The sequence below is a fragment of the Achromobacter sp. SD115 genome (genome assembly GCF_017355315.1).
Classification (GTDB): domain Bacteria; phylum Pseudomonadota; class Gammaproteobacteria; order Burkholderiales; family Burkholderiaceae_B; genus Achromobacter; species Achromobacter xylosoxidans_B.
This window is the reverse complement of record NZ_JADIJM010000030.1, coordinates 1-54,434: the sequence shown is the minus strand read 5'-3', so window position 1 is coordinate 54,434 and position 54,434 is coordinate 1. Positions and strand designations below refer to the sequence as shown.

General features: G+C 67.4%; 56 protein-coding genes and 1 riboswitch (1 of these 57 running past the window's edge). Of the genes, 27 read left to right on the top strand and 29 right to left on the bottom strand.

From position 1 onward, the window contains the following. The 6 genes from IPU70_RS29455 to IPU70_RS29430 form a co-directional block, all read left to right on the top strand. Nucleotides 1-670 carry the 3' portion of a GlxA family transcriptional regulator gene (locus tag IPU70_RS29455; RefSeq protein ID WP_207472682.1) on the top strand. It extends 296 nt beyond the left edge of the window, so only the last 670 of its 966 coding nucleotides appear in the window; the start codon falls outside the window, past its left edge; the stop codon is at nt 668-670. Nucleotides 671-825: 155 nt separating this feature from the next. After that, nucleotides 826-2,091, top strand: coding sequence for a D-alanyl-D-alanine carboxypeptidase family protein (locus tag IPU70_RS29450; RefSeq protein ID WP_088143390.1), 1,266 nt, complete (start codon nt 826-828; stop codon nt 2,089-2,091). Between the two features lie 126 nt (nt 2,092-2,217). Further along, nucleotides 2,218-3,084: a D-amino acid aminotransferase gene (locus tag IPU70_RS29445; protein ID WP_207472681.1), complete on the top strand. Its 867-nt coding sequence runs from the start codon at nt 2,218-2,220 to the stop codon at nt 3,082-3,084. A 161-nt stretch (nt 3,085-3,245) separates the two neighbouring features. Continuing rightward, nucleotides 3,246-3,521: a YbeD family protein gene (locus IPU70_RS29440; protein ID WP_207472680.1), complete on the top strand. Its 276-nt coding sequence runs from the start codon at nt 3,246-3,248 to the stop codon at nt 3,519-3,521. Between the two features lie 18 nt (nt 3,522-3,539). Further along, nucleotides 3,540-4,178: a lipoyl(octanoyl) transferase LipB gene (gene lipB / locus IPU70_RS29435; RefSeq protein ID WP_207472679.1), complete on the top strand. Its 639-nt coding sequence runs from the start codon at nt 3,540-3,542 to the stop codon at nt 4,176-4,178. Further along, nucleotides 4,175-4,903 (top strand): tetratricopeptide repeat protein, encoded by a 729-nt coding sequence (locus IPU70_RS29430; RefSeq protein ID WP_207472678.1) that lies wholly within the window; start codon nt 4,175-4,177, stop codon nt 4,901-4,903. Before lipB ends, IPU70_RS29430 begins: the two co-directional genes overlap by 4 nt. A gap of 54 nt (nt 4,904-4,957) precedes the next feature. Here the strand turns inward: IPU70_RS29430 and IPU70_RS29425 are convergent, their stop codons facing one another. Continuing rightward, entirely contained in the window at nt 4,958-5,770 is an 813-nt protein-coding gene (locus IPU70_RS29425; protein ID WP_207472677.1) for a substrate-binding domain-containing protein, read from the bottom strand. Between the two features lie 168 nt (nt 5,771-5,938). Between IPU70_RS29425 and lipA the strand changes: the two genes are divergently transcribed. Next, nucleotides 5,939-6,943: a lipoyl synthase gene (gene lipA, locus IPU70_RS29420; protein WP_013396843.1), complete on the top strand. Its 1,005-nt coding sequence runs from the start codon at nt 5,939-5,941 to the stop codon at nt 6,941-6,943. Between the two features lies 1 nt (nt 6,944). Here lipA and rfbC read toward each other — a convergent pair whose 3' ends face one another. The 3 genes from rfbC to IPU70_RS29405 all read right to left on the bottom strand — a co-directional run bounded on the left by rfbC (nt 6,945) and on the right by IPU70_RS29405 (nt 9,007). Then, entirely contained in the window at nt 6,945-7,487 is a 543-nt protein-coding gene (gene rfbC, locus IPU70_RS29415; RefSeq protein ID WP_207472676.1) for a dTDP-4-dehydrorhamnose 3,5-epimerase, read from the bottom strand. Beyond that, nucleotides 7,484-8,386 carry a dTDP-4-dehydrorhamnose reductase gene (gene rfbD / locus IPU70_RS29410; protein ID WP_207472675.1) on the bottom strand — a complete coding sequence of 301 codons (903 nt, stop codon included), beginning with the start codon at nt 8,384-8,386 and terminating at the stop codon, nt 7,484-7,486. The genes rfbC and rfbD overlap by 4 nt, the downstream gene beginning before the upstream one ends. Before the next feature lie 66 nt (nt 8,387-8,452). Continuing rightward, on the bottom strand, nt 8,453-9,007 hold the full coding sequence (locus IPU70_RS29405) for a cob(I)yrinic acid a,c-diamide adenosyltransferase (RefSeq protein WP_207472674.1): 555 nt from the start codon (nt 9,005-9,007) through the stop codon (nt 8,453-8,455). A gap of 201 nt (nt 9,008-9,208) precedes the next feature. Between IPU70_RS29405 and IPU70_RS29400 the strand changes: the two genes are divergently transcribed. Beyond that, nucleotides 9,209-9,514, top strand: coding sequence for a copper-binding protein (locus IPU70_RS29400; RefSeq protein ID WP_041656766.1), 306 nt, complete (start codon nt 9,209-9,211; stop codon nt 9,512-9,514). A 155-nt stretch (nt 9,515-9,669) separates the two neighbouring features. On the opposite strand, the gene hslU is transcribed toward IPU70_RS29400, so the two are convergent. From hslU to IPU70_RS29375, 5 genes are all read right to left on the bottom strand, one after another. Next, nucleotides 9,670-11,004 carry an ATP-dependent protease ATPase subunit HslU gene (gene hslU, locus IPU70_RS29395; protein WP_013396838.1) on the bottom strand — a complete coding sequence of 445 codons (1,335 nt, stop codon included), beginning with the start codon at nt 11,002-11,004 and terminating at the stop codon, nt 9,670-9,672. A gap of 73 nt (nt 11,005-11,077) precedes the next feature. Beyond that, on the bottom strand, nt 11,078-11,617 hold the full coding sequence (gene hslV / locus IPU70_RS29390) for an ATP-dependent protease subunit HslV (RefSeq protein ID WP_013396837.1): 540 nt from the start codon (nt 11,615-11,617) through the stop codon (nt 11,078-11,080). Nucleotides 11,618-11,767: 150 nt separating this feature from the next. Further along, nucleotides 11,768-12,232, bottom strand: a complete 465-nt coding sequence (dksA, locus tag IPU70_RS29385) for an RNA polymerase-binding protein DksA (protein ID WP_006389752.1) — start codon at nt 12,230-12,232, stop codon at nt 11,768-11,770. 126 nt (nt 12,233-12,358) lie between these two features. Further along, entirely contained in the window at nt 12,359-13,483 is a 1,125-nt protein-coding gene (locus IPU70_RS29380) for a GTP-binding protein (protein ID WP_207472673.1), read from the bottom strand. 388 nt (nt 13,484-13,871) lie between these two features. Further along, entirely contained in the window at nt 13,872-14,378 is a 507-nt protein-coding gene (locus tag IPU70_RS29375) for a Fur family transcriptional regulator (RefSeq protein WP_207472672.1), read from the bottom strand. Nucleotides 14,379-14,542: 164 nt separating this feature from the next. Between IPU70_RS29375 and IPU70_RS29370 the strand changes: the two genes are divergently transcribed. Genes IPU70_RS29370 through IPU70_RS29345 form a run of 6 tightly spaced genes read left to right on the top strand, consistent with a single transcriptional unit; the run spans nt 14,543 to nt 18,976 of the window. After that, a complete protein-coding gene (locus IPU70_RS29370) occupies nt 14,543-14,713 on the top strand; it encodes a hypothetical protein (RefSeq protein WP_207472671.1) in 171 nt (56 codons plus the stop codon). Beyond that, nucleotides 14,710-15,429 carry a metal ABC transporter ATP-binding protein gene (locus IPU70_RS29365; RefSeq protein WP_207472670.1) on the top strand — a complete coding sequence of 240 codons (720 nt, stop codon included), beginning with the start codon at nt 14,710-14,712 and terminating at the stop codon, nt 15,427-15,429. Before IPU70_RS29370 ends, IPU70_RS29365 begins: the two co-directional genes overlap by 4 nt. Further along, nucleotides 15,426-16,292 (top strand): metal ABC transporter permease, encoded by an 867-nt coding sequence (locus IPU70_RS29360; protein WP_207472669.1) that lies wholly within the window; start codon nt 15,426-15,428, stop codon nt 16,290-16,292. The genes IPU70_RS29365 and IPU70_RS29360 overlap by 4 nt, the downstream gene beginning before the upstream one ends. 22 nt (nt 16,293-16,314) lie before the next feature. Further along, nucleotides 16,315-17,268: a metal ABC transporter solute-binding protein, Zn/Mn family gene (locus IPU70_RS29355; protein WP_371819129.1), complete on the top strand. Its 954-nt coding sequence runs from the start codon at nt 16,315-16,317 to the stop codon at nt 17,266-17,268. Beyond that, on the top strand, nt 17,229-17,912 hold the full coding sequence (locus tag IPU70_RS29350) for a DUF1007 family protein (RefSeq protein ID WP_207472668.1): 684 nt from the start codon (nt 17,229-17,231) through the stop codon (nt 17,910-17,912). The genes IPU70_RS29355 and IPU70_RS29350 overlap by 40 nt, the downstream gene beginning before the upstream one ends. 17 nt (nt 17,913-17,929) lie before the next feature. After that, nucleotides 17,930-18,976, top strand: a complete 1,047-nt coding sequence (locus IPU70_RS29345; protein ID WP_207472702.1) for a nickel/cobalt transporter — start codon at nt 17,930-17,932, stop codon at nt 18,974-18,976. A 57-nt stretch (nt 18,977-19,033) separates the two neighbouring features. On the opposite strand, the gene xerC is transcribed toward IPU70_RS29345, so the two are convergent. Genes xerC through IPU70_RS29320 form a run of 5 tightly spaced genes read right to left on the bottom strand, consistent with a single transcriptional unit; the run spans nt 19,034 to nt 23,464 of the window. After that, nucleotides 19,034-20,029 (bottom strand): tyrosine recombinase XerC, encoded by a 996-nt coding sequence (gene xerC, locus IPU70_RS29340; RefSeq protein ID WP_207472667.1) that lies wholly within the window; start codon nt 20,027-20,029, stop codon nt 19,034-19,036. 18 nt (nt 20,030-20,047) lie between these two features. Then, nucleotides 20,048-20,725: a DUF484 family protein gene (locus IPU70_RS29335; RefSeq protein ID WP_207472666.1), complete on the bottom strand. Its 678-nt coding sequence runs from the start codon at nt 20,723-20,725 to the stop codon at nt 20,048-20,050. A gap of 3 nt (nt 20,726-20,728) precedes the next feature. Continuing rightward, nucleotides 20,729-21,640, bottom strand: a complete 912-nt coding sequence (dapF, locus tag IPU70_RS29330; RefSeq protein ID WP_207472665.1) for a diaminopimelate epimerase — start codon at nt 21,638-21,640, stop codon at nt 20,729-20,731. A 30-nt stretch (nt 21,641-21,670) separates the two neighbouring features. Next, nucleotides 21,671-22,561 carry a lysophospholipid acyltransferase family protein gene (locus IPU70_RS29325; protein WP_207472664.1) on the bottom strand — a complete coding sequence of 297 codons (891 nt, stop codon included), beginning with the start codon at nt 22,559-22,561 and terminating at the stop codon, nt 21,671-21,673. A 36-nt stretch (nt 22,562-22,597) separates the two neighbouring features. After that, nucleotides 22,598-23,464, bottom strand: coding sequence for a lysophospholipid acyltransferase family protein (locus tag IPU70_RS29320; RefSeq protein WP_207472663.1), 867 nt, complete (start codon nt 23,462-23,464; stop codon nt 22,598-22,600). A 277-nt stretch (nt 23,465-23,741) separates the two neighbouring features. On the opposite strand from IPU70_RS29320, the gene metK reads away from it, so the two are divergent. Further along, nucleotides 23,742-24,905 carry a methionine adenosyltransferase gene (metK, locus tag IPU70_RS29315; RefSeq protein WP_173144919.1) on the top strand — a complete coding sequence of 388 codons (1,164 nt, stop codon included), beginning with the start codon at nt 23,742-23,744 and terminating at the stop codon, nt 24,903-24,905. A 62-nt stretch (nt 24,906-24,967) separates the two neighbouring features. Here metK and IPU70_RS29310 read toward each other — a convergent pair whose 3' ends face one another. After that, the gene (locus IPU70_RS29310; RefSeq protein ID WP_207472662.1) at nt 24,968-26,395 is read right to left on the bottom strand and encodes an amidase; all 1,428 of its coding nucleotides are present in this window, start codon (nt 26,393-26,395) and stop codon (nt 24,968-24,970) included. Nucleotides 26,396-26,473: 78 nt separating this feature from the next. Beyond that, nucleotides 26,474-27,790 carry an MFS transporter gene (locus IPU70_RS29305; RefSeq protein WP_207472661.1) on the bottom strand — a complete coding sequence of 439 codons (1,317 nt, stop codon included), beginning with the start codon at nt 27,788-27,790 and terminating at the stop codon, nt 26,474-26,476. 81 nt (nt 27,791-27,871) lie between these two features. Here IPU70_RS29305 and IPU70_RS29300 point away from each other — a divergent pair, with 81 nt between their 5' ends. After that, nucleotides 27,872-28,876: an Lrp/AsnC family transcriptional regulator gene (locus tag IPU70_RS29300; RefSeq protein ID WP_207472660.1), complete on the top strand. Its 1,005-nt coding sequence runs from the start codon at nt 27,872-27,874 to the stop codon at nt 28,874-28,876. A 43-nt stretch (nt 28,877-28,919) separates the two neighbouring features. Here the strand turns inward: IPU70_RS29300 and IPU70_RS29295 are convergent, their stop codons facing one another. Then, on the bottom strand, nt 28,920-29,843 hold the full coding sequence (locus IPU70_RS29295; protein ID WP_207472659.1) for a LysR family transcriptional regulator: 924 nt from the start codon (nt 29,841-29,843) through the stop codon (nt 28,920-28,922). 126 nt (nt 29,844-29,969) lie between these two features. On the opposite strand from IPU70_RS29295, the gene IPU70_RS29290 reads away from it, so the two are divergent. From IPU70_RS29290 to metF, 9 genes are all read left to right on the top strand, one after another. Then, a complete protein-coding gene (locus tag IPU70_RS29290) occupies nt 29,970-30,947 on the top strand; it encodes a tripartite tricarboxylate transporter substrate binding protein (protein WP_207472658.1) in 978 nt (325 codons plus the stop codon). A 37-nt stretch (nt 30,948-30,984) separates the two neighbouring features. Further along, complete coding sequence (leuC, locus tag IPU70_RS29285) at nt 30,985-32,406, top strand: 3-isopropylmalate dehydratase large subunit (protein ID WP_207472657.1); 1,422 nt, start codon at nt 30,985-30,987, stop codon at nt 32,404-32,406. Continuing rightward, entirely contained in the window at nt 32,403-33,050 is a 648-nt protein-coding gene (leuD, locus tag IPU70_RS29280; RefSeq protein WP_207472656.1) for a 3-isopropylmalate dehydratase small subunit, read from the top strand. The genes leuC and leuD overlap by 4 nt, the downstream gene beginning before the upstream one ends. Continuing rightward, complete coding sequence (locus tag IPU70_RS29275; protein WP_207472655.1) at nt 33,047-33,934, top strand: alpha/beta fold hydrolase; 888 nt, start codon at nt 33,047-33,049, stop codon at nt 33,932-33,934. Before leuD ends, IPU70_RS29275 begins: the two co-directional genes overlap by 4 nt. Nucleotides 33,935-34,052: 118 nt before the next feature. After that, nucleotides 34,053-34,289 (top strand): DUF1289 domain-containing protein, encoded by a 237-nt coding sequence (locus IPU70_RS29270; RefSeq protein WP_013396815.1) that lies wholly within the window; start codon nt 34,053-34,055, stop codon nt 34,287-34,289. A gap of 78 nt (nt 34,290-34,367) precedes the next feature. Beyond that, nucleotides 34,368-35,474, top strand: coding sequence for a glycosyltransferase family 1 protein (locus IPU70_RS29265; protein WP_207472654.1), 1,107 nt, complete (start codon nt 34,368-34,370; stop codon nt 35,472-35,474). 35 nt (nt 35,475-35,509) lie between these two features. Continuing rightward, nucleotides 35,510-35,644: riboswitch (S-adenosyl-L-homocysteine riboswitch) on the top strand. A gap of 100 nt (nt 35,645-35,744) precedes the next feature. After that, a complete protein-coding gene (gene ahcY / locus IPU70_RS29260) occupies nt 35,745-37,163 on the top strand; it encodes an adenosylhomocysteinase (protein WP_013396813.1) in 1,419 nt (472 codons plus the stop codon). Between the two features lie 120 nt (nt 37,164-37,283). Further along, a complete protein-coding gene (locus tag IPU70_RS29255; RefSeq protein WP_006389784.1) occupies nt 37,284-37,619 on the top strand; it encodes a phage holin family protein in 336 nt (111 codons plus the stop codon). After that, nucleotides 37,619-38,467, top strand: a complete 849-nt coding sequence (metF, locus tag IPU70_RS29250; RefSeq protein ID WP_207472653.1) for a methylenetetrahydrofolate reductase [NAD(P)H] — start codon at nt 37,619-37,621, stop codon at nt 38,465-38,467. Before IPU70_RS29255 ends, metF begins: the two co-directional genes overlap by 1 nt. A gap of 79 nt (nt 38,468-38,546) precedes the next feature. Here the strand turns inward: metF and IPU70_RS29245 are convergent, their stop codons facing one another. From IPU70_RS29245 to IPU70_RS29195, 11 genes are all read right to left on the bottom strand, one after another. Then, a complete protein-coding gene (locus IPU70_RS29245) occupies nt 38,547-39,521 on the bottom strand; it encodes a tripartite tricarboxylate transporter substrate binding protein (RefSeq protein ID WP_207472652.1) in 975 nt (324 codons plus the stop codon). Between the two features lie 29 nt (nt 39,522-39,550). Next, nucleotides 39,551-40,708, bottom strand: a complete 1,158-nt coding sequence (locus IPU70_RS29240; RefSeq protein ID WP_207472651.1) for a CaiB/BaiF CoA-transferase family protein — start codon at nt 40,706-40,708, stop codon at nt 39,551-39,553. Between the two features lie 2 nt (nt 40,709-40,710). Further along, the gene (locus IPU70_RS29235; protein WP_013396809.1) at nt 40,711-41,565 is read right to left on the bottom strand and encodes a CoA ester lyase; all 855 of its coding nucleotides are present in this window, start codon (nt 41,563-41,565) and stop codon (nt 40,711-40,713) included. A gap of 26 nt (nt 41,566-41,591) precedes the next feature. Further along, entirely contained in the window at nt 41,592-42,044 is a 453-nt protein-coding gene (locus IPU70_RS29230; RefSeq protein WP_207472650.1) for a MaoC family dehydratase, read from the bottom strand. A 297-nt stretch (nt 42,045-42,341) separates the two neighbouring features. After that, nucleotides 42,342-43,109, bottom strand: a complete 768-nt coding sequence (locus IPU70_RS29225; RefSeq protein ID WP_207472649.1) for an IclR family transcriptional regulator — start codon at nt 43,107-43,109, stop codon at nt 42,342-42,344. A gap of 57 nt (nt 43,110-43,166) precedes the next feature. Then, nucleotides 43,167-44,165, bottom strand: coding sequence for a tripartite tricarboxylate transporter substrate-binding protein (locus tag IPU70_RS29220; RefSeq protein WP_207472648.1), 999 nt, complete (start codon nt 44,163-44,165; stop codon nt 43,167-43,169). Between the two features lie 537 nt (nt 44,166-44,702). Continuing rightward, entirely contained in the window at nt 44,703-45,566 is an 864-nt protein-coding gene (locus IPU70_RS29215; protein WP_207472647.1) for a proteasome-type protease, read from the bottom strand. A gap of 55 nt (nt 45,567-45,621) precedes the next feature. Further along, on the bottom strand, nt 45,622-46,425 hold the full coding sequence (locus IPU70_RS29210) for a transglutaminase family protein (RefSeq protein WP_207472646.1): 804 nt from the start codon (nt 46,423-46,425) through the stop codon (nt 45,622-45,624). 13 nt (nt 46,426-46,438) lie between these two features. Continuing rightward, on the bottom strand, nt 46,439-47,410 hold the full coding sequence (locus IPU70_RS29205) for an alpha-E domain-containing protein (protein WP_207472645.1): 972 nt from the start codon (nt 47,408-47,410) through the stop codon (nt 46,439-46,441). Nucleotides 47,411-47,412: 2 nt separating this feature from the next. Further along, nucleotides 47,413-48,846: a circularly permuted type 2 ATP-grasp protein gene (locus tag IPU70_RS29200; RefSeq protein WP_207472644.1), complete on the bottom strand. Its 1,434-nt coding sequence runs from the start codon at nt 48,844-48,846 to the stop codon at nt 47,413-47,415. Nucleotides 48,847-49,268: 422 nt separating this feature from the next. Continuing rightward, on the bottom strand, nt 49,269-49,943 hold the full coding sequence (locus IPU70_RS29195) for a 5-formyltetrahydrofolate cyclo-ligase (RefSeq protein WP_207472643.1): 675 nt from the start codon (nt 49,941-49,943) through the stop codon (nt 49,269-49,271). A 117-nt stretch (nt 49,944-50,060) separates the two neighbouring features. On the opposite strand from IPU70_RS29195, the gene IPU70_RS29190 reads away from it, so the two are divergent. Then, nucleotides 50,061-52,205, top strand: coding sequence for a lytic transglycosylase domain-containing protein (locus IPU70_RS29190; protein ID WP_207472642.1), 2,145 nt, complete (start codon nt 50,061-50,063; stop codon nt 52,203-52,205). Beyond that, nucleotides 52,202-53,302 carry a CCA tRNA nucleotidyltransferase gene (locus tag IPU70_RS29185; protein WP_207472641.1) on the top strand — a complete coding sequence of 367 codons (1,101 nt, stop codon included), beginning with the start codon at nt 52,202-52,204 and terminating at the stop codon, nt 53,300-53,302. The genes IPU70_RS29190 and IPU70_RS29185 overlap by 4 nt, the downstream gene beginning before the upstream one ends. A 37-nt stretch (nt 53,303-53,339) precedes the next feature. Here IPU70_RS29185 and IPU70_RS29180 read toward each other — a convergent pair. Further along, the coding region (locus IPU70_RS29180) for a class I SAM-dependent methyltransferase (RefSeq protein ID WP_207472640.1) at nt 53,340-54,434 on the bottom strand (1,095 nt) is incomplete at its 5' end.

Here is a 54,434-nt window from a genome sequence, read left to right as displayed (position 1 = left end):
GGGCGCCCGGCGCTATGGCTCCGTCTGCACTGGCGCCTTCATGCTCGCCGCGGCAGGCCTGTTGGATGGACGACGGGTGACGACCCATTGGAATGCGGCGGCGCAGCTGCGCCTGGCCTATCCCAAGGTGACCGTCGAAGAGGACGCCCTGCATGTGCGCGACGGCAAGGTGCGCACGTCCGCCGGCGTGACGGCTGGCCTGGATCTGGCGTTGTCGCTGGTCGAGGAGGACCTCGGCCGGGAACTGGCCGCCAGTGTGGCGGCCCAGTTGGTGATGTTCTTCAAGCGGCCAGGCGGACAACTGCAATTCAGCCGCAAGGGACAGGCCGGCCCGGTAGGGCGCTCGGCGCTGCAGGAGGTCCAGCGCTGGGTCGCCGGCAACCCTGGGCTGCCGCTGTCGGTGGAAGCGCTGGCCGAACATGCGGGCCTGAGCCCCCGGCACTTCACGCGGCTGTTTCACGCCGAGGTCGGCGTCACGCCGGCCGCGTGGGTGGAGATGACGCGCATCGCCGCAGCCCGCGCGCTGCTGGAGGCGGGCTCGGCCACGCCCAAGCAGGTGGCCGCGCAATGCGGCTTTGCCAACGTTGACACCTTGCGCCGCGCCTTCGTCAAGCACGTGGGCGTTTCTCCGGCCGTGTACCGTCGCCATCACGGCGGCAGTCCCGATTGATCCGTTGCCGCGTCCCGAGGCCGCCAGGTTGCATCAAGTTGCATGTTTTAAATGCGCGGGAACCCCGGGCGGGCCGGACGGGTCTGATCGACTGCCTATAATTGTCAGCCACTTGCCCCGCGCCGGCGGGCGTCATTCCTGGACCCACGTTGCCGATGAAGAATTTGCCTTACTCCGCTCACTCCCCCGTTGTCTTCACCCGTCGCCTGCTGTCAGGCGCGGTGCTGTCAGCCATGCTGGCAGCTTCGATGCCGGTCTGGGCGCAGCAGGCTCCGGCCGCGGCGCCCGCCGCAGCCGCCGGCGCCGCGGCCCCGGCGCCGAATGCATCGGCGGTGGTGCCGGTGGGCGACGTCTCGGCCGTGCCGGCCCCCACCATCGCGGCCAAGGCCTGGATCGTGATGGACGTGAACAGCGGCCAGACCCTGGCCGCCTCCAACCCGGACATGAAGGTCGAGCCGGCCTCGCTGACCAAGATCATGACGGCCTACGTCGTGTTCAATGCGCTGGACGAAAAGCGCTTGACGCTGGAGCAGACCGTGCCGGTGTCCGAGCGCGCCTGGCGCACGGGCGGTTCGCGCATGTTCATCGAACCGCGCAAGCCGGTCACTGTCGACGAGCTGAACCAAGGCATGATTGTGCAGTCCGGCAACGACGCCTCCGTGGCCCTGGCCGAGGCCGTGGGCGGCAGCGAGGCCTCGTTCGCTTCGCTGATGAACCAGGAAGCCGAACGCCTGGGCATGCGCAACACCCACTTCATGAACGCGACGGGCCTGCCCGATCCGCAGCACATGACGTCCACGCGCGACCTGGCCATCCTGTCCTCGCACCTGATCACCGATCACCCGGACCACTTCCACTACTACAAGCAGAAGAGCTACACCTACAACAAGATCACCCAACCCAACCGCAACCGCCTGCTGTGGGCCGACCCTTCGGTGGATGGCATGAAGACCGGCCACACCGATTCGGCCGGCTACTGCCTGGTGTCGACCGCGGTGCGCGGCGACCGCCGCATCCTGGTGGTCGTGGTGGGCACGGACAGTGAAGCCACGCGCGCCGAGGAAAGCCTGAAGCTGCTGAACTGGAGCTTCCAGAACTTCGACACCGTGAAGCTGTTCGACAAGAGCCAGCCCGGCATCGATGCGCGCGTCTGGGAAGGCACGGCTGAAAACGTCAAGCTCGGCCCGCCCAACCCCGTGTCGATCGCGGTGCCGCGCGGCAAGGCTGGCGACTTGAAGCCGGTGGCGCAGCGCACGGATCCGCTGATCGCGCCGCTGGCCAAGGGCCAGCAGGTCGGCACCCTGCAATTCACGCTGGACGGCAAGGTGCTGCGCACCGAACCGCTGGTGGTGCAGGACGCGGTCGAGCGCGCCGGCTTCTTCGGCCGCATGGTCGATACCGTCAAGCGCTGGTTCGAGTAATCCTGCCGCGCCGCAGGCGCGGGGGGTGTAAGCTAGCAACGGGCGTTTCGCATGAAACGCCCGTGCTCTATTCACGGGACGGACCTGACGGTTCGTCCCTCTCCATTTCATACTCAGGAGTGCCTCATGATTCCGGGCGTGCCGGGCGAAAGCCAGGTGTATCTCAACGGTGAGTTTCTGCGCGTGGACGAGGCCAAGGTCTCCGTCCTCGACCGCGGCTTCATTTTCGGCGACGGCATCTACGAAGTCGTCCCCGTGTACCAAGGCAATGCGTTCCGCATGGCCGAACACCTCAACCGCCTGGACCGCAGCCTGGCTGCCTTGCGGATTGCCCAGCCCTTCGACCGCGCGGGCTGGATCGACCTGATCCAGCAGCTGCTGGCGCGCACCAACCTGGAAACCTGCATCGTCTACCTGCAGGTGACGCGCGGCGTGGCCAAGCGCGACCACCAGTTCCCCTCGACCCCCGTCACCCCGACCGTCTTCGGCATGATCTCGGCCTGGTCGCCGCCGCCTGCCGCGCAACGTGAGCGCGGCCTCAGCGCCATCAGCATTCCGGATGAGCGCTGGCTGCATTGCGAGATCAAATCGGTGTCCCTGCTGGGCAACGTATTGGCCAAGCAGCAGGCGGTCGATGCCGAGGTCGACGAAGTGGTGCAGTTCCGCGACGGCTACCTGACCGAAGGCTCGTCCACCAATATCTGGGTAGTTTCCGGCGGCAAGCTGTTGGCGCCGCCCAAGAACAACCTGATCCTGGAAGGCATCCGCTACGGCCTGATGGGCGAGCTGGCCGCCGAGGCCGGCATTCCCTTCGAGTCGCGCCCCATCACGCGGCAAGAGGTGGAACAGGCCGACGAGCTGATGCTGTCCTCGGCCACCAAGGAAGTGCTGGCCATCGTGTCGCTGGATGGCAAGCCGGTGGGTTCGGGCAAGCCCGGCCCCGTTTTTGCGCAATTGCGCGCGGGTTATGATGCCCGCATCGCCGCGCTCTAGGCCCGGCATCACCGGGCGGCTCCTGCGGGGCCGCCCCGGCGGCCTTGCCGGCTGGCGGCTTGCCCCCATATATATAGGATCTGGCCGCCCCGTGGCACAGCCCTCGGGTGCAGGATCGAGCAGTGGCCGAGCCCTGGGGGGCAACACCTTATAGGCACATCATGCAAAATATTCCGCCCGAAGACTCCCTCATCGAATATCCCAGCGACTTTCCCATCAAGGTCATGGGCAAGCAGCACCCGGAATTCGCGCAGACGCTGACCGAAGTGGTGCTGCAGTTCGACCCTGCGTTCGACGCCGCGACGGTGGAAATGCGGCCCAGCAAGGGCGGCAACTACATGGGCCTGACCTTCACGGTGCGCGCGACCTCGCGCGAACAGCTGGACGCGCTCTACCGCGCCCTGCACGGCCATCCGATGGTGTCCATCGTTCTCTGACGCAAGAGCAGGACTGCTGTGATCAAGTGGCTCGCGCGGCCGGCCGACTACCTGTCGGTCTGGCACGATATGCAGGCGTACACCAATCTGCGCGGCGCCGATACGCCTGACGAGATCTGGCTCTGCGAACACGCACCGGTCTACACCTTGGGCCAGGCCGGTTCGCCGCAGCATGTGCTCAACCCCGGAAACATCCCCATCGTCCATTGCGACCGCGGCGGGCAGGTGACCTACCACGGCCCCGGCCAGGTCATGGCCTATGCGCTGTTCGACCTGCGCCGCGCCGATATCTACGTCAAGGAATACGTCAATCTGCTGGAGGGCGCGGTCATCGACACGTTGGCCCAGATGGGCGTGGCCGACGCTTGCCGCAAACCGGGCGCGCCGGGGGTCTACGTCCCCGATCCGGACGGGGGCGAGCTGGCCAAGATCGCCGCGCTGGGCATCAAGATCCGCAATGGCCGGGCTTATCACGGCGTATCGCTGAACGTGCGGATGGACCTGGCGCCGTTTCTGGGGATCAACCCCTGCGGCTATGCGGGCCTGCGCACCGTGGACATGGCGGCCTGCGGCGTGCACCGCGAGCCGACCGAGACAGGCGAGACGCTGGCGCGCAATCTGGCGCAGGCCTGGGACCGCGCAAGGAACAAGACATGAAGAGCTATACCGCGGCCGACGTGGCCGCGACCACGCCTGAAGAGTTGGCGCGACTGCGCGAGCAGGGTCCAGCCGAGGACTACGCCGCCTGGATCCGCGCGGCGGCCGAACTGGGGCTGATCGAAGCCCAGACCATCTACGGCCAGATGCTGCTGGATGGCGCCGGCGTCGAACGCGATCAGGAACAGGGATTGGCGTGGTTCAAGCGCGCCGCCCATGCCGACCATCCCATGGCCATCAACATGGTGGGCCGCTGCTACGAGAACGGCTGGGGCGTGCCGCGCGACGACACGGTCGCGGCGTACTGGTTCCGCCTGGCCGCCGACAACGGCCTGGACTGGGGCATGTACAACTACGCCCACATGCTGCGCAGCGGCCGCGGCGGCGTGGCGCAGAATTCCGCGGCGGCCCTGGCCCTCTACCAGAAAGCGGCGCAGGCCGGCCACGTGAAGTCCATCGGCGTGGTGGGCCGCTACTACGAGGCTGGCGACGTGGTCGAACAAGACCTGGACCGCGCCTTCGATTGCTACCAGCGCTGTGCCGAAGGCGGCGATTTCCGCGGCATGTTCCATCTGGGCCGCCTGCTCTTGCTGCGCGGCCGCAAAGAAGACGCTGTGCAGTGGCTGATCCAGGTCCCGGAGACGGCCACGCCCGCTTTTTTGCGGGAAGCCAACGACATGCTTCAGGCCAGCGGCTTTCCGCCGCTGTATGAAGGCATTTCCTAGCCAGGGGGGCGGCCGGGGCTGCCAGGGCTGGGCCGCCGGTCACGCCGATGCGCCCTAGGTGCTGAGCCGTTCCTCGAACACCACCTCGACGATTTCCCGTTCGCCCGTGCCGCGTTCGCCTTCCAGGCGGTCCAGCAGCAGCTGGCCGGCGCGCCGGCCCAGGGTCGCGGCGTCGGCGCCCAAAGTGGTCAAGCCCTGCGCCCATTGCGCGGCGCTGCCGTCGTCCGAGTAGCCCAGCACCGCCAGGTCCTGCGGCACCTGCAGGTCGCGGTTGTGGGCTTCGGATACCGCAGCGGCCGCCAGCAGGTCCGTGGTGCAGAACACCGCGTCGAAGATCGTGTTGGTGGCCAGCAAGCGCAGGAAGGCCATGCGGCCGTCGTTCATGTGCTGGACTTCCGGCTGCACGATGTCCGCCACCCGTTCCAGTCCGAGCGCGGCCGCGCTGCTGATAAAGCCTTCGCGGCGGGCGCGTTCCCACGGGTTGTCGGTGCTGATGCAGGCGACCCGCGCGTGGCGCTTGGCGGCCAGGTGCCGCGCCGCCATGCGGCCGGCTTCCGCGTTGTCGACCGCCACGGCGCCGTCTAGCGGCCGGGACGACGCGCTCCAGGTCTCCACGACGGGGATTTCCAGCGCCGCCAGGGCGGTGCGCAGGGCGGGATCGTCCAGCGGGCCTATGGTCAGGGCGGCGGCGGGACGCAGGCCGCCGAGCAGGGGCAGGTTGCCGGTTTCATGCCAGGGGCCGGCGGCCAGGTAGTAGCCGGCGGGCAACAGCAATTCGGCGCAGGCCTGCGTGGCGCGGGCCGCGGGCGCCCAGTCCAGGCGGGGCGCGATCAGGATGATGGGGCGAGGCGGAGGCAGGGAAGACATGGGTAAAACCGGCGGATTCGTCAGGCGTGACGATAACCCAGCTCGGTCCGGCCCGAGCGCCCGCCACCTGGGGGACGGAGCCTGCCCGGCGAATCCGGGCGGCGAAGGGTAAAATGCCGTTTTTGTCTCAGACCCGGCGCGCCCACGCACCGGTCATGAAGGTGCCCCATGTCCACGCTTGTCGAGTCTCCTGTTCCCTCGAACGAATCCGCCGCCGCGCCCGCCGAGGCGGTCTACGATCCGACGCAAAAGCAGAAATCGCAGGCCAAGACCGCGCGCATCCCCATCAAGATCGTTCCGGCCGAGCGCCTGAAAAAGCCCGAGTGGATCCGCGTGAAGGCCGCCGCGCCCGGCTCGCGCTTCTACGACATCAAGCGCATCCTGCGCGAGCACAACCTGCACACAGTGTGCGAGGAAGCGTCGTGCCCGAACATCGGCGAATGCTTCGGCAAGGGTACGGCCACCTTCATGATCATGGGCGACAAGTGCACCCGCCGTTGCCCCTTCTGTGATGTGGGCCACGGCCGCCCGGATCCGCTGGACACCAACGAACCCCTGAATCTGGCGCGCACCATCGCCGCGATGAAGCTGTCCTATGTCGTGATCACCTCGGTGGACCGCGACGACCTGCGCGACGGCGGCGCCGGCCACTTCGTGGACTGCATCACGCACATCCGCGAACTGTCGCCCACCACCCGCATCGAGGTGCTGGTGCCCGACTTCCGCGGCCGCTTGGACCGCGCGCTGACCATCCTGAACGCCGGCCCCCCGGACGTCATGAACCACAACCTGGAAACCGTGCCGCGCCTGTACAAGCAGGCGCGCCCGGGCTCGGACTACATGCACTCACTGAAGCTGCTGGCCGAGTTCAAGCAGCTGCACCCCGAAGTCCCCACCAAGTCCGGCCTGATGCTGGGCCTGGGCGAGACCGACGAGGAAATCCTGCAGGTGATGCGCGACATGCGCGAGCACAACGTGGACATGCTGACCATCGGCCAGTACCTGCAACCTTCGGAACACCACCTGCCGGTGCTGCGCTATGTGCATCCGGACACCTTCGCCATGTTCGAGCGCGAGGCCTATGCCATGGGCTTTTCGCACGCGGCGGTGGGGGCGATGGTGCGTTCCTCGTACCACGCCGACGAACAGGCCCACGCGGCCGGCGTGAACTGAGTCAGCAGGCCGGCGCGTCGGCGAACGGCGCGCCGTTGCGGTCCTTCTCGGACAGCAGGGGCGGCTGCTGGCAGGGCCAGGCGATCGCCAGTTGTGGATCGTCCCAGCGTATGCAGCGCTCGTGCTGGGGGGCGTAGTAGTCCGTGGTTTTGTACAGGACTTCGGCAAATTCGGAAAGCGTCAGGAAGCCGTGGGCGAAGCCTTCCGGGATCCACACCTGGCGCTTGTTTTCGGCGCTGAGCAGGGTGCCGACCCATTGCCCGAATGACGGCGAATCGCGCCGCAGATCCACCGCAACGTCGAAGATCTCGCCCGCGCATACGCGCATGAGCTTGCCCTGGGGTTGTTCGACCTGGTAATGCAGGCCGCGCAGGACGCCGCGGACAGAACGTGAATGGTTATCCTGGACGAAGTTGCGCCGCAGCCCCGTTGCTGCCTCGAACACGGCCTGGTTGAAACTCTCGAAGAAAAAGCCGCGCTCGTCGCCCAGTACCCTGGGTTCCAGGAGCAAGACGTCGGGAATGGCGAGTGGAGTGGCTTTCATCGGAATGCGGGGTTGCCGGATTGGCTGAGTTGATCCAGGGTGTGATCTACCTGTTCGGTCCATGATGGCATGCGCAGTTGCAGCGCGCGCGACAGTTTGGCTGTATCCAGCGTGGAATTGCTCGGCCGCTGCGCGGCTCCGGGATAGTCCCGCGCCGCGATCGCATGGATCTGTTCCGGGGCCAACATCAGGCTGGCACCGCGCGCAGCGGCTCCGGCAACGATGTATCTCGCATACGCGTGCCAGTCGGTCGAACCGGCGGCGGCTAGATGATAGGTCCCAGCTGGCAACCGCCCCGCGCAATGTTGGCGGATCGCCAGGGTGGTAACGTCGGCGACGAATGCGGCCGATGTGGGCGCCCCATGCTGGTCGGACACCACGTTCAGGCTTTGGCGCTCCAGCGCCAGGCGCAGCATGGTGTTCAGGAAGTTCTTGCCATGCCGCGAATAGACCCAGCCGATCCTGAACACCAGCGCATCGCAACCCGTGGCCTGGATGGCCCGCTCGCCCGCAAGTTTGGTGCTGCCGTACACGTTCAGGGGGTTGGGCCCATCGGTTTCCGAGTAGGGCCGCCGTTGGGCGCCGTCGAACACATAGTCGGTCGAAAAATGGACCAGCAGGGCGCGGGCGGCCTGGGCGTGGCGGGCCAGCGTGGCCACCGCCAGCGCATTGACCTGAGTGGCGGTTTCCCGGTCGTTTTCGGCCGCATCCACTGCTGTGTAGGCGGCTGCGTTGACGATCACATCGGGCCGGCAGGACGACAAGACCGCGAGCAGTGCATCCTGATCGCGCAGATCCGCGCCGTCGCGGCCCAGCGCCACGACCTCTCCGAGGGAGAGCAGGGCGTGGCACAGTTCGCGGCCGACCTGGCCGTCCTTGCCCAGCAATAATATCTTCACGCGGCCCTTGCCAAGTTCCGTACCGTTCTTTGGCCCGGTCGCGCAGGACGCGTCCCGGGCGCGAGACTATTTGCGCGCCTGGGCGCCCGCCCAGAACGTGTCTTTCTGTCCCGCATGCTGGTTTATACAACGCGCCAGCACGAACATCAGATCCGACAGCCGGTTCAGGTACTGACGCACCGGCGGGTTCACCGGGTCGACCCGGGCCAGCGCCACCACGGCCCGTTCGGCGCGGCGGCAGACGGTGCGCGCAATGTGCGCCTGGGCCGAGCCGCGCGAGCCGCCGGGCAGGATGAATTCACGCAGGGGCGGCAGGGTCGCGTTGTAGTGGGCCAGGCGCGCGTCCAGGCGGGCGATGTGCTCGTCCGTCAGGGCGGTGTGGCCGGGAATGCAGAGTTCCGCGCCCATATCGAACAAATCATGCTGGATGGCCAGCAGATCGGTGGCTATCTCGGCGGGCAGGTCCTCGGTCAGCAGCACCCCGATCACGCTGTTCAGTTCGTCGACGTCGCCCATCGCCGCGATGCGCGGGGCGTCCTTGGGCGTGCGGGACCCGTCGCCCAGACCCGTGGTGCCGTCGTCTCCCGTGCGGGTGGCGATGACGGATAAGCGGTTGGCCATGGGAACTCCTGAAATGAGTGACGAAAGGTACTGGTTTTGCGTCCAGCCATGAATCGGGGCGGCGCGGCCCGTGGATTCCGCAATCAACTGTCAGAATTGTTGCGTCATGGCTCGGGAACTGTTGCACAAGGGCGGTATCCTAGCATTGTGGAAAGCGGGGACGCCGGTCCCGCGCTGCCCCTGCAATCGGAGGATATCTGCATGATTTTTGACCGCAAGTATGCAATGCCCATGGCTGCCGCCGCGGCGGTGGCCGTCGTCACGCTGGCCGCGCCGCTGGCATTTGCGCAGCAGGCCGACGCCAGCGGGGAAGTGCGGCGGGTGGATCCGGCCGCCGGCAAGGTCACGATCAAGCACGACGCCATCAAGCCGCTGGACCTGCCCGCCATGACGCTGGTCTATGAAGCCGATCCGGCGCTGCTGGCCAAGATCAAGGCGGGCGATAAGGTGCGCTTCACGGCGGTCCGCAAGGACGGCAAGTACATCGTGACCGCGATTACCAACTAGCCGCTATCAGGCCGGGTACGCAAGTCCACACATTGCGCGGGCTTGCAGCACCCAGGACGCGCGCTTGTCTCGGGCGCTCCGGCAGTAAAAAAAACGCCGTCCGCTGCCCTGAGGCTGAGGACGGCGTTTTGCTGGGGGCGCTGCGCGCCCGCGGTTTACAGCACGTAGCGCGCCAGGTCCTGGCTGCTGGCGGCTTCCGCCAGTTGCGCGTTGACGTAGGCGGCGTCGATCTTCACGTTCTTGTCGCTGCTGGCGGTGGCGTCGAACGACAGCTCGTCCAGCAGCTTCTCCATCACCGTGTAGAGGCGGCGGGCGCCGATGTTCTCGGTGGTTTCGTTGACCTCGAAGGCCAGCTCGGCGAGGCGGCGCACGCCTTCTTCCGTGAACTCCAGCTGCAGGTCCTCGGTGGCCATCAGCGCGGTGTACTGCTTGGTCAGCGACGCGTCCGTGTCGGACAGGATGCGCACGAAGTCCTCGGCGGTCAGCGATTCGAGTTCGACGCGGATCGGGAAGCGGCCCTGCAGTTCAGGGATCAAGTCCGAGGGGCGCGACAGGTGGAAGGCGCCGGACGCGATGAACAGGATGTGGTCGGTGCGGACCATGCCGTAGCGCGTGTTGACGGTGGTGCCTTCGACCAGCGGCAGCAGGTCGCGCTGCACGCCCTGGCGCGAGACGTCCGCGCCGCCGGATTCCTGGCGGGCCGCGATCTTGTCGATTTCGTCCAGGAAGACGATGCCGTTCTGCTCGACGTTGTTGATCGCCACGGTGCGCAGGTCTTCTTCGTTGACGCGCTTGGCGGCTTCTTCGTCGACGATCAGCTTGAAGGCTTCGCGCACCTTCATCTTCTTGGGCTTTTTCTTGTCGCGGGCCATGCCGGCGAACATGCCGCGCAGCTGCTCGGCCATTTCTTCCATGCCGGGGGGCGTCATGACGTCCATCTGCGGCGCGGCCTGGGCGACTTCGATCTCGATTTCGAGGTCGTCGATCTTGCCTTCGCGCAGGCGCTTGCGGAAGGTCTGGCGGGCGCTGTTGTCCTCGCCGCGTTCCGGTTCGCCGGAGGCGCCGCGCGGGGGCGGCACCAGGGCGTCCAGGATGCGGTCTTCGGCGGCATCTTCAGCCTGGGTGCGCACGCGGCGCATTTCCAGTTCGCGCGTCTGCTTGATCGAGTATTCGGTCAGGTCGCGGATGATGGTGTCGACGTCGCGGCCCACGTAGCCCACTTCGGTGAACTTGGTGGCTTCGATCTTGATGAAGGGCGCGTTGGCCAGCTTGGCCAGGCGGCGCGCGATCTCGGTCTTGCCCACGCCGGTGGGGCCGATCATGAGGATGTTCTTGGGGTGGATTTCGTGGCGCAGGGGTTCGGCGACCTGCTGGCGGCGCCAGCGGTTGCGCAACGCCACGGCCACGGCGCGCTTGGCGCGGTTCTGGCCGACGATGTACTTGTCGAGTTCGGAGACGATCTCTCCGGGCGTCATGTTGGATGCGGACATGAGGGCGGATCCTTGAAGCTAGGGCGGGCTGGGGTGGCGGCTGCGGCGCGCCGGGCGCGCCGCGTGGCGGGCGTCAGTCGCCCAGCGTTTCGATGACGTGGTTCTGGTTGGTGTAGATGCAGAGGTCGCCGGCGATTTCCAGCGATTGCTTGACGACGGCCTCGGGCGAAAGTTCGGTGTTGCGCAGCAGCGCCAGCGCGGCCGACTGGGCGTAGGCGCCGCCGGAACCGATGGCCGCCAGGCCGTGTTCGGGTTCCAGCACGTCGCCGTTGCCGGTCAGCACCAGCGTGTGCTCGGCGTCGGCCACGATCAGCATGGCTTCCAGGCGGCGCAGGACGCGGTCGGTGCGCCAGTCGCGGGTCAGTTCGACCGCGGCGCGCATCAGGTTCCCCTGGTGCTTTTCCAGCTTGGCCTCGAAGCGTTCCTGCAGGGTGAACGCGTCGGCGGTGGCGCCGGCAAAGCCGGCCAGAATCTTGTCGTGATACAGGCGGCGGATCTTGCGGGCGGTGCCCTTGATGACGATGTTGCCCAGGGTGACCTGGCCATCGCCGCCCAGTGCGACGCGGTTGCCGCGGCGCACGCACACGATGGTGGTGGCGTGAAATTGTTCCATGCGTTCCTTCCTATGAAGGGATTAGCTGGGGGCGGTTGCGGGGAAATCAAGGCAGGAAGCCTGCGTCCCCTTTCGAGGGCTGGCCAAAGAAAAAAGGCCATGCTGGAAACCAGCATAGCCTTTCAGCGTATGGCCTGAATACGGGACGGATCAGTCGCCGTAGAGCTTCTGGCGCATCTCGCGGCGTTCCTGCGCTTCGAGCGACAGGGTGGCCGTGGGGCGCGCCAGCAGGCGCGGGATGCCGATGGGTTCACCGGTTTCCTCACACCAGCCGTATTCGCCGCTGTCGATGCGGGCGATGGACTGTTGCACCTTCTTTAGCAGCTTGCGCTCGCGGTCGCGGGTGCGCAGCTCCAGGGCGTGTTCTTCCTCGATCGTGGCGCGGTCGGCGGGATCGGGCACGAACTGCGTTTCACGCAGGTGCTCGGTGGTTTCGCCGGCGTTGGCCAGGATGTCCTGCTCGAGTTGTTTGAGCCGTTCCTTGAAGAACGCCAGTTGGCGTTCGTTCATATAGTCGGACTCGGGCATGGCCAGCAATTCCTTCTCGCTGGGCAGATCAATCGCCGTATCGCTCGTCGACTTGCTTGATTTCTTGGTTGCTGCCTTGGTAGCCATGAAAACACTCCACTATGAATCGATCCTGGCGCGGGCGTCCATTCCCGGTCCGTATTACTTGTTGCCTACGCTATTCGTACCTCACAGTACTGCCTTCGTCGCATCACGTCACGTCAGGAAGGGGGATTACCCCGCCAGGCACTGCTCCAAGCCCCGGGTGAAAATCTCCTGGGGCAGCTTACGGCCGATGAAAACCATCTTGGTGGACGGTTTTTCGGCTGCGGTCCACGGCTTGCCGGGTTCGGCGCCCATCATCATGTGCACACCCTGGAACAACATGCGGCGGTTGATGCCCTTCATGTACAGGATGCCCTTGTAGCGCATCAGGTCGGGACCATAGACCTGCACCACGCCGCCCAGGAATTCCTCAAGGCGCGCGGGATCGAACGGCTTGTTGGAACGGAACACGAACGCGCCGATTTCGTCGTCGTGTTGGTGATGGTGATGATGGTGGGCATGATTGCAATGCGCCCCGCAGTCGCCTTCGTGATCATGGTCGTGATCGTGATCGTGGCCGTGGTCATGTCCATGATCGTGGTCATGGCCATGGTCGTGGGCGGCGTCGGGGTGCTCATCGGCCAGAAATTGCGGGTCGATGTCCAGAATGGAATTCAGGTTGAAGCCGCTGATGTCGATGATGGACTTCAGGTCGACTTCGCCGAAGTTGACCGGCGTGATCGGCGCGCGCGGGTTCATGTGAACCAGGCGGTGGCGCAGCGCTTCGTAGTCCACTTCGTTGACCAGGTCGCGCTTCGAGATCAGGATGCGGTCGGCGAAACCGACCTGTTTCTGGGCTTCGGGCTGGGCGTCAAGGGTGGCCATGCCGTGCTTGGCGTCGACCACCGTGACCACCGCGTCCAGGCGGTAGTACTCGGCGATGTCGTCATCCATGAAGAACGTCTGGCACACGGGGCCAGGATTGGCCATGCCGGTCGTTTCGAGGATGACGCGTTCGAAATTCAGTTCGCCGGCTTCGCGCTTGGCGCGCAGCTCGGACAGGGTGCGCATCAGGTCGCCGCGCACCGTGCAGCAGACGCAGCCGTTGGACAGTTCGATGATTTCTTCGTTGCTGTCCTGCACCAGCAGGTCGTTGTCGATGCTTTCCGGCCCGAACTCGTTTTCGATGACCGCGACGCGGCGGCCATGGTATTCGGTCAGGATGCGTTTGAGCAGGGTGGTCTTGCCCGCACCGAGAAAGCCGGTGAGGATGGTGACGGGAACCATTTTGTCCAAACTGCGCGGGGTGTTCATGGCGAAGCTGCTAGCGTGAAGTCAAGGCGTTAAACAGGAACTCTCGGCGGGGATCGCAACCCTGTCTTGGAACGCCGTCTTGCGACGCTTGAACGGGGTTTCCCAGTCTTTGCCGGAGGATGTTTGCCGCAGGCTGCATGGGCCGCCTGCAGCGGCCGGACGCAGGATTACAGCACAGTCGGGGGCAGGGGGCAAACCCAGGGTCAACCCTGGGGCCGTAGCCATCCAGATGGCGTCCGTACGCCGTCAAGTATCGGGCGATACCACTATTTGGGGGCGGTTTGCCGGATTTCAAGAGCGCGATGCGCGCATCTGGATGAAGCGCCGCGCCACGGGCTTGCGCCCGATGGCGGAGAGCCGGGGCGGGGCGGCCCGCCGGCACTAGTTCTTAATGATGGTGATGGCCGTGGCCGGCATCCGCGGCGGGTTGCTTCTGCTGGCATTGGGGGCACAGCGCGCGGATTTCGGTTTCGTGCGTGGCCAGGGCATAGCCGGTCTGGGCGACGCGTTCGGCCAGTTGGCGGCTCATGGCGGGGTCGGATACTTCCGCGACCGCGCCGCAGCCCGTACAGACCACCAGCAGGTCATGGGGCGCGCCGCCTGCGTCGTGGCAGGCGCTCCAGGCGTTGACCGCGTCCAGGCGGTGGATCAGGCCCTCGTCCATCAGGAAGTCCAGGGCGCGGTACACGGTCGGGGGCGCGGCGCCCGGATGCACGGCGCGCATGGCTTCCAGCAATTCATAGGCCTTCAGGCTGCGGCCGTGACGCAGCAGTAGTTCCAGCACCTTGCGCCGGATGGGGGTGAGGCGGCGTCCGCGCTGCTCGCACAGCGCTTCGGCGACGCTGAGCTGGGCGCCGACGGTATCGCTGCGAGGGGTGCGGGGCGGTGCGGACATGGCTGGCTTTATCTCTATGGAAAACGCGCGCGATGCGCGCGAGATGCCTGGAAGGTAGCAGAAAACATCCAGATGTGGGCGAGCGCCGCGGAATCAAGCTTTTTAGTTATGATATAACATAATAAAAATTGGCCGTAGTCCCTATCCGTCTCCGCATTCTTTCCATGTCCCATTTCACGCTTTTGCCCCGGGCGCCCGAAACGACACTCCGGCAAAACCTCCCCGCGCGTTCCGCCTTCCTCGTTTCCGCCTGGCGCCGCATGGCCATCGCGCTGGCCGCCGCGGCCGCCCTGTGGGTCCTGACCGGCTGGGCGCTGGACTGGTGGCCGCGATGAACGCGCCGGTCACGATCGAACTGGCCGACGCTTCCTTCGGCTGGCATGGGCACGCGGCGCTCAAATCGGTGTCGGGGCGTTTCGCCGCGGGCGGCATGACCGCCGTGGTCGGGCCGAACGGCGCGGGCAAGTCCACCTTGATCAAGGGCATCATGGGCGTGCTGCGCCCCATGGCCGGCAGCGTGCGGATCAGCGGCGCGGGCCGGTCGGAGCTGGCCTGGCTGCCCCAGGCCGCCGAGCTCGACCGATCGTTTCCAGTGTCGGTGCTGGACCTGGTGGCCATGGGCGCCTGGAGGCGCGTGGGCGGATGGCGCCGGTATGCGAACGATGAACTGGACCGTTGCATGGACGCGCTGGAAACGGTGGGCATGGCCGGCGCGGCCGGACGCGGCGTGGACGCGCTGTCGGGCGGACAGATGCAGCGCGCGCTGTTTGCGCGGATGCTGGTGCAGGATGCGCCCGTGCTGCTGCTGGACGAACCCTTCGCGGCGGTGGACAGCCACACGGCGGACGACCTGATGGCCTTGCTTTGCGGTCTGCACGGGCAGGGCCGCACCGTGATTGCGGTGCTGCACGACCTGGATCTGGTGCGCGACCATTTTCCCGAATGCCTGTTGCTGTCCGGATCGGTCGTGGCCTGGGGCGATACCCATGACGCCTTGGACGACGCACACCTGAAGCGGGCGCGGCAATGGCATGCGGAGAGCCGCGCATGAGCTTGGCGCAATGGGTGCTGTCGCCCTTCCTGGACTACGGCTTCATGCGGCGCGCGCTGGCCGGCGCCTGCGCCCTGTCGCTGGGCGCCGCGCCCCTGGGCGTGTTCCTGGTGCTGCGGCGCATGAGCCTGATGGGCGATGCCATGTCGCACGCCATCCTGCCTGGAGTAGCGGCGGGCTTTCTGCTGGCAGGCCTGTCGCTGGGCGCGATGATGCTGGGCGGCATCGTCACGGGACTGGCCGTGGCCCTGCTGGCGGGACTGGTGGCGCGCCTCACGCCGCTGCGCGAAGACGCCAGCTTCGCGGCCTTCTATCTGATATCGCTGGGGTTGGGTGTGCTGCTGGTGTCACTGCGCGGCTCCAACATGGATCTGCTGCATGTGTTGTTCGGCACGGTGCTGGGGCTGGACGACGCGGCGCTGCTGCTGGTTACCGCCACGGCGAGCGCGACCTTGCTGGCGCTGGCCGCGATCTACCGGCTGCTGGTGGCCGAATGCCTGGACCCTGGCTTCCTGCGTGCCAGCGGCGGCGCCGGGGGCTGGGTCCACATGGGCTTCCTGCTGCTGGTGGTGGTGAACCTGGTGGCGGGCTTCCAGGTGCTGGGCACGCTCATGGTGGTCGGCATCATGATGCTGCCCGCCGCCGCCGCGCGCTTCTGGGTCCGCTCGGCCGCCCGCCAGATTCCGCTGGCCGCGGGCCTGGGCGTGGCGGCTTCGACGGCTGGCTTGCTCATTTCGTACCACTTCAACGTGCCGGCCTCGCCCGCCATCATCCTGGCGGCGGGCGCCTGCTATCTGTTTTCCATCGTGGGCGGCCCGCAAGGCGGACTGCTGCCGGCGCGGCGCCGCATGCGCCGGGTCTGATTCATCCAACAGGAGATACGCCATGCGTTTCAATTCCCGGGCGCGCCGCCGCGCGCTGCTTGCCATGGCAGGCCTGTGCCTGTCGGCGTGGTTCGGAACGGCGCAGGCCGCCGAGCCGCTGAAGGTCGTCGCCAGTTTTTCCATCCTGGGCGACATCGTGCGGGAAGTGGGCGGAGACGACGTCAGCGTCGCTACGCTGGTGGGGCCGGACGGTGACGCGCACGAGTACGAGCCGACACCGGGCGACGCCAAGAAGCTGGCCGCCGCGCGCGTGCTGTTCGTCAACGGCCTGGATTTCGAGACTTGGATGCCGCGCCTGGCGAAGGCGTCGGGTTTTGCCGGCGCCACCGTGGTTGCCTCGCAGGGCGTGAAGCCGCGAAAGTTCGCGGGCGGTGGGCACGATGATGACGACCACGACCACGACCACGACCATGGCCACCAGCATGGCGACGCAGATCCGCATGCATGGCAGAACCTGGCCAACGGCGCCATCTATGCCCGCAACGTCGCGGAGGGGCTGGCAGCCGCGGATCCGGCGCGGGCCGACGCCTATCGTCAGCGCGCGCGGGCTTATGCCGCGCGCTTGCAGGCGCTGGACGCCCAGGTCCGCAAGACCTTCTCCGCGATCCCGGCCGAGCGTCGCAAGATCGTGACCTCGCACGATGCCTTCGGCTACTTCGGCGATGCCTACGGCGTGGCTTTCATCCCCGCCATGGGCGTGTCCACGGATGCGGAACCCGCGGCCCGCGAGGTGGCGCGCATCATCGAGCAGGTCAAGCGCGAGCGCGTGCCGGCGGTGTTCGTGGAGAACATCAGCAGCCCCCGGCTGGTCCAGCAGATCTCCCGCGAAACCGGCGCCAAGGTGGGTGGTACGCTTTATTCCGATGCCCTGTCCAAGCCCGGACAACCCGGCGCCACCTACCTGGAAATGTTTGAATGGAACGCACGTCAGCTTGCCGCGGCCATGCAGCCCTGATCGCGGCAGCAATGCTGCTGGCGGCCGGCGCTGCCAGCGCGCACCCGCATATGTGGATCGATGCCCGCGCGGCGATCGATATCGATGGACAGCAGCGCATCACGGCGGTGCGGCAGGTCTGGCGGTTTGACGAGATGTTCGGCGCCTATGCCACGCAGGGATTGAAGAAGGGCAAGGATGGTTCGCTGTCGCCCGAAATCCTGCAGGGCATGGCGCGGGACTGGATGCAGGCGCTGGGCGAGCCTATCTCGCATTACTTCACGCGCGTCACCGTGGATGGCAAGACGTCGGCCTTCGCGGCCCCGCAGGACGCGCGCGTCGACTGGAATCCGAAGACGACGCGGCTGACGCTGTCCTTCACCTTGCCGCTGGCCACGCCGGTGGCGCCGGGCGCCACCGGCGCGCAGGTGGACATCTACGATCCCACCTATTTCGTGGCCTACGCCTTCGATGAAAACGGCGCGGTTTCGCTCGGCGGGCAGGATGCCAAAGCCTGCACCTCAGCCTACCGCAAGCCCAAGGAACTGGATTGGAAAACCATGCAGCAACTGGCCGCGATCCCGGCCGACCCGGACGCCTTGCCGGACGAGCTTTTCGCCATCACCAAGGGGCTGACGCATCGCATCGAAGTGCGGTGCGAGTAGCGCTCGCGTTGTTGGCCGTGCTGTTGTTGGGCGCAGCCGGTGCGGTCGAGGCGCAAGGCGCGCACCCCTTCGGCGTGCCGGAGAGCGGAGCGGGCGTGGGCGGGCCGGGCTGGCTGGCCGGTTTCTTCGGCCAGGTGTCCGTCTGGCAAAGCCATTTCTACCGGCAGCTGACGGGCGCGGTGCGCGCCTGGCAGGCGGACGGCGGCGCGGCCTGGGCCTTGATCGGGCTGTCGTTTGCCTACGGCGTGTTCCATGCGCTGGGGCCTGGGCATGGCAAGGCGGTGATCTCTTCCTATGTGCTGGCCAACCGCCAGACCGCGCGCAACGGCGCGCTGCTGGCGCTGGCGTCCGCGCTGATTCAGGCGCTGGTGGCGATTGTGCTGGTGGCGGTGCTGGCGCTGATCTTCAACGCCACCGCTGCAACCATGAACAATGCGACGCGTTGGCTGGAGCTAGGCTCCTATGCGCTGGTGGCATTGCTGGGCGCGTGGCTGGTGTGGGTCAAGGCGATCCGTCCGCTGCTGCGGACCCGCGCGCGGCGCGCATCCGGGGATTCCATGCATGAGCACGAGCACTACAGCAGCCAGGCCCGCAGTCACGGGCAGGGCCGGCAGCATGAGTTGCAGCATGCTCACGCTCACGCCCCTGTCCATCACCACCACGATCACCATCACGACCACGATTGCGGCTGCGGTCACGCGCATGTGCCCGCGCCCGAACAGGTGTCAGGTCCGCTGAATTGGCGTCGCGCGGCAACGGCGATCCTGGCCGTGGGCTTGCGTCCCTGCAGCGGCGCGCTGATCGTCCTGGTGTTCGCTCTGGCGCAGGGTTTTTTCGTGGCGGGCGTGGCCTCGGCCCTGGCAATGGGCCTGGGCACCGGGCTGACGGTGGCGGCGCTGGCCTGCCTGGCGGTCGCGGCCGGCGGCGCGGCCACGCGTATCGGCAGCCGTCTGTCCGGCGTGGGCGCAGCGCGCCTGCGTTACGGCGTGGAGGCGCTGGCTGCTCTGGCGGTGCTGTTGCTGGGTGTGATGCTGCTGGGCGGTGTGATCGCCGGAGGCGGTTAGGACCAGTGCCGCGAACGTGCGGCGCCGCTTACGTATAGCGGCGTGGGCTCGACACGTTCAGGATTTGCGCCCGGCGCGCGGATGCGCCTGGTCGTAGGCGCGCGCCAGATGCTGGAAATCCAGCCGCGTGTAGATCTGGGTGGTGGAGATGTTGGCATGGCCCAGCATTTCCTGCACGGCGCGCAGGTCCTGCGCGGACTGCAGCACATGGCTGGCGAAACTGTGGCGCAGCACGTGCGGATGCACATGGGTGGGCACCCCGGCCTGTTGCGCGATGCGCGCCAGCTGCAGCTGCACCACGCGCGGCGAGATGCGGCGCCCGCGTGCGCCCAGGAACAGCGCGGCCGCGTCCTCGGGCTGCGCGGTGAATGGCGTGAGCTGCGGGCGCACCGCGATCCATTTGCGCAAGGCTTCCAGGGCGGCCTGGCCCACGGGCACCGAGCGGCGCTTGCCGCCCTTGCCCAGCACGACGACCTCGGCTTCGTCCAGGCTCAGCCAGCCGCGCGATTCGTAGTTGCCGGATCGTTCGTAGCGCAGGTCCAGCCCGACCAGCTCCGACAGCCGCAGGCCGCTGGAATAGAGCAGTTCGAACATGGCCTGGTCGCGCAGCGCGGCAGGTTCGGTCGCGACTTGCGCGGGCGCGCGGTCCAGCAGGGCCTGGGTCTGTTCCACCGACAAGGCCTTGGGCAGGCCGCGCGGCGCCTTCGGCGCGCGCACGCCCGCCACGGGATTGCCTGCGAGTTCGATGGCCGGGGCCCACCATTGATAGAAGCCGCGCCAGGCCGCCAGGGTGCGCGCCAGGCTGCGCGGCCCGCGGCCCTGGGCATGCAGGCGCGCCACGAACTGGCGGATGTGGCCGTTGCCGATCTGGTCCAGCGGCAGCTTGGCGTGGCCGGCAAGCTCGTGCAGGAAATGCAGTTCCCGGCGGTAGCCGTCCAGTGTGTGAGGCGAATAGCGCCGGTTGGTTTCCAGATGGCGCAGCCACGCGCTCATTGCGTCCGGCAGGGGAGTGTCGGGTGGGGCGGTGTCTTGCGCTTGCACGGTTTTCGGCATGGCGTCCGCCCGTCCCGGCTAGGCCTTGGGTGAGGCCGGATTCAGGCGATGCAGCGCCGCCGAAGCCAACTGGGCGATGGACTCCAGGAAGCTCGTACCCATTTCGGGCGTGAAGCGTTCGGCGTCGTCCGAGCCCAGCACCAGCAGGCCGACGGCAGGGCCGTCGGCTTCCAGGCGCAGGGGTACCAGCGCCAGCGACTTGGGCTTGGCGTCCAGCCAGCCGGCCGCTTCGAACTCAGTGTCGGTGCCGCAGTAGGGCGTCTTCAGGCTGTCGGTAAAGGTGCGCACGTCCTGGGTGACGGGCTCGCCATAGCCGGTGGCGGGCAATTCGGACAGGTCCCACAGGCGCAGCGCCACGTGGTTCAGCTCGAACTGTTCGGCCAGCCCCAGGGCGATCTCGCCCGGCACATGCTGCGGGTCGCATTCGGACAGCAGGCGGCAGCACCATTTGGCCACGTGCGTGCCGATGCTCTCATTGGCGGTGGCGTTGCGCACCAGCTCGTTGAGGCGCCACTCGAGTTCGCGGTTGCGTTCGCGCAGCGTCAGGATCTGGCGTTCGCCCAGCGAAATGGCGCGCGAGCCGTGCGGATGCGGCACTTGCAGCGTGGCGAAGACATCTGCGTGATCGTCGAAGAACCCAGGATTGTCTTGCAGGAAAGCAGCGATGTCCTGGGCGGTAATAGCGGTATCAGTCATGGCTTATCGGTTCAGTCCCATGGAGAAGACGAGCTTGTCGATGTCGACCTGCCCCGTGAAGACGGACTCGGCAGGGCCCGTCATGCGCAGCTGCTCGCCGTTCAAGGCGACGGTCAACACGCCGCCGCGCGCTTGCACGCGCACCGGCGAGTCCAGCAGGCCGCGACGGATGCCGGCCGCGACGGCGGCGCAGGCGCCGGTGCCACAGGCCAGCGTTTCGCCGGCGCCGCGTTCGAACACGCGCAGGCGGATGTTGTTGCGGTCCACGACCTGCATGAAGCCGGCGTTGACCCGGCGCGGGAAGCGCGGATGGGTTTCGATCAGCGGGCCGAGAACGGATACGGGCGCGGTGTCGACGTCGTCCACGACCTGCACGGCGTGCGGGTTGGAAATGGCCACGGCCGACAGCGCGACCGTGCGCGGCAGGCCGGCGGGCGCGTCCAGTTCCAGTTCCCACAGCGTGTCCTGGCCTTGGACGCGCGAGGCCAGGCCGGCGGTGTCAAAGGGCAGGGCGGCGGGCTCGAAGCGCGTGCTGCCCATGTCGACGGTGACTTGCTCGTCATCGCCTTGGTCCAGCACCAGGATGCCGGTGGCGATCTCGGCGCGCAGCGGGTTGCGGTCGGACAGGCCCTGCTCATGCACGAAGCGCACGAAGCAGCGCGCGCCGTTGCCGCAGTGTTCGACTTCGCTGCCGTCGGAATTGAAAATGCGATAGCGGAAATCGGCGTCGGGCCGGGTCGCGCGTTCGACCAGGAGGATCTGGTCGGCGCCGATGCCGAAATGCCGGTCGCCCAAGGCGCGGGCGCGCTCGGGCGTCATGTCGATGGTCTGGCGGACCCCGTCGAGCACGACGAAATCATTGCCCGCGCCATGCATTTTGGTGAAGTTCCAGTTCATCACCGGATTATCGCCCATATTGGGGCGCGAGCGGCGCGGGCCGCGGACTCAGTAGAGTTTGGGCTCGCCCGGTGGACGCGTCTTGAAGCGGCGGTGGACCCAGTAGTACTGGCTGGGGCAGCGGCGGACCCAGCATTCCAGCTCGCGGTTCAGGCGGGCGGTGGCATCTTCCAGGGAGTCTGTTCCGGGGAAGTCGGCCAGCGCCGGCAGTACTTCGATGTGATAGCGGCCGTTATCCGGATTCCAGAAGCCCAGGACGGGCATTACCACCGCATCCCATTTCCTGGCCAGCTGGGCGGTGGCGAGCAGGGTTGCCGCCGGGATGCCGAAGAAGGGCGCGAACACCGCGCCCTGGCGGCCGAAATCCATATCGGGCAGGTAATAGACAGGGCGGGGCGCGCGCAGGTGGCGGATCAGTTCGCGCACGCCGTCCTTGCGGCTGACCAGGAAAGACTCGTTGAAACGAGCCCGTCCTGCGGCCATGACGGCGTCGATGTTGGGGTCGCTTTGCGGGGTATACATGGTGGCGGCGCTGGGGATATCCATCGTCAGCCGGGTGCCGCCCGCGTCCATGGCGATGAAATGGGGCGCCAGCAGGATCACCGGCCGGCCTTGGGCGATCAGCTCGTTGACTTCGTCCACGCCGCTTAGCGTCACCATCTCCCTGACAGCCTCGGGCGTGCCGTACCAGAGCACGCCGCGGTCGACGATGGATTGCGCCAGCGCGCGGAAGTGGTCTGCGACCCACTGTTCGCGGACCTGTTCGGGCTGCTCGGGAAAGCACAGCTCAAGATTGCGGCGCACGATGCGCGCGCGCGACTTGACCAGCCGTGGCGCCAGCCAGCCCAGGCCCGCGCCGATGCGCAGCCGCGTCGATGGCTTGATGCGGGCGAACCATTTCAACAGGGATACCAGCGCGCGCGTTTTGAAATTAGTCATAGGGTAAGGAGAGTGGAGCGGACGGGGCGCGGCGGTTCAGTTGGCCGGGGATGCAGTGTCGGCGGCAGGTGCCGGCGGTGCGCCGCGCGGCGTCTTGTAGCGGTTGTAGCTCCAGAGGTATTGCTCCGGGCAGCGGCGGATCAGCGTTTCCATGGCGGCGTTGAGCAGCGCGGCTTGCGCTTCGGCGTCGGCAGGCAGCGGCTCGGGCACGCGCACGTAATGGATGCGCCAGCCCCGGCCCCCCGGCAGCCGTTCGCCCGCGGTCAGGATGATGGGTACGTTCGTCTGCGTGGCCAGCTTGCCCGGCAGCGTCATGGTGTAGGCCATGCGCCCGAAGAACGGCGCCCAGACGCCGTCGCCCACGCTGGGCGCCTGGTCGGGCAGCATGCCCACGGACTCGCCGCGGCGCAGGGCGCGCACGAACTCGCGCACCCCCTGCATATTGGCCGGCACGGCATTGACGGCCGAAGTGTTGCGAGCGGTTTCCAGCAGCGGCGCCAGGATGTCCTTGCGCGGCGGGCGGAACATGACCGTCATGGGCATCTGGCGGGCCAGGTACCGCGCCGTGATCTCGAAGCAGCCCAGGTGCGGCGTCAGGAACAGAATGCCGCGGTTTTCCGCGCGGGCCGCGCTGACCACCTCGTTGTCGTCCGAAATCACCTGGGCCAGGCTTTGTTCATTGCGGAACCAGACGCGCGGGCTTTCCAGGATCATGGCGCCGATTTCGCCCGCCGCGCGGCGCGCGAACGCCGGATCGGGGTAGCCGGCCTGGACCGCGTTGGCTTGCAGGCGCTGCCGGTATTTGCCTGGCCAGGCGTAGATCGCGCGCCCGGCGAGACGCCCCGCGGCGTGCGCGACGGACAGGGGCAGGGCGGCGAATAGTCTGAACAGGAAGAGCAGCATGCGGCAGGAAAGTGGAACGGGCGGGAAGTGAGCCTGGGACTGGGGGAATATGCTTAGACCCCCGGCTTTGGCGGCAGAACCGCATTTTCGCTTAAAATAGCGCAGTCGCCGAGTTAACCGACAACTTGCGGGGCGACGGCAAGGGTGTAGCGCTTTGCGCGCCTTTTGCCAAATCCGCTAAAGCGTCGCGCCCAGATTTGCGTATGTCATGCGGTCGGGGGTGCAACGCGCCTCGTGAACCTATGCGCCGGCTAAGCCGGCCACCAAGGACGCATCTGTGGCCAATAACGACTTTCTCTTTACTTCCGAATCCGTCTCCGAAGGGCATCCCGACAAGGTTGCCGACCAGATCTCCGACTCGATCCTGGACGCGATCTTCACGCAGGACCCGAATGCGCGCGTCGCAGCCGAGACGCTCTGCAACACCGGCCTGGTAGTGCTGGCCGGCGAGATCACCACCACCGCCAACGTCGACTATATCCAGGTCGCGCGCGATACGATCCGCCGCATCGGCTACGACAATACCGAATACGGTATCGACTACAAGGGCTGCGCGGTGCTGGTCGCCTACGACAAGCAGTCGCCGGACATCGCCCAGGGCGTGGACCGCAGCTCCGAGGACTACCTGAACCAGGGCGCGGGCGACCAAGGCCTGATGTTCGGCTATGCCTGCGACGAAACGCCTGACCTGATGCCCGCCCCGATCTGGTACGCGCACCGCCTGGTGCAGCGCCAGAGCGAGCTGCGCAAGGACGGCCGCCTGCCGTGGCTGCGTCCCGATGCCAAGTCGCAAGTGACATTCCGCTACATCGACGGCCGCCCGGCGGAAGTCGACACCGTGGTGCTGTCGACCCAGCACGCGCCGGAAGTCTCGCAAGAGACCATCCGCGAAGCGGTGATCGAAGACATCATCAAGCCCAGCTTCCCCGAAGGCCTGATCACGCCGCAAACCAAGTTCCTGGTCAACCCGACCGGCCGCTTCGTCATCGGCGGTCCGCAAGGCGATTGCGGCCTGACCGGCCGCAAGATCATCGTCGACACCTACGGCGGCGCTTGCCCGCACGGCGGCGGCGCGTTCTCGGGCAAGGATCCGTCCAAGGTTGACCGTTCGGCCGCCTACGCCGCCCGCTACGTGGCCAAGAACATCGTGGCCGCCGGCCTGGCGCGCCAGTGCCAGGTGCAGGTCAGCTACGCCATCGGCGTGGCCGAGCCCATCAACATCACCGTCTACACGGAAGGCACCGGTGTCATCCCCGACGACCAGATCGCCAAGCTGGTCCGCGAGCACTTCGACCTGCGTCCGAAGGGCATCGTCAACATGCTGGATCTGCTGCGCCCGATCTATGCCAAGACCGCCGCTTACGGCCACTTTGGCCGTTCGGAGCCGGAATTCTCGTGGGAAGCCACGGACAAGGTGCAGGAACTGAAGAAGGCCCTGTAAGCCTTTCTGATTCTGCAAGCACAGCCCCCGCACTGCGGGGGCTTTTTTCTTGCGTGCGGGGTTTACAGGCCCCAGGCCGACAGGTCGGGCCGGCGCGGCGCCGGGTCCAGCACCGGTTCCAGCGCAGCAGCGCAGTCCAGCAGTGCGGCATCGCCGCCAGCGGGCGCCAGCAGTTGCACCGCCATGGGCATGCCCTCGGTATCAAAGCCCGCCGGCAGCGAAATGGCGGCCGCGCCCAGGAAGTTGGCGGGGCGCAGCAGCTTGCCCAGTCCGGCGTGGCGCGTGTCGTCGGCGTCCAGCGTCTGCGCAGCCTGATCGCAGGCGGGCATCAGCAGGGCGTCCACTCCCTGCATGGCCTGCGCGAACGCGGCCATGTCGGCGGCGCGGCGTTGCAGCGCGGCTTCGTAGTCGGCTTGCGTGATGCGGCCGCCGGCTGCGATGCGCTTGCGCACCACTTCCCACAGCGGCTGGGCCGGGTCTTCGGCCAGCGCGCCGTAGTAGCGATAGGCCTCGTAGGCCAGCACCAGCGAGTTGTCATCCGCCATGCGGGCGAACGACAGGGCCGCGGGCGGATGCCAGGGCGTGGGCGTGTAGCCGGCCTGCGCCAGCTTTTCCTCGGCCTCGCGCCAGGCCCGCAGGCCGGTCTCTGCCAAGGGGGCGGGCCAGGCTTCGGGCGCCAGCATTGCCACCGGACCTGGGCCGCGCGCAGCCGGTGCGCGCAGGGCGGCGATGGCGCTTGCGGCAAAGCCCAGCGTGGCGGCGTCGTCGATGTCGGGGCCGGCCAGCAGTTGCGTCAGCAGGCGGGCGTCGGCCACATTGCGCGTGATCGGACCCAGCACGTCCAGCGTGTCCGACAGCGGCAGACAGCCGGCGCGGCTGATGACGCCGGTGGACGGTTTGTAGCCGACCAGGCCGTTCAGCGCCGCCGGCGCGCGCACCGAGCCGCCGGTGTCGCCGCCCAGCGCCAGGGGCGCCAGGCCCGCGGCCACGGCCACGCCGCCGCCGCTGGACGAGCCGCCCGGCGCGCGCGCCGCCTGTGCGTCCCAAGGGTTGCGCGCCGTGCCTTGCGTGGGATTCTGGCCTGAGAGTCCGAAGGCGAACTCGGTCATGCGGGTCTTGCCCAGCACCACCATGCCTTGCGCGGCCAGCTTGTGCAGCGGCGCCGCTGTTTCGCCGCTGATCCGGCCCAGCAGGGCGAGCGAACCCAGGCTGGCGCTGACGCCTTCCCATTGCACGCTGTCCTTCACCGCCACCGGCACGCCATGCAAGGGGCCCAGCAGCATGCCCGCGGCGAGCAGGCGGTCGGCGGCGTCGGCCTGGGCCAGCGCGCGCTCGGCCGTGACTTCGCTATAGGCAGAAAGCGCGGGGGCGCGCTCGATGCGGTCGAGGAAGTGGGTGGTGACCTGGCGCGAACTCAGTTCGCGCCGGCGGATGGCGCCGGCCAGGGCCTGGGCGTCTTGGAAGTGCAGGGCGGTGTCTTGTGCTGGCATGGGTCTCATCGGAAAAAGAAAAAGCTTTCCGGTCCTGCGGGAACCGGAAAGCGCGAGTGCGTGACGCTCGTCTTTGACTTACTTCAGGGTCTGGCCCTTGGTCTCGGGCATGCGGATGAAGGTGATCAGCGTGATCACGGCACCCGCCAGCACGTAGTAGAAGAACCAGCGCTCCATGCCCTTGCTTTGCAGCCAGGTCAGCAGATAGGGCGTGGTGCCGCCCAGCAGCGCCACAACCAGGTTGTAGGGCGTGCCGATGCCGACCGCGCGCACGCTGGTGGGAAACTGCTCGGACATGATGGCCGGCGCGATCGAGGTGTACATGGCGTACAGCACCAGGCCAAACAGTTCCACCGCCAGGATCGATCCGAACGAGGGGCCCAGCGTGGTCATCAGCGGATAGAAGAACACCAGGTAGCCGGCGGCGAAGAAGATCAGCTGCGGCTTGCGGCCGATGCGGTCGGACAGGATGCCGAACAGCGGCTGCACCAGCATGAACACGATCAGCGCGACGGTGTTGGCGGCGAACGCGGTCTTCGGGTCGGCGTGCACCTGGCGGATGGCGTAGGTGGGCACGTAGGCCACGAAGATGTAGAACGCGAACGTGGTCAGGATGGAGAAGCCCACGATGCGCAGCACTTCGCGCGGATGGTCGCGCAGCAGGGTGCGCAGCGGCTGCTTTTCGACGCCGGCCTTCTTGGCGTGTGAGAACGCCTCGGTTTCCGGGATCGAGCGGCGGATCCACATGCCGGCCAGGCCGCCCAGCGCGCCCAGGAAGAACGGAATGCGCCAGCCCCAGGCGGCCATCTCGGCCTTGCTCAGGGTCGAGGTCAGCACCCAGCCGATGGCGGACGCGGCCAGGATGCCCACGGCGGCGCTGAAGAACACGAAGCTGGAATAGAAGCCGCGCTTGTTGGGCGGCGCCATTTCCGCCAGGAAGGTCGTGGCCGAGGCATACTCCCCGCCCAGCGACAGGCCTTGCAGCAGGCGCGCGGCGGTCAGCAGCAGCGGAGCGGCCAGGCCGATGGCGGCATAGGTGGGGGTGACGGCGATGATCAGCGAGCCGCCGGCCATCATCAGGATGGTCAGGCCCAGCGCGGCCTTGCGGCCGTAGCGGTCGGAGAAAATGCCCAGCAGCCAACCGCCCACCGGACGCATGAAGAAGCCCACGGCGAAAATGCCGAACGTGGCCAGCAGGGCCGTGGTTTCGTTGCCTTCGGGGAAGAACTGGCTGGAAAAGAAAATGGCGAAGGACGCGTAGATGGTCCAGTCGAACCATTCGACGGCATTGCCTACACTACCGGCCAGAATGGTGCGCGCGCGAGAGACGGGCGCGGGGCCGGCCGAGGCGGCTGCCCCCTGCGGCTTGCGCAGGGGCGCTGATGTGCTGCTCATGAAAACCTCAAATAAGAATTTATTTTTGGTCAAAAAGACCGTTTAATTTTATGTTTTTATCAATGTGCGAACGTTAATTTAATGAATATGGACACGTCAAGTAAGGGTAAGCCCCTAGCTCCGGGGCTGGACGACACCGATCTCGCCTGCCTGATCGCGCTGCAGGCGGACCCGCGCGCGTCCTGGCGCGAGCTGGGCGCGGCGACCGGCATCGCCGAGCGCACCGTGGCGCGCCGCCTCAAGCGGTTGATGGATGCCGACGCCTTGCGTGTCATTGCCGAACCCGATCCGCTGGCCACGGGCCGCGGGGTGGTGCTGCATGCCTGGGTGCGCTGTCGTTCCGGCCGCGTGCCGGAGGTGGCGGACCAGCTGGCGCGGCTGGATATCAGCCAGCTGGTAGTCACGCTGGCCGGCTCGGCCGACCTGATGGCCGAACTGACCCTGGCGGACGCCGCCGACATGCCGGACGTGGTGACGCGCGTGCTGCCGTCCATCGATGGGGTGGAACATGTGGAAGCGCGGCTGGTGCTGCGGCCGTTCCGGCGCGCCGGCCAGTGGCGCATCCAGGCCCAGGCGGATGGCGCCGCAGCCGAGCCCACGCTGTCGCAGCCGCCCGCGGCCCTGACCGACGCTGAACAGCGCATGGTGGCCTACCTGATGCGCGATGGCCGCGCCAGCCTGGCGGAACTGGCCGAGCATGCCGGCGTCAGCGAGCCCACCGCGCAGCGCCTGCTGCACAACATGGTGGAGCGCCGCGCGCTCAGCTTCCGCGTGGAAGTGGAGCCGGCGCTGGTTGGCTTCCCGGTGGAGGCGGTGATTTCCGTGCAGGTGCGTCCGCAAGCCGTGGACGCGCTGGCCGCGCACCTGGCGCTGGATCCCAACACCCGTTGCCTGTTCGGCACCAGCGGCGCGTCGCAGCTGTTCTGGCACGTGCTGTGTCGCGACAGCCTGCATCTGTGGGACGTGGTGACGCGCCGCCTGGGCGAGCTGGACGGCGTGCTCAACAGCGAAGTCGGCGTGGTGATGCGGGCGCACAAGCGCTGCGGCATCGTGCGCGCCGGCGCGCGACTGGGGGCGGGCGCCTGACGGCTGCGTCAGGGCCGCCGCGGGACAGGACGCGAGCGCCTGTTCACCAGACCGCGGCGTCCGAACCCGGCGCGCGCAGATGCCGGGCGAAGCGCTGCGACAAGAACTCCACGAACGCAATGGTTTTGGCGGGCAGGTTCAGGCGTTCGGGGTAGAGCGCATGGATGTCGGCGGGCGGCGTGTGCCAGTCGGCCAGCACCACGCGCAAGCGGCCGGCGCGCAGATGATCCGCCGTTTCCCATTCCGATCGCATGACGATGCCGTGGCCGTCCAGCGCCCATTCCAGGGCGCTCTGGCCGTCATTGGAACTGAGCGGCCCGCGCACCTTCACGGTCTCCGCGCGCAAGCCCGATTCCAGGCGCCAGGTGCCATAGGCCACGTCGTTCTCGCGCACCACGATGCAGCGATGGCGTTGCAGGTCGCCCGGCGCGCGCGGTTCGCCATGGGTTTCCAGGTAGCGGGGCGAGGCGCATAGCAGCCGGCGGTTGGAGGCGATCTTGCGCGCGGTCAGGCGCGCGTCGGGCAGGTCGCCAAAGCGCACCGCCACGTCGAAGCCTTCCTCGATCAGATTCAGCGGCCTGTCGGTCAGGCGCATCTGCACTTCCACTTCCGGGTACTGACGCGTGAAGTCCGATACGGCGGGCACGATATGGGCGCGCCCGAAGCCGAAGGTCGCGTTCAGCCGCAGCAACCCTTGCGGCCGCGCGCGGGCGCTCGACACGGATCGCTCCAGCGCTTCCAGGTCCGTCAGGATGCGTCCGCCCTCGGCCAAGTACAGCTCGCCTTCCTGCGTGACGCTGACCCGGCGGGTGGTGCGGTTCAGCAGCCGCACGCCCAGACGCTGTTCCAGCTTGGCCAGGCGCGTGCTGACCGCGGGCGGAGTCAGGCCCAGTTCGCGGGCGGCGGCGGACAGATTGCCGTGCTTGACCACCAGCGAGAAGAAGGCAAGGTCGGAGAGGGCGTCCATGGGCTTATTTATAAACTGAATTTAATAAAACTTTATCTGGATCATTAATTATAAGAACAGGACCGGCTTATACACTGGGCTCACCACTACAGAGCCGCCTGGCGCGGCCAAACGAGGAGACCAGGAATGAAGATCAACATAGCGGCCGGCACCTTGTGCGCGGCCATCGCCGCATCCTGTTGGACCCAGCCCGCCGCCGCCGACGCCTTTCCCCAGCGTGCCGTGACGCTCATCGTGCCGTTCGCGCCCGGCGGCAGCGTGGACATCGCCGCGCGCCTGATCTCCGACGCCTGGGGCCGGGCGTTGGGGCAGAGCGTGGTGGTGGAGAATCGCGCCGGCGCCTCCGGCAACATCGGCATGGCCGCGGTGGCACGCGCCGAGCCCAACGGCTACACGCTGGCCGTCAACACCATGTCGCTGGCCATCAACCCGGCGCTGTTCCAGAACATGCCGTTCGACACGCGGAAGGACCTGCGTTCGGTCGGCACCATAGGGACCTCGCAGCACGTGCTGACGGTGACCAACACGCTGCCGGTGGCCAATGTGAGCGAATTGCTGGCCTATGTGCGCGCGCGTCCCGCCAACGACCTGAGCTTCGGTTCGGCGGGCACCGGCAGCACCTTCCACATGGCTGCGGAACTGTTCAAGTCGGTCTCGAAGACGCAGATATTGCATGTGCCCTACAAGGGCGGCGGCCCGGCCATGTTGGACACCATCAGCGGCCAGGTGCAGATGAGTTTCCCGGTGCTGTCCGCGGCCAAGCCGCAGGTCGACGGCAACAAGCTCAAGGCGCTGGGCGTGACCGGCACCAAGCGTTCGCCGCTCTTGCCCGACGTGCCCACCATCGCCGAATCCGGCCTGCCCGGCTACGAGTTCAACACCTGGTTCGTCATCAGCGCGCCCGCCGGCACGCCGCAGGCCGTGATCGAGACGTTGAACACCAAGCTGGAACAGGCTTTGCGTTCGCCGGAGCTGGCGCAACGCATGGGCCGCGAGGGCTTCGATCCCCTGATCTCTTCCCCCGCCAAGACCGACGCCATGGTGGCCGCCGAGATGACGCGCTGGGCCGGCATCGTCAAGGAAGCCGGCATCCAGGCCAACTGATCGGGCCGCAAGACCCAAACATCGAAGGACGCAAGACATGCCCGGCATGACGCTATACGACAAACTGGTGGCCAGCCATGAGGTGGCCCGGATCGACGCGGAGCACATCCTGCTCTACGTCGACCTGCACATCATGAACGAGTACACCAGCCCGCAGGCTTTCAGCGGCCTGGCCGCGCGCGGGCGCGGCGTGCTGCGTCCCGGGCAGCAGATGGCGGTGGTGGACCACATCATTCCCACGCATCCGGTGCCGGCGGCGCTGCGCGTGATCGCCGATGATGCCTCGTCGCGCCAGGCGCTCAACCTCAAGCGCAACTGCGACGAACAAGGCATTGCGTTGTTCGACACCACCGATCCGCTGCAAGGCATCGAACACGTGATCGCGCCCGAGCACGGCATGATCCTGCCGGGCATGGTGGTGTTGTGCGGCGACAGCCACACCACCACCTACGGTGCGTTGGGCGCGCTGGGTTTCGGCATCGGCACGTCCGAAGTCGAGCACGTGCTGGCCACGCAGACGCTGGCGTACCGCGTGGCGCGCAACATGCGCATCCGCGTCGACGGCGCGCTGCCGGCCGGCGTTACCGCCAAGGATCTGGTGATCTGTATCGTGCATCGCATCGGCGCGCAGGGCGCGCGCGGCCACGCGGTGGAGTTCTGCGGCGAGGCGATAGCCGCGCTGTCCGCCGAGGCTCGCATGACCTTGTGCAACATGACGGTGGAAGCTGGCGCCCGCGCCGCATTGATCGCGCCAGACGCCACCACCGAGGCCTATGTCGCCGCGCACGCCCCGGAACTGCATGGCGAGACGCTGGCGCAGGCGCGGGCCTATTGGGCTGCGCTGCATTCGGACGCGGACGCTGTGTTCGACGCCGAGCACGCGCTGGATGCCGCCGCGATCGCGCCCTTCGTCACTTGGGGCACCAGCCCGGACCAGGCCATGCCGGTGGACGGCGTGGTGCCGGATCCCCAGGCCGAGCCCGACGCGCTGGCACGCCTGGCGCTGGAAAAAGCCATGGACTACATCGGCCTGGCGCCCGGCACGCCGATAGCCGGCGTCCCGATAGACCGCGTGTTCATCGGCTCCTGCACCAACGGGCGTATCGAGGATCTGCGCGCGGCGGCCGCGGTCGTGCGCGGCCGCAAGGTGGCTGCGGGGGTGCGGGCCATGGTGGTCCCCGGATCGGGCGCGGTGCGCGCCCAGGCCGAAGCCGAGGGCATCGCCGCGCAATTGATCGAGGCGGGCTTCGAATGGCGTCAGCCCGGCTGTTCCATGTGCCTGGCCATGAACGACGACGTGCTCAGCCCGGGCGAGCGCTGCGCCTCCACCACCAACCGCAATTTCGAAGGCCGGCAGGGGCGCGCGGGCCGCACGCACCTGATGAGTCCGGCCATGGCCGCCGCCGCCGCGCTGGCCGGCCGCATCGTCGACGTCCGCGTCTGGGAGCAACAAGCATGACCGCAACCATAGCCGGCGTCGCCGCGCCGCTGCCTTTTTCCAATCTGGACACCGACCAGATCATGCCCAAGCAGTTCCTGCGCATCATCGACAAGGCGGGGCTGGACCGGGGCTTGCTGCATGACCTGCGCTTTGATGCCGACGGCGCGCCGCGGCCCGATTTCGTGCTGAACCAGCCCGCCTATGCCGGCGCGTCCATCGTGGTGGCGGGGCCGAACTTCGGCTGCGGTTCCAGCCGCGAGCATGCGGTGTGGGGCTTGCAGCAATTCGGCATCCGCGCCGTGATCGCGCCCAGTTTCGGCGAGATCTTCTACTTCAATGCGGTCAACAATGGCCTGTTGCTGATCAGCCTGGCGCCGGCCGAGATCGACGCCTTGCTTGCGCGGGTGTCCAATGCGGATACCAACCGTCTCGGCATCGACGTGGCGGCCGGGCGCGTCGTCGCGGCGGACGGCTGGACGGCGGCGTTCACGCTGCCCGAGCGGCATCGCCGCATGTACGTCCAGGGGCAGGACATGGTGGGCGCATCATTGCAGCAGCTGGACGAGGTAGAACGTTTCGAGGCCCGCCATTGGGCGCGGCATCCCTGGATGAAAGACTTGGCGCGCCGCGTGCGCGACCGCCTGGACCGAGAGGCCGTATGACCGCATTTTTCGACCTGCCCGTACGCCGCATCGCCGCCAATGGCATAGAGATCGCCGCGCGTGTCGACGGTTCGGGCCCGCCGCTGCTGTTGCTGCATGGACATCCCCAGACTCACGCCATCTGGCACCGCGTCTGGCCGGAGCTGACCCGCCATCGCACCTGCGTGGCGGCAGACCTGCGCGGCTACGGAGACAGCGACAAACCTGCCGCGTCCGCGGACCATTCGGCGCATTCCAAGCGCGCGATGGCGGCCGACATGATCGGGTTGATGCGTGCCCTCGGTCATGAGCGCTTCGAAGTGCTGGCGCACGACCGCGGCGCGCGCGTGGCGCACCGCTTGGCGCTGGACCATCCGGCCACCGTCAGCCGCATGATGCTGCTGGACATCGCGCCCACGCTGGACATGTACGAAGGCACCACGCGCGCCTTCGCCCAGGCCTATTTCCACTGGTTCTGGCTGATCCAGCCTGCGCCCCTGCCCGAAACCATGATCGAGCGCGACCCGGTGTTCTACCTGCGTTCCGTGATGGGTGGACGGCCCGGCGGGCTGGCGCATTTTTCCGCCGAGGCCATGGCCGAATACGAGCGCGCCGCGCGCCTGCCCGGTTGGGCCACCGGCCTCTGCGAGGACTACCGCGCCTCCGCCACGCTGGACCTGGAGCATGACCGGGCCTGCCGGGACGCTGGCGAGCGCCTGAGCATGCCCTTGCGGGTGCTGTGGGGCGAGCGTGGCGCGGTGGGCCAGAACTTCGACGTGCTGGCCCTGTGGCGGGCGGTGGCGGCCGAGGTGTCCGGCGGTCCGCTGCCGGGGGCGCACTATCTGGCCGAAGAGTGCCCGGACGCCCTGCTGGCGCAGGCGGCGGAGTTTTTCGGCTGGCGCTGACGCGCTCTGCGAGCCTGGTGCCCGCGCTTAGCACCGCGGGCGCGGACAGATGTTGAAGTCCGGGCAGGACATAGGGCCTTCTAAAAGGGGACGCACTCCGGGTGTTAACCTAGGCCCAATGAATCAGCACCACGTCGACCTCTCCAAAATTCCCGAGCCCGAAGACGCGCAACGCGCCTTCAAAGCCACGGATTCCCCCTGCGTGGCGGTCTGCTCCACCCTGTTTGACGACATCTGCCGCGGCTGCGGCCGCACGGCCATGGAAGTCGCCAACTGGGTCTTCATGACGGAAGAGGAAAAGCGCGAAGTCTGGGTGCGCATCACGGCGCAAGGGTATCCCCGCCGCAACAACTAGCACCCGGCCGCGCAGGCCGTCTTGGGCATGTCACATGGCGCGGGCTAAATCGCGCTATTGCCCACTTCCGGCTCCATCATGCGCATCGTCCTGGTCACGGATGCCTGGCATCCGCAAGTCAATGGCGTCGTCCGCACCTGGACGACCATGCAGCAGATCCTCGGCGAATGGGGCCACGAGCTGATCGTGGTGAACCCGCAGGGCAGCCGCACCGTGCCGGCGCCCTCCGAGCCGGACCTGCGGCTGTGTCTGCAGCCCGGCCGCCAATTGCGCCGCATCCTGGGCGATATCGTGCCCGACGCCCTGCACATCGCCACCGAAGGTCCGCTGGGCCTGGCCGCGCGCCGCATGGCGCTGGCGCGGGGCTGGCGCTTTACGACCTCGTTCCACACCATGTTCCCGGACTACCTGCAGGCGCGCATGGGCATCCCGGCGGCCTTGCCGTGGCGCTATCTGCGCTGGTTCCACCGGCCCTCGCAGCGCGTGCTGGTGCCCACCCCCACGGTGCGCGACGTGCTGGCGCGGCGCGGCCTGGCGAACTTGCAGATCTGGTCGCGTGGCGTGGACCCGCGCAAGTTCCAGCCGGGCGCCGACCAGGCCTTCCCCGATCTGCCCCGTCCCGTATTCCTGAGCGTGGGCCGCGTGGCGCGGGAAAAGAACCTGGACGCCTTCTTGTCGCTGGATCTGCCCGGCAGCAAGGTGGTGGTGGGCGCGGGGCCGGATGAGGCGCGGTTGAAGAAGCGCTTTGCCGGCGCTGTCTTCCTGGGCATGCGGCATGACGAAGCGCTGCCAGCGCTTTATGGATCCGCCGACGTCTTCGTGTTTCCCAGCCTGACGGACACCTTCGGCCTGGTCATGCTGGAGGCCATGGCCTGCGGCACGCCGGTGGCCGCCTTCCGCAGCGAGGCGCCGTTGGCGGTGGTGGCCCAGGGCGTCACCGGATTCCTGGACGAGGACCTGGCCCACGCCTGCCGCGCGGCCTTGTCGCTGGACCGCCACGCGGTGCGTGAACACGCGCTGACGCGCAGCTGGGACTCGGTTGCCTCGACCCTGCTGGCTGCACTGGTGCCCCTGGACGGGAGCGCCCGTGGCGTGGAACACGCAGAGGTATCGTGCGTGCCCGAAGGGGCCGCGCTGGCGAGGCGACCCGGCGGCGAAATGCCCGCCAGGGAGCCAGGGGTTTGATCCCTGGCGCACGGTTCCCGGGTACAATGCCCGGCAATCCTGAGGAGCGTTGCGACGACCCTGCGGTTCCCGCCAGCTTGTACGGCTGCGGAACCAGGCTCGCCAGGCTCAGGAATCCTTGTTCAAGCGGCGCGCCTTGCGCGGCGCTACAGCAACGGCGCTCACCTTTGTCGCATATGGCGGGAAAGGCGAGCACTCGACCATCGTGGTGTCTTCGCGTTGTCCGGCCATATCGTGCGCCGTTCGTATTTCACGTGGAGCCTACACACCATGAATGCTGTGACCGATAAATCTTTCTCCGACTACCTCGTCGCCGATATGTCGCTGGCCGGCTGGGGCCGCCGCGAGCTCGCCATCGCCGAAACCGAAATGCCCGGCCTGATGGCCATCCGCGAGGAATTCGCCGCCAAGCAGCCGCTCAAGGGCGCGCGCATCGCCGGCAGCCTGCACATGACCATCCAGACCGGCGTGCTGATCGAAACGCTGGTGGCGCTGGGCGCCGAAGTGCGCTGGGCCTCGTGCAACATCTTCTCCACGCAAGACCATGCCGCCGCCGCCATCGCCGCGTCGGGCACGCCGGTGTTCGCCGTCAAGGGCGAAACGCTGGAAGAGTACTGGCAGTACACCCACAAGATCTTTGAATGGCCCAATGGCGAAAACGCCAACATGATCCTCGACGACGGCGGCGACGCCACCTTGATGCTGCACCTGGGCACCAAGGCTGAGAAGGACCTCTCGGTGCTGGCCAACCCGGGCAGCGACGAAGAGCGCATCCTGTTCGCCGCCATCAAGGAAACCCTCAAGCGCGATCCCAAGTGGTACTCGACCCGCCTGGCCCTGATCAAGGGCGTGACGGAAGAAACCACCACCGGCGTGCACCGCCTGTACCAGATGTCGCAGAAGGGCGAGCTGGCCTTTGCCGCCATCAACGTCAACGACTCGGTCACCAAGTCCAAGTTCGACAACCTGTACGGCTGCCGCGAATCGCTGGTCGACGGCATCAAGCGCGCCACTGACGTGATGGTCGCCGGCAAGGTTGCGGTCGTGGCCGGCTACGGCGACGTCGGCAAGGGCTGCGCCCAGGCGCTGGTCGCGTTGCGCGCCCAGGTCTGGGTCACCGAAGTCGACCCGATCTGCGCCCTGCAGGCCGCCATGGAAGGCTTCAAGGTCGTGACCATGGAAGAAGCCGCCGCCCATGGCGACATCTTCGTCACGGCCACCGGCAACTACCACGTCATCACGCGTGAGCACATGAACGCCATGAAGGACCAGGCCATCGTGTGCAACATCGGCCACTTCGACAACGAGATCGACGTCGCCAGCCTGGCCGACTGCAAGTGGGAAGAAATCAAGCCGCAAGTCGACCACGTCATCTTCCCGGACGGCAAGCGCATCATCCTGCTTGCCCAGGGCCGCCTGGTGAACCTGGGTTGCGCCACCGGCCACCCCTCGTTCGTGATGTCGTCCTCGTTCGCCAACCAGACCATCGCCCAGATCGAGCTGTTCACGCGCAACGAAGCCTACACCTCGGGCCAGGTCTACGTGCTGCCCAAGCACCTGGACGAGAAGGTCGCGCGCCTGCACCTGAAGAAGCTGGGTGTGAAGCTCACGACCCTGCGCCAGGACCAGGCCGACTACATCAACGTGCCGGTGGCGGGCCCCTACAAGCCCGAGCACTACCGCTATTGAGGGTTGTAGCAAAATAGGGAAGTGCCGCGCCACGTCGGCGCGGGCTTTCCGGCCTGCAGGATCCCTGCCGCGAACGTATCGGCGCGACAGGGCCGGCAGGCTCACAACAGGAGATCGAACATGGCCTTGATACTCGTCTGGATCCTGAATGCGGTGGCCTTGCTGGCCGTTGCCTACCTGCTGCCCGGCATCACCGTGGCCAGCTTCGGATCGGCGCTCATCGCCGCGCTGGTGCTGGGCCTGGTCAACATGCTGGTCAAGCCGGTGCTGGTGCTGCTGACGCTGCCCATCACGATCGTCACTCTCGGTCTCTTCCTCATCGTCATCAACGCCTTGTTGTTCTGGTTCGTCGGCTCCGTGCTGAAGGGCTTCCAGGTCAACGGGTTCTGGTGGGCCGTGGGCGGTGCAATCCTGTACAGCATCATCTCTGGCTTGCTTACCAAACTGATCCCCTGATGTCTGACTCGACTACTCCCGCATTCAGTCTGGAATTCTTTCCCCCGCGCGACCTGGCCGGCCAAGAGCGGCTGGTGCGCGCGGCCAAGCAGATGCTGGCCATCCAGCCCAAGTACGTCAGCGTGACCTTTGGCGCGGGCGGTTCCACGCGCGCCGGCACGGCGGACGCCGTGCGCACGCTGCGCAACCTGGGTTGCGAGGCGGCGCCGCACCTCTCGTGCGTCGGCGCCACGCGCCAGGACCTGCGGGAAATCCTCCAGGCCTACAAGAACGACGGCGTACGGCGCGTAGTGGCCCTGCGCGGCGACCTGCCCTCGGGCATGGGCGGCGATGCGGGCGAACTGCGCTACGCCAATGAGCTGGTGTCATTCATCCGCGAGGAAACGGGCGACTGGTTCCACATCGAAGTGGCGGCCTATCCCGAAATGCATCCCCAGGCGGCCAGTCCCTCGGCCGACCTGGAGCATTTCGTGAACAAGGTGAAAGCCGGCGCCGACGCGGCCATCACGCAGTACTTCTTCAACGCCGACGCCTATTTCGACTTTGTCGACCGGGCCCAGGCCAAGGGCGTGAACGTGCCCATCGTGCCGGGCATCATGCCCATCACGAACCACACGCAGCTGCTGCGCTTCTCGGAAATGTGCGGCGCGGAAGTGCCGCGCTGGATCCGCCTGCGCCTGGCCGAGTTCGGCGACGACAAGGCCTCCATCCGCGCCTTCGGCGTGGACGTGGTGACCGAGCTGTGCCAGACGCTGCTGGACAATGGCGCGCCGGGTGTGCATTTCTACACCTTGAACCACGCGGAAGCGCCGATGGCGGTGTGGAAGGAACTGTCGCTGCAGGCATAGCGGCGGCGCGTTTGACAAGCGCCGTAACGGCCAAGCCCACCCGCGAGGGTGGGCTTTTCTTTGGGCGTGCGCTGGCCGTTTACTCCGGCTGGATGCCCGCCTGCCGGATCTGTTGGCCCCAGGCGTCGTATTGGGACCGCACGAACTGCTGCAGCGGTTCGCCCGTGGCCAGGTCGGGTTCCATGCCCATGGCGCGCAGTTTTTCCTGGATCGCGGGCTCGCGCATCGTGGCCGTCAGTTGGTCGGACCACCACTGCGCGGCCTCGGGCGCCAGGCCGCCAGGGCCGGCCACGCCAATCCAGCCGGTCAGGTCCAGGCTGCCCATGCCCAATTCCTGGGCCGTTGGCACGGACGGCAGGATGGTCGAACGCTTGCTGGAAACGAGGGCCACGGCGTTCAGGTTCTTGGCGCGGATCTGGGGCAGCACGGCCCCCAGGTCGGCCGCCACGAAATCGATACGCCCGCCCAGCAGGTCGGTGATGGCTGCCGGTTGGCCCTTGTAGGGAACGGCCAGCACGTCGGCGCCCGCAGCGCGGCTGAACGCCGCCGCGACGACCTGGCCCGTGCCCGAGCCATAGCCGCTGGTCACCGAGTTTGGCTTCTCCTTGGCCGCCGCCACCAACTGGCGCGCATCGCCATGCTGGCCGGCTGCGCGCGTGACGATGACCACGTCGAAGCGGACCACGCGTCCCACCTGGGTGAAGTCCTTCATCGCGTCGTAGCGCTGGAAAGCCTTGGACAAGTAAGGGCCGGACGAACTGGTGGCGCTGGAACTCGGCATCATGGTGTAGCCGTCGGGCGCGGCGCGCGCCACGGTGTCCACGCCCAGCACGCCCAGCGCGCCGGGCTTGTTCTCGACGATGATCTGCGCGCCGCTGCGGGCGCGGATATCGTCGACCACCACGCGCGAGACGTTGTCGATGGTGCTGCCGGCGGGAAAGCCGACCACGAAGTGTATGGGCTTGTCCGCCTGCGGGTAGCTGGAGGCCGCGCCTGCCAGGGACGGCAGGCACAGCGCGGCGGCGATCAGTGCGGATTGAATGTTGTTTTTCATGTCTGTCTCCTCGTGCTTGGAACCTGGGCTCAGGCCGCCCGGCCGGCCTGGACTTCCGCCAGGATTTCGGCTGTGTGTTCGCCCAGTCCGGGCGGGTGCCGCCGGATATCCGCCGGCGTGCGGCTGAACCTGACTGGCAGGCCCGCCTGAATCAGGCGCCCTTCGGTGGGGTGCTCGGATTCATGCCAGAAGCCGGTGGCCCGCAGGTGCGGATCGGCCAGCAGTTCCTCGAAGCCATTGACCGGCGCGTAGGGGATGTCGGCGCTCGCCAGCAGCTCAACCCATTGCGCCGTGGTGCGCGTGTCCAACACGCTTTCGACATAGCTGTACAGCTCGGGGAAATGCTTGCTGCGGCTGTTGAGCGTCAGGTAGCGCGGGTCCTGCGCCATCTCGGGGTTGCCGGCCAGCGCGAAGAAGCGCTGCCATTGCGGCGTGGTGTAAGGCACCACGCTCATGTAGCCGTCCTGGGTGCGGAAGGGGCGGCGGTACTCGTTGAGCAGACGCGTGTAGCCCGCCGGCCCTTCGGGAGGCACGAAGGTCAGCCCGGCCAGATGTTCGGGCGCCAGGAAGGCCACCATGCATTCGAACATCGGCACTTCCACGGCCTGGCCGCCCGCGCCGCGTTCACGCGCCAACAGCGCGCTGGTCACGGCGTTGGCCACATACAGCGCTACCACCTTGTCGGCGACCACGGAGTTGACATAGCGCGGCGCCTCGGCGCCCGCGCCGCCCTGCAGCCAGGCCATGCCGGACGCGGCCTGGATGGTGTCGTCGATGGCGGCGCGTCCGGCGTAAGGGCCTTGCTCCGAATAGCCGTAGCAGGCGCAATAGACCAGCTCGGGAAAGCGGGGCTGCAGCGTGGCGTAGTCCAGGCCCAGGCGGCGCATGGCTGGGGCGCGCATATTGGAGATGAAGACGTCGGCGCCGCCGATCAGCGCGTCCAGCTGCGCGCGGCCCTCGGCGGTCTTGGCATCGATCACCGCGCTGCGCTTGTTGCGGTTCAGGTTCAGATGGGTATGGCTCATGGCGGCGTGGCGCTGGGGCGTGACGTGGCGGAACACGTCGCCCTCGGCGGATTCCACCTTGATCACGTCGGCGCCCATGTCGCCCAGCATCTGGGTGGCCATGGGCCCCATGCCGACGCTGGTCATGTCGATGACGCGTATGCCGTGCAGTGGTCCGGGCATGGTCAGTCCTCCCCCAGCAGGCGGCGCGCCAGGCGCAGGTGCGGGCGGTCGATCATCTTGCCGTCCAGGCGCAAGGTCCCCGCGCCCGGGTTGGCGGCGAAAGCTGCGATGACCGCACGGGCCCACTGTAATTGGCCGTCGTCCGGACTCAGCGCGGCGTTGACGGCATCGACGTGGCGCGGATGGATCGCCATCTTGCCGACGAAACCGTCGCGGAACGCCTCGCCGGCCTCGGCGGCCAGCACCTCGGGCGCATCCAGATCGACGCAGACCGTGTCGATCGCGCGCACGCCGGCGGCGGCGGCGGCCATCAGGCACAGTGAGCGCGCCAGGCGGAAGGGCTCTGTATAGCGGCCCGCGTCGCGGTTGCGCAGCGCGCCGACGTCGGCGGCCAGGTCTTCGCCGCCCCAGGACAGTCCCCATAGCCGGGGCGTGGCATCGCGGTAATCGTGCAGCCCGAACAGGGATTGCGCGGTTTCGGTGACGATGGCGAGGATGCGCGTGGCGCCGGGCGCCGTGCCGGCCACGGTTTCGAAAGCGTCCAGATAGTGCGACAGGTGCAGCAGGTCGGCACGGCCGGAGCACTTGGGCAGCACGATGCCGTAAGGAGCGGCAGGCAGCACCGCGGCCAGGTCGGCCAGGGCGTCGCCGCTGTCCAGCGCGTTGATGCGTACCCATAGCTGCTTGGCCGGAGCGCCACGCTCCAGCATGGTGCGGACTTCCGCGCGCGCCGCTGGCTTCCGGTCCGGAGCGACGGAGTCTTCCAGGTCCAGGATCAGGGCATCGGCGGCGCTGGCGGCCGCGTGATCGAATTTACGCCCGGAATCGCCGGGTACGAACAACAGAGAGCGGGTCATTACGGTTCTCCCGATGCGGCGGCAGCTCAGGCGGGACGCTTGCGCATCAGGGCCGAACGCTTGCACGTGGCCACCACCTCGTCGCGATGGTTCAGCGCCGTGTGCTCGAACTCGACGATGCCGGCGTTGGGGCGCGATTTGCTCTCGCGCATCGACAGCACGCGGGTGCGCACGTGCAGGGTGTCGCCTGCGAAAACTGGCTTGGGGAAGTTCACGTCGGTCATGCCCAGGTTAGCCACGGTGGTGCCCAGGGTGGTGTCGTTGACTGTCATGCCGATCAGCAGACCCAGCGTGAACAGGCTGTTGACCAGGGGCTTGCCGAATTCCGTCTGCGCCGCGAAGTGCGCGTCCAGGTGCAGCGGCTGCACGTTCATCGTCAGGGAGCTGAACAGCACGTTGTCCATTTCGGTCAGGGTGCGGGTCCAGGCATGTTCGAACGTCTGCCCGGGAGAAAACTGTTCGTAGTAGAGGCCAGCCATGTTCTTTCCTTCGTGTGTAGAGCGCCGGGCAGCGGCCCGGATTTCGAGAGCGCGCTGCCGGTAAATCGGATCTGCGTTCTTACTCTTGAACAAAAGTTTATAGACATGAACGAAAGCGGGCAATGGTTTTTGCTTGGCGTAAACCCGCAGCAGTCGTTGCGGTGGTGGCGGGCGCGGACGCGCGCCACCACCACCACGGAGAGCGCGTGGCGGGGGAGCAGGAAAGGGGGGCGGCCGTCCCATGTCAGGGACAGGGAGGAGGCCTGGGCTTGGTGCGTCCCTTTTTAGGGATTGGCCTTAGTAGGCAGGCGCGGCGGGCGCCGGGCTGTCCAGGCGTTGAGTGAGATCGCGGCTGGCGGCAAGCAAGGTCTGGCCGATGAGGTCGGCGCGGGCGGCGGAGCGGTCCAGCGGCGCGCCGACGACCAGGGCCAGCACCGCGCCGTACAGCACCAGCGGCGCGGCAACCGACAGGGTGTCGGCCTGATGTTCCGCCAGGTTGACGTGCCAGCCGCGCCTGGCTTCGGTTTCGATCAGCTGCAGCAGCTGCTTGTGTGTCTTGACCGTCTTGCCGGTGTAGCGGTCCAGGGGCAGGCGCGTGGCCAGCGCTTCGCGCTCGGCGGGCGGCATGGCGCCCAGCAGCGCGCGTCCGGAGGCGGAGGCATGCAGCGGTTTCTGCTGGCCGACCCTTGCCGTGAAACGCACGATGCGCTCGGGCTCGGCCACGTCCAGGTAGACCACCTGGTCGCCGGACCGTTGGGCCAGGATCAGGGTCTCGTCCAGCTCGTCGCGCAGCGCTTCCAGCGTGGGCCGGATGCGCGTGGTCAATTGGTCATGCTCGGCCACCGTGCGGGCCTCGTTCAGCCAACGGCGCGTGAGGTAATAGCGGCCCGCGGTCTGATGCGCGTAGCCGTCGCCTTCCAAGGTGTCCAGCAAGGCCAGGCAGCTGGATTTGGGGATGCCCAGTCCGGCCGAGATCTGCGACAGCGTGGCCGGCGCCCGCGTCGCGGCGAAGAACTGCAGGATGTCCAGGACGCGCCTGGCGCTTTTTACGTCGTTCGTACTCATGCACGGGAATATATATTCATGAACGGGCAGCGGCAACCGCCGCCGCCCTCCGCGCCATCAGTCCGCGTACACCCCCGCCTTGCGGATGATGCCGCCCCATTTGTCGACTTCGGACTGCAGCCAGGTCTGCAAGCCCTGCGGCGTTTGCTTGGATTCCGGCACGATCTCGGCGCCCAGTTCCGCCATCTTCTGCGTGAAGGCGGGATCCTTAAGCGCCGCGCGCAGCGCCTCGTTGAACTTGGCGATGGCCTCGGGCGGCGTGCCCTTGGGCGCGTAGACGCCATGCCAGACCTTGACCTCGAAGTCCTTCAGGCCGTTTTCCTGCAGGGTCGGCGCATCGGGCAGGGTCTTGATGCGGTCCAGTGTGGTGACGCCGTACAGCTTGACGCGTTCGGCCTTGATCTGCGGAATGGTCTGGGTGGTCTGGTCGCACAACACGTCCACCTGGCCGCCCAGCAGCGCGGTCATGGCCGGCGCCGTGCCAGCGTAGGGCACGGTGGTGAACTGCACGCCCAGCGATTCCTGCAGCAGCATGCCGCAGAGCTGCGACACCGCGCCCAGGCCGGCGTTGGCCAGGTTGATCTTGTTGCCGTTTTCCTTGGCGTACTTGATGAAGGCCTTCATGCCGTCCGCGGGCAGGTCCTTGCGGCCCAGCAGCGTCATGGGCACGTCGGCCACCTGGCCGACATAGGCGAAGTCCGTCAGCGGATTGAACGACAGCTTGCGGTACAGCGCCGGCGCGGTGGCCATGCCGTTGTGGTGGATCAGGAAGGTATAGCCGTCGGGCGCGGCCCGCGCCACGTGCTGCGACGCCAGCGTGCCGCCCGCGCCGGTGCGGTTCTCGATGATGATGCTCTGACCCAGCGTCTTGGACATGGAAGCGCCCAGACTGCGCGCCACCACGTCGGTCGGTCCGCCCGCCGCGAACGGCACGACCAGCGAAATGGGATGGTTGGGATAGGCGCCTTGCGCGCTGGCGTTGCCAGAGACCAGGCAGGACAGGGCCAGCACGGGCCAGGCCGTGCGCTTGAGCGCGCGCGCGTAGATGGGGGGCATGTCTCGCTCCTTGTGGTGTTGTCGGGGCCCCCAAGGCAAAGCATGACGGCCGGACACCAGTGTGGCGCGCGTGCGCCCGGATGAGAATTCGCGGTTCCGCAAGCCGGGCTTCGGTTGCTGGAAAGGAGGGTTTACGCGGAAGGCGGGCGTCCATGCGGATTTGGCGCTTCTTCCCTTGGAGCGAGTCCGCTGCAAGGGAGTACCGTGGCTTGCAGCCGGTCGTGAAAGTAGCGTAGGGCTCGGGAGTAGGCCTGTTTTCCGTCAGTGAATGGAAAGATCGCACCATCTTTCAGGTGCGCAATGATGCATGCCGTGCAAAAACACGAAAGCCCGCAGCAATGAATTGTGCGGGCCTCGGAAGGTGGGCATATGGCATGCATATACGTTGAAGAAACTGTAGAGCAAACGCCGGTCTTGCCGCAAGGGATCAAGGCACCCGAAATGGGGAAATGACCGCAAGAACCCTCGGTATCAGACGGAATCACGGTCTTAGGCTGGAGGATGCGCCAACCTCCAATCGGGCCTAAAAACCAAACCCTAGTTCGCCTGATCCTTGCCCGGATCTTCTGCCAGCACCTGTGGCGCGGCATAGCTTGCCGCGGGCACATCCACGGGTTCGGCGCGCAGCGGCTGGTGCACGCGGCTGGGCGGCACCAGCGAATCCGGCGAGTCGGGCTGGGTCCACAGCGGGTCCGGGATCTCGGCGAAGACCTGGCGCAGCCGTTCGCCCCAGGTGCCGCGGATCATGCGGAAGTACTCGTTGTGCTCGTCGATGCTGGCGAAGTGCGTGACGCGCAGCGAGTGCGTATCGTAGACCAGCAGGTCCAGCGGCAGGCCCACCGAGATGTTCGAGCGCAGCGTGGAATCCATGGAGATCAGGGCGCATTTGGCCGCTTCGTCCAGCGAGGTGTCGGGACGCAGCACGCGGTCCAGGATGGGCTTGCCATACTTGGCCTCGCCGATCTGGAAGTACGGGCATTCCTGGCCGGCTTCGATGAAGTTGCCGGCCGAATACACCTGGAACAGGCGGCAGCGCTCGGCGCCGATCTGGCCGCCGAAGATCAGATTGACGTTGAAGTCCACGCCCTGCTCGCGCAAGGCCGGGGCCTCGCGGTGATAGACGTCGCGCACCGCGGCGCCGACGCGGCGGGTAGCCTCGAACATGTCGGGCGCGTTCCAGACGGTTTCGCCGCCTTCGTCGTGCTGGCGCGCCAGCGCGTTCAGCACGGCTTGGCTGACCGCCAGGTTGCCGGAGCTCATCAGCACCATCACGCGGTCGCCAGGACGCTCGAACACGGTCATTTTGCGGAAGACGCTGATCTGGTCGACTCCGGCATTGGTGCGGGAGTCGGCCAGGAAAACCAGGCCGGAATCAAGGCGGGCGGCGACGCAGTAGGTCATGATCAAAAATAGGGAAAACCACGCCGCATTGTATTGCGGCGCGGCTGGCAGGATGTTACTGCTGGGCGCTGGTCTGGACCTGCACGCTGACCTCCATGGATTCCTGGCCGCCGCCGCTGCGCACGCCGCGCACCGGCGAGGCCGAGTCATAGTCCCGCGCCACCGCCAGCCGGCAGTGGCAGTCGGAGGCAAACTGGCGGTTGGTGATGTCCACGCTGGTCCAGCCCACGTCGGGCAGCCAGACATCGGCCCAGGCGTGGCTGGCCGCGTGTTCGGCGGTGGTGTACAGGTAGCCGCTGACATACCGGGCCGGCACGCCCAGGCCGCGCACGCAGGCCAGGAAGAGGTGGGCATGGTCCTGGCAGACGCCGTGGCCCATGGCCAGCACCTGGTTGGCGGCGGTGGTGACGTCGGTGGTGCCGGGTTCGTAGGCGACGCGGTCGCTGACCGCGGTAGCAAGGGCCAGGATGTCGTCGGGCGTGTTCAGCCCGTCCGGCAACACGCCCCGCGCGAAAGCCATGACGGTGTCGTCGGCCTGGGTCAGCGGCGTCTGTACGCAATAGGCGTGCACCGGCAGGCGGCTGTCCTCGCTGCCCAGCAGGCCGCGTTCCAGCGGCGCCACTTGCACTTGTCCAACCACGCGCAGCTCGATGTCGGTATGTGGCTGGTTGAGTGTCAGCGTGTGCGTGATGTTGCCGTAGGCGTCCACCTGCTTGTCCAGCGCGCCGGGCGCCTCGATGTGCCAGCGCAGCACGCGCTGGTGCTCGTCGTCGCGCGGCGTCAGGCGCAGGGTCTGGATGCTGTAGGTGACCGGCGCGGTGTAGCGGTAGTGGGTGAGGTGGGTGATGATCTGTTTCATTCCGGTCTCCAGGCTAGGCGGACAGCGGCACCAGGAAATCCTGGCTGATGCGGTTGCCCAGATCGTTGATGCGGTCCAGGAAGCGCTCCAGGTACTGGTGCAGGCCGCTGTCCAGGATGTCTTCGACGCGCCCGTATTGCAGTTCCGCGCACAACATGCCAGCGCGCCGCTCGGTTTCGGTCGAGCGCTGGTTGGAAACGCGCGCCAGGTCGTCGGCCACCGCGCGCATCGAGGCCAGCAGCGAGCGCGGCATGTCGCCGTGCAGGATCAGCAGCTCGGCCACGCGGTCCGGGGTGATGACGTCGCGGTACACCTTGCGGTAGATCTCCAGCCCCGACACCGAGCTGAGCAGCGCCGACCAGCGGTAGAACTCGCTTTGCAGCGCCGCCGTGCCGGCGGGCTCAGTTCGGCCGTCCTGGCCATTGGCGCTGCGTTCGTGGAACTTCACGTCCAGCATGCGCGCGGTGTTGTCGGCGCGCTCCAGGTGCATGCCGATGCGCAGGAAGTACAGGGCCTCGTCCTCCAGCATGGTGCCGATGGTGACGCCGCGCGCCAGGTGCGAACGGAACTTCACCCATTCGAAGAACTCGCCCGGGTTGCGCTCCAGCAGGCCGGTATGCAGATGCTTCAGCAGTTCCAGCCAGGTGGTGTTGTAGGTTTCCCAGACTTCGGTGGTGAGGCTGCCGCGCACGGCGCGCGCGTTCTCGCGGGCGGCGCGCATGCAGGCGTAGATGGACGAGGGATTCTCGGGATCGCGCACCATGTACTGCAGCACGTCGTGCGGCGAGATGGAGGCGTACTTGCTCTGGTAAAGGCCCTGCAGCTCGGAGATACGCAGCACCCCCAGCCACGAGCCCTCGCGCGTCTGCGCGTCCTGCGGCAGCAGCGACATCTGCAGGTTCACGTCCAGCATGCGGGCGGTGTTCTCGGCGCGCTCGGTGTAGCGGCACATCCAGAACAGATTGTCTGCGGTTCGGCTCAGCATGTTCAGTCCTCCTCCAGCACCCAGGTGTCCTTGGTGCCGCCGCCCTGGCTGCTGTTGACCACCAGCGAACCCTCGGTCAACGCCACGCGGCACAGGCCGCCTGGCACGGTGCGGATGTCCTTGCCGCATAGCACGTAGGGGCGCAGGTCCACGTGGCGCGGCGCCACGCCAGATTCCACGTAGGTCGGCACGGTGGACAGCGCCAGCGTGGGCTGCGCGATGTAGTTGGCGGGATTGGCGCGCACCCGCTCCTTGAACGCGTCGACCTCGGCGCGCGAGGCCGACGGCCCCACCAGCATGCCGTAGCCGCCCGAACCGTGGACTTCCTTCACCACCAGTTCGTGCATGTGGGCCAGCACGTGCGACAGTTCGTCCGGCCGGTTGCAGCGCCAGGTCGGGACGTTCGACAGTATCGGTTCCTCGGCCAGATAGAAGCGGATCATGTCCGGCACGTACAGGTAAGTGGACTTGTCGTCGGCGATGCCGGTGCCGATGGCATTGGCCAGCGTGACGCGCCCGGCGCGGTACACCGACAGCAGGCCGGGCACGCCCAGCGCGGAATCGGCGCGGAACGACAGCGGGTCGAGGAAGTCGTCGTCCAGGCGGCGGTAGATCACGTCCACCTTGCGTGGTCCCTGCGTGGTGCGCATGTAGACGGTGTTCTGCTCGACGAACAGGTCCTGGCCTTCCACCAGTTCCACGCCCATCTGCTGCGCCAGGAAGGCATGCTCGAAGTAGGCCGAGTTGTACATGCCTGGGGTCAACACCACCACGGTGGGATCGTCGCCGCCGTGCGGCGCCACTTCGCGCAGGTTGTCCAGCAGCAGATCGGGGTAGTGCGCCACCGGTTCCACCTTGATGCGGCTGAAGGCGTCCGGCATCAGCCGCATCGACATCTTGCGGTTCTCCAGCATGTAGGACACGCCGGATGGCACGCGCAGATTGTCTTCCAGCACATAGAACTCGCCCGCGCCGGCGCGCACGATGTCCACGCCTGCGATGTGGCAGTAGATGTCCTCGGCCACGTCCACGTCCTGCATCTCGGGGCGGTACTGGGCGTTCAGGAAAACCTGTTCGGCCGGCACGACGCCGGCCCGCACGATGTCGTGCCCGTGATAGATGTCGTGGATGAACATGTTGAGCGCGCGCACCCGCTGCTTCAGGCCGGCTTCCAGCAGGCGCCATTCGTCGGCGGGGATGATGCGCGGGATCAGGTCGAAGGGGATGAGCCGTTCGGTGCCGGCCGCGTCGCCCGCCACCGAGAACGTGATGCCGACCCGGCGAAAGCTCAGGTCCGCTTCCAGGCGGCGCGCGGCCATCGCCTGCGCGGATTGCTCATCGTGCCAGCGCTCGAAAGCCTGGCAATGGGAGCGTATGCCGCCGGCGCTGTCGCGCATTTCGTCATAGGCGGCGGGACGGGGTGATCTGTCCTTCATGGCTCCTCCGGTACAGGTGCTGGCGGCCGCGCTCGCGCGCGGCGGCCGCCCGGCCGATGTCCGGCCGGTTGCAAAGGATTAAGCAACACGCGTGCCAGCCTGGCCGGCACGAGCGGGGGGCGCCCCTGGGGACCAATATCCTCCGAAGGGCGTTGCGGCGCCATCGCCGCGGCGGCTGAGGCCAGGGATGGCGCAAGCGCCAGGCGCGGACTGGCCGGGGCTGGCGGGTGGAACGGGGTCAGTCGGGCTGGCGCGGAAAAGCCTGGCCAGGGGGAGCGGGTGGGGCAGCGCCGTGGCGCGGCCGAGGCGGGCCGCACAAGGTGCGCGGCGTGCTGTGTAATGGGGCCGGAACAGGGCTGGCCCGCAGGCTATGTTAGGTCATGCACCGTTTTGGTGCAAGCTGGTGGGGCAAAGCTGGTGCGTCAGTTCATGCGATAGCTGTGCAGCGTGGTGCCGCTGGTGCCGCCTTGTTCCAGCGGCGCCTGAGGCACCCAGCCGTCCTGGGTCAGCACCGCATCCAGCGTGAAGTCGTGTGCAGCGGGTTCATGGCCCGCGTCCAGTTCGCCGCAGCTCCAGGCAATGCCGATGGCGATGAACGGATGGCCGCGGTCGCGCAGCGCGGCCAGGGTGCGGTCGTAATAGCCGCCGCCGTAGCCCAGGCGGTCGCCCTGTTCGGTGTAGCCCAGAGTAGGCACCAGCACCACATCCGGCAGCAGTTCGGGGCCTGCGACCGGTTCCTGGATGCCGTAGGGGCCGGCGCGCAATTCGGCGTCCGGCGTCCAGGGCAGGAAGGCCAGCGGGGCGTTGCGTTCGCGCACCACGGGCAGCGCCACGGTCACGCCGTTTTCGACCCATTGCTGCAGCAGGGGGCGCAGGTCGGGCTCGTCGGCCATGGGCCAGAAGGCGGCCACGGTGGCAGGCGCGGGGCGGCCGGCGCGCACGGCTTCGTCGCGCGCCACGTTCAGCCAGGTGAACAGGCGGGCGCGCATGAGCAGGCCGCCGCGGCTACGCTGGTCTTCCGGCAGTTCGGCGCGGAGTTTTCGCAATCGCGCGCGTAGCTGTACTGCGGTATCCTCTGGAGTATTTTGCGTAGTCATGCGGTGGCTGTAAGAGGGATGGACAAATGATGGCGAACGTGCGGGCGAAGGTGCGGACGAAATTGCGAATTGCCGGCATGCTGGCGTACGGCAAGGCCAGTGTATGAGGGACAGGGCATGACACAGACTCTGCAATCCGGACGGTATCAGAAAACCGCGCGGAAATCCGGGCCCGCCGCCGCATCTGAAGCTACTCCCGGCCTGCGCCGCTGGCTGCCGCTGCTGGCGCTGTTCACCGCGGCCTGTGCGCCAGTGGATGCGCAACAGCGCAGCGCGTCCATCAAGACCCAGCCCGAGCCCGCCGTGCAGGCGGCGCAACCCGCCATTTCCGTCCCGCCGGCGGTGTTGGCGGGTCTGCCGCCCACTTCCCAGACGCCCGCGCTGGCCGCCGTGGTCGCGGCGCGCGAAGCCATGAACCGCAAGCAGTGGTCCGTGCTGGGCGCGCTGGTGCCGCAGGCCAAGCCGGACCCGCTGGGCATGTACCCCGAATACTGGCTGCTGCGCTATCAGCTGTGGACTCCGCCCGCCACGGGCCGGCCCACGGCCGACCTGCAGAAATTCATCAGCGGTAATTCCGACGCCTACCTGGCCGACCGCCTGCGCGGCGACTGGCTGCTGGCCGCCGCCCGCAGCGGCGACTTCGAAACCGTGCGCAAGCTCGCGCCCGTCAAGAACAGCAATGCGCAGATCGAGTGCGCCATCCTCGATGCCAAGCACATGACCGGGCAGCGCGCCACGGCGGCGCAGGCCGCGGCCGCGTTCGCGCCGGGCGGCGCCTGCTGGGCGCTGTACGACCAATTGGTCGCCGACGGCATCATGGGCTGGGAACAGCTGGAACCCCAGCTGCGTGACGCCATCGAAGCCAACAAGACGGCCGACGCACGCAAGTTCGCGCAGTACATGTTCGAGCCGGGCGACCTGAAAACCTATGACCTGCTCATGAAGGATCCCATGAAGTGGCTGACGCGCCAGAGCCGTCAGCCCGTGGGCCGCAACGAGAAGGAACTGGTGACCATCGCCCTGGCGCGCCTGGCGCGTTCCGACGTCAGCGTGGCCGATTCCTACCTGCGCCGCGAATGGGGCAAGTCTGGGGACTGGTCCAAGTCCATGGCCAAGTCGAACCTGGCCTGGGTCCGCGGCCAATACGCGCTGGTCGCCGCACTGAATCTCGACAGCCGCGCCGACGACTGGTACCACGAGGCCGGCCACATCCGCATGACGGAGTACAACGCCGCCTGGAAGGTACGCGCCGCCTTGCGCCAGCCCAAGATCGACTGGAAGTGGGTGATGGAATCCATCGACCAGATGCCGGCCTCGCAGCAGGCCGATTCGTCCTGGATCTACTGGAAGGCGCGCGGCCAGGCTGCGCGCGGCAACAAGGAACAGGCCGCCACCGCTTACGCCAGCATTGCCGACCGCTTCGACTTCTACGGCCAGCTGGCCGCCGAGGAACTAGGCCGCCGCATCACCGTGCCGCCGCGCCCCGCGCCCATCAGCGACCAGGAAATCACCGAGGCCCGCGCCAATCCCGGCCTGCGCCGCGCGATCCAGCTCTTCCGCCTGGGCTGGCGCGCCGAAGCCGTGCCGGAATGGAACTTCACACTGCGCGGCATGAGCGACCGTCAACTGATGGCCGCCGCCGAACTGGCGCGTGCCGAGAACATCTACGACCGCGTGGTCAACACTTCTGATCGCACGGAAAAAGAGTTCGACTTCAGCCAGCGCTTCATCGCGCCGTTCGAAGGCCGCGTCACCGCCAAGGCCAACGCCATCGCGCTGGACCCGGCCTGGGTCTACGGCCTGATCCGTCAGGAATCGCGCTTCATCATGGACGCGCGTTCGCACGTGGGCGCATCCGGCCTGATGCAACTGATGCCGGCCACCGCCAAGTGGGTCGCGGGCAAGATCGGCATGAGCAACTTCACGCCCGACAGCGTCAACGACTTCGACACCAATACCGAACTTGGCACCAATTACCTGAACATGGTGCTGCGCGACCTGAACGGTTCGCAGATGCTGGCCAGCGCGGGCTACAACGCCGGCCCGCGCCGTCCGCACAACTGGCGCTCGACCTTCACGCATCCGGTGGAAGGCGCCATCTTCGCCGAGACCATCCCGTTCAACGAAACGCGCACCTACGTGAAGAACGTGATGTCCAACTCGGTGTATTACGCGGCCATGTTCACCGGCCAGTCCCAGTCCCTGAAGGAACGCCTGGGCAACATCGTGCCGTTGGGCGCGGAAAGCACCTCGATTCCATGACGCGGGATCCGGCCACCGACGGCCTGCAGGTCTATATCGTGGGCGGAGCGGTGCGCGATGCGCTGCTCGGCTTGCAGCCCGGCGACCACGACTGGGTCGTGGTGGGTGCCACGCCCGAGGACATGGCGCGCCGCGGCTTCGTGCCGGTGGGCGGCGATTTTCCCGTCTTCCTGCATCCGCGCAGCAAAGAGGAATACGCGCTGGCGCGCACCGAACGCAAATCGGGGCGGGGCTACAAGGGCTTCACGTTCTACACCGGCGCCGACGTCACGCTGGAAGAGGACTTACGTCGTCGCGACTTGACCGTCAACGCCATCGCGCAGACGCAGGACGGCGAACTGGTCGATCCCCTGGGCGGCGCGGCGGACGTGCGCGACCGCATCTTCCGCCACGTCGGCGAGGCCTTCGAAGAGGATCCGGTGCGCATCCTGCGGCTGGCCCGCTTCGCGGCGCGCTTTGGCGATTTTTCCGTGGCGCCCGAAACCATCGAACTGTGCCGCCGCATGGTCGAGGCCGGCGAGGCCGATGCGCTGGTGGCCGAGCGGGTCTGGAAGGAATTGTCGCGCGGCCTGATGGCGGCGGCGCCGTCGCGCATGCTGGGCATCCTGCAGCAATGCGGGGCGCTGGCGCGCGTGATGCCCGAGCTGCAAGGCGTGGACCAGATCGTGGCGGATGTGGACCGCGCGGCCGCACAAAACCTGTCGCTGCCGGGTCGCTATGCCTTGCTGTGCCGGCTGACGCCAGAACGCGATGCCATGGGCCGCCGCCTGCGCGTGCCGACCGAGTGCAATGATTACGCGCGGCTGCTGCCGGAAGTGCTGGCGGGGCTGGATGCCGCGGAGCAGGGCGCGGATCCTGCCGATGCGCAGTTGGCGCTGATGGAGCGTGCCGACGCGCTGCGCAAGCCGGAACGCTTTGTCGATCTGCTGGATACGGCCGCGGTGCTGCGTGCGGTGGACCGCCCGGCTTGGCTGTCGCGCGTGGCCGCCGTGCGCGGCGTGGATGCCGGGGCCATCGCCCGCGCCTGCGCCGGGGATCCAGCGCGTATCAAGGAACAGGTCCGAGCGGCGCGTCTGGAGCGCCTGCGCGCGCAGTGATTCCGCGACCGATCTGAAAGAGGGGCGTCGCGCGCCCTTACAGCTTGCCCAGCCGGTCGCCGCGCGAGAATCCCGCCAAGGGCTCGGTGATGCCGCGTCCCACCGCCAGCACCTTGAACAGTTCGCCCATTTCCGATTCGGACAAGAGCTTCTGCACGGGCGCTACCGCCTGCGCGTATTGCTGCACGTCGCCCGGATCCAGTTGCGCCAGCAGATCCATCAGCCCCGCGTTCATCAGGAAGCGGGCCTGCGAGGTGTAGCCCAGGACCTGCAGGCCGGCTTCGAGCGCGGCGTCCGCCATGGCGGTGAAATCGACGTGGGCGGTGATGTCCTGCAGGCCCGGCGCGGTGAACGGGTCGCCGTGGGCGTGATGGCGCAGATGGCACATGAGCGTGCCGCCCGCGCGCTGCGGATGGTAGTACTCGCTGCGCGGAAAGCCATAGTCCACCAGCAGCGCCGCGCCGCGTTCCAGCCAGCCGCCCATGGCGGCGATCCAGGCTTCGCCTTGCAGGTTGATCTCGGATACGTAACCGGGCAGGGCCGGCATGCGGGCGGCGACGGCGGCCGCCAGCGCGGGCGGCGCGGGACGGTCTTCCCACACAAAGCCTTGCGAGGCGTCCACCGCCACGCCGCGTTCCAGCACTTCGCCCGCGTCGCTCCAGCGGAAGATCGACACCGGCATCGCGTCCAGGATTTCGTTGGCCAGCACGCAACCGGCGAAGGCTTGCGGCAGCGCGTCCAGCCATTGCACGCGGTCGCCGAACGCCGCCAGTCTTTCTGCCTGGCGGGTGCGCAGGTCGGCCGAGACTTCCAGGATCAGATAGCGGGTCTGCTCCAGGCCCATCGCGTCGAGTTCGCGCAGCACGCCCTCGGCCAGCGCGCCGGTGCCGGCGCCGAATTCCAGCACGGCGTCGGTCTGCGTCTGGCGCAGCACCTGGGCAGCCTGACGGGCCAGCGTGCGGGCAAACAGCGGGGTCAGCTGGGGGGCGGTGACGAAGTCGCCGGCTGGGGCGCGGACGTCGCCGTCGGCGTCAGCCAGTTTGACGTTGCCGGCAGCGTAGTAGCCCAGCCCGGGCGCGTACAGCGCTTGCGCCATCCAATGGTCGAACGACAGCCAGCCGCCATGGGCGGC

Excerpts from the sequence above, each read along its gene's own strand:
- IPU70_RS29450 (WP_088143390.1), top strand. The coding sequence starts at position 826 with ATGAAGAATTTGCCTTACTCCGCTCACTCCCCCGTTGTCTTCACCCGT.
- IPU70_RS29445 (WP_207472681.1), top strand. The coding sequence starts at position 2,218 with ATGATTCCGGGCGTGCCGGGCGAAAGCCAGGTGTATCTCAACGGTGAG.
- IPU70_RS29440 (WP_207472680.1), top strand. The coding sequence starts at position 3,246 with ATGCAAAATATTCCGCCCGAAGACTCCCTCATCGAATATCCCAGCGAC.
- IPU70_RS29430 (WP_207472678.1), top strand. The coding sequence starts at position 4,175 with ATGAAGAGCTATACCGCGGCCGACGTGGCCGCGACCACGCCTGAAGAG.
- IPU70_RS29425 (WP_207472677.1), bottom strand. The coding sequence starts at position 5,770 with ATGTCTTCCCTGCCTCCGCCTCGCCCCATCATCCTGATCGCGCCCCGC.
- lipA (WP_013396843.1), top strand. The coding sequence starts at position 5,939 with ATGTCCACGCTTGTCGAGTCTCCTGTTCCCTCGAACGAATCCGCCGCC.
- rfbC (WP_207472676.1), bottom strand. The coding sequence starts at position 7,487 with ATGAAAGCCACTCCACTCGCCATTCCCGACGTCTTGCTCCTGGAACCC.
- IPU70_RS29405 (WP_207472674.1), bottom strand. The coding sequence starts at position 9,007 with ATGGCCAACCGCTTATCCGTCATCGCCACCCGCACGGGAGACGACGGC.
- IPU70_RS29400 (WP_041656766.1), top strand. The coding sequence starts at position 9,209 with ATGATTTTTGACCGCAAGTATGCAATGCCCATGGCTGCCGCCGCGGCG.
- hslU (WP_013396838.1), bottom strand. The coding sequence starts at position 11,004 with ATGTCCGCATCCAACATGACGCCCGGAGAGATCGTCTCCGAACTCGAC.
- hslV (WP_013396837.1), bottom strand. The coding sequence starts at position 11,617 with ATGGAACAATTTCACGCCACCACCATCGTGTGCGTGCGCCGCGGCAAC.
- dksA (WP_006389752.1), bottom strand. The coding sequence starts at position 12,232 with ATGGCTACCAAGGCAGCAACCAAGAAATCAAGCAAGTCGACGAGCGAT.
- IPU70_RS29380 (WP_207472673.1), bottom strand. The coding sequence starts at position 13,483 with ATGAACACCCCGCGCAGTTTGGACAAAATGGTTCCCGTCACCATCCTC.
- IPU70_RS29375 (WP_207472672.1), bottom strand. The coding sequence starts at position 14,378 with ATGTCCGCACCGCCCCGCACCCCTCGCAGCGATACCGTCGGCGCCCAG.
- IPU70_RS29370 (WP_207472671.1), top strand. The coding sequence starts at position 14,543 with ATGTCCCATTTCACGCTTTTGCCCCGGGCGCCCGAAACGACACTCCGG.
- IPU70_RS29365 (WP_207472670.1), top strand. The coding sequence starts at position 14,710 with ATGAACGCGCCGGTCACGATCGAACTGGCCGACGCTTCCTTCGGCTGG.
- IPU70_RS29360 (WP_207472669.1), top strand. The coding sequence starts at position 15,426 with ATGAGCTTGGCGCAATGGGTGCTGTCGCCCTTCCTGGACTACGGCTTC.
- IPU70_RS29355 (WP_371819129.1), top strand. The coding sequence starts at position 16,315 with ATGCGTTTCAATTCCCGGGCGCGCCGCCGCGCGCTGCTTGCCATGGCA.
- IPU70_RS29350 (WP_207472668.1), top strand. The coding sequence starts at position 17,229 with ATGGAACGCACGTCAGCTTGCCGCGGCCATGCAGCCCTGATCGCGGCA.
- xerC (WP_207472667.1), bottom strand. The coding sequence starts at position 20,029 with ATGCCGAAAACCGTGCAAGCGCAAGACACCGCCCCACCCGACACTCCC.
- IPU70_RS29335 (WP_207472666.1), bottom strand. The coding sequence starts at position 20,725 with ATGACTGATACCGCTATTACCGCCCAGGACATCGCTGCTTTCCTGCAA.
- dapF (WP_207472665.1), bottom strand. The coding sequence starts at position 21,640 with ATGGGCGATAATCCGGTGATGAACTGGAACTTCACCAAAATGCATGGC.
- IPU70_RS29325 (WP_207472664.1), bottom strand. The coding sequence starts at position 22,561 with ATGACTAATTTCAAAACGCGCGCGCTGGTATCCCTGTTGAAATGGTTC.
- IPU70_RS29320 (WP_207472663.1), bottom strand. The coding sequence starts at position 23,464 with ATGCTGCTCTTCCTGTTCAGACTATTCGCCGCCCTGCCCCTGTCCGTC.
- IPU70_RS29310 (WP_207472662.1), bottom strand. The coding sequence starts at position 26,395 with ATGCCAGCACAAGACACCGCCCTGCACTTCCAAGACGCCCAGGCCCTG.
- IPU70_RS29305 (WP_207472661.1), bottom strand. The coding sequence starts at position 27,790 with ATGAGCAGCACATCAGCGCCCCTGCGCAAGCCGCAGGGGGCAGCCGCC.
- IPU70_RS29300 (WP_207472660.1), top strand. The coding sequence starts at position 27,872 with ATGAATATGGACACGTCAAGTAAGGGTAAGCCCCTAGCTCCGGGGCTG.
- IPU70_RS29295 (WP_207472659.1), bottom strand. The coding sequence starts at position 29,843 with ATGGACGCCCTCTCCGACCTTGCCTTCTTCTCGCTGGTGGTCAAGCAC.
- IPU70_RS29290 (WP_207472658.1), top strand. The coding sequence starts at position 29,970 with ATGAAGATCAACATAGCGGCCGGCACCTTGTGCGCGGCCATCGCCGCA.
- leuC (WP_207472657.1), top strand. The coding sequence starts at position 30,985 with ATGCCCGGCATGACGCTATACGACAAACTGGTGGCCAGCCATGAGGTG.
- leuD (WP_207472656.1), top strand. The coding sequence starts at position 32,403 with ATGACCGCAACCATAGCCGGCGTCGCCGCGCCGCTGCCTTTTTCCAAT.
- IPU70_RS29275 (WP_207472655.1), top strand. The coding sequence starts at position 33,047 with ATGACCGCATTTTTCGACCTGCCCGTACGCCGCATCGCCGCCAATGGC.
- IPU70_RS29270 (WP_013396815.1), top strand. The coding sequence starts at position 34,053 with ATGAATCAGCACCACGTCGACCTCTCCAAAATTCCCGAGCCCGAAGAC.
- IPU70_RS29265 (WP_207472654.1), top strand. The coding sequence starts at position 34,368 with ATGCGCATCGTCCTGGTCACGGATGCCTGGCATCCGCAAGTCAATGGC.
- ahcY (WP_013396813.1), top strand. The coding sequence starts at position 35,745 with ATGAATGCTGTGACCGATAAATCTTTCTCCGACTACCTCGTCGCCGAT.
- IPU70_RS29255 (WP_006389784.1), top strand. The coding sequence starts at position 37,284 with ATGGCCTTGATACTCGTCTGGATCCTGAATGCGGTGGCCTTGCTGGCC.
- metF (WP_207472653.1), top strand. The coding sequence starts at position 37,619 with ATGTCTGACTCGACTACTCCCGCATTCAGTCTGGAATTCTTTCCCCCG.
- IPU70_RS29245 (WP_207472652.1), bottom strand. The coding sequence starts at position 39,521 with ATGAAAAACAACATTCAATCCGCACTGATCGCCGCCGCGCTGTGCCTG.
- IPU70_RS29240 (WP_207472651.1), bottom strand. The coding sequence starts at position 40,708 with ATGCCCGGACCACTGCACGGCATACGCGTCATCGACATGACCAGCGTC.
- IPU70_RS29235 (WP_013396809.1), bottom strand. The coding sequence starts at position 41,565 with ATGACCCGCTCTCTGTTGTTCGTACCCGGCGATTCCGGGCGTAAATTC.
- IPU70_RS29230 (WP_207472650.1), bottom strand. The coding sequence starts at position 42,044 with ATGGCTGGCCTCTACTACGAACAGTTTTCTCCCGGGCAGACGTTCGAA.
- IPU70_RS29225 (WP_207472649.1), bottom strand. The coding sequence starts at position 43,109 with ATGAGTACGAACGACGTAAAAAGCGCCAGGCGCGTCCTGGACATCCTG.
- IPU70_RS29220 (WP_207472648.1), bottom strand. The coding sequence starts at position 44,165 with ATGCCCCCCATCTACGCGCGCGCGCTCAAGCGCACGGCCTGGCCCGTG.
- IPU70_RS29215 (WP_207472647.1), bottom strand. The coding sequence starts at position 45,566 with ATGACCTACTGCGTCGCCGCCCGCCTTGATTCCGGCCTGGTTTTCCTG.
- IPU70_RS29210 (WP_207472646.1), bottom strand. The coding sequence starts at position 46,425 with ATGAAACAGATCATCACCCACCTCACCCACTACCGCTACACCGCGCCG.
- IPU70_RS29205 (WP_207472645.1), bottom strand. The coding sequence starts at position 47,410 with ATGCTGAGCCGAACCGCAGACAATCTGTTCTGGATGTGCCGCTACACC.
- IPU70_RS29200 (WP_207472644.1), bottom strand. The coding sequence starts at position 48,846 with ATGAAGGACAGATCACCCCGTCCCGCCGCCTATGACGAAATGCGCGAC.
- IPU70_RS29195 (WP_207472643.1), bottom strand. The coding sequence starts at position 49,943 with ATGACTACGCAAAATACTCCAGAGGATACCGCAGTACAGCTACGCGCG.
- IPU70_RS29190 (WP_207472642.1), top strand. The coding sequence starts at position 50,061 with ATGACACAGACTCTGCAATCCGGACGGTATCAGAAAACCGCGCGGAAA.
- IPU70_RS29185 (WP_207472641.1), top strand. The coding sequence starts at position 52,202 with ATGACGCGGGATCCGGCCACCGACGGCCTGCAGGTCTATATCGTGGGC.